We start from the raw sequence: 57,671 nt of genomic DNA, 5'->3' as shown, positions 1-57,671 counted from the left end.
GCTGCCGCAGGGCACTTACTTCCATGTCACGGCCGATAGTATGAAAATGTCGATCAAGCAGCGCATGGGGCTCATCCCGTATGAGGCCATCGTTGGCGGCACGATGACGATTGTGGCTACGCTGGTTTACGGATTTTTACTCTAAGATCAATCATATAGATGAGGTGTGGAAATGAGAGAGAGAACCTTTGTACTGGCGCCGGATTCCTTCAAGGAGAGCATGACCGCGAAAGAAGTATGTGCAGCGATGGAGACCGGGCTCCGCAAGATATACCCTGAAGCAACCTACATTCATGTTCCGATGGCTGACGGCGGGGAGGGAACCGTACAGTCCCTTGTCGACGCTTCCGGCGGAGAGATTCATTATTTAGAAGTCGCAGGACCGCTGGGACATCCGGTAACGGCACAATTCGGCATTCTCGGTGACGGCCAGGCGGCGGCCATCGAGATGGCTTCAGCCAGCGGCATTCAGCGGGTGGACAAGGCGGAGCGGAATCCGCTGATCACCACCACCTATGGTACGGGCGAGCTGATTCTGGAATGTCTGAACCGTGGTATCCGCAAAATCATCATCGGCATCGGCGGCAGCGCCACCAATGACGGCGGTGCCGGAATGGCCGAAGCGCTCGGCGCCCGATTCCTGGATGAAGCTGGGAACTTGCTCCCTCGCGGCGGCGGCAGCCTGGGGCGGCTGGCGAGTGTTGACGTTAGCGGGCTTGATGCGAGACTGCAGCAGGTTCAGCTCATCGTTGCCTGCGATGTGACCAATCCGCTCTGCGGGGAGCAGGGGGCTTCAGCCGTATTCGGTCCGCAAAAAGGGGCTACACCCGATATGGTGCAGCAGCTTGACACCAATCTGGCCCATTATGCAGCGGTTGTGAAGCAGCAGCTTCACAAGGATGTACGTGATCTTCCCGGAGCTGGTGCCGCCGGAGGACTGGGCGCGGGTCTGATGATCTTCACGCAGGCCACGCTGCAGAAGGGAATTGAGATCGTGATTGAATACACAGGGCTTCAGCAGAAGCTGGAGCAGGCGGACTTCGTCTTCACCGGAGAAGGCGGGATTGACTTCCAGACCAAATTCGGTAAAACTCCGTACGGCGTAGCCCGCACCGCCAAGGCCAGCGGCAAAAAAGTCATCGCCCTGGCCGGTTACATCGGCGAGGGAATCGAGACGCTCTACGCCGAAGGAATCGACGCCGTCTTCGGCATCGTTCCCGGCGCTTCGAGCCTGGAGAAGCTGCTGGCTGACGGTCCCGCCAACGTCGAGCGCACCTGCGAGAATATCGCCAGGCTGCTGAAGCTAGCCGAATAGAATGTGCAAACTAGGGCCCCGGGAATAAGATTTCCCCGGGGCCCTAGATTTGTGTTTTGTGGTTGAACGGATGAAGGCTATAGTATCTATTTATACAGCGCCAGCAGCTCATGCGTAAGCTCGAAGAGCTGCAGCAGGTTCCTCGGGTCCTTGCCGGTGATGCTCTCGATCCGCTTCAGGCGGTATTGCAGTGTATTGCGGTGGATATTCAGCTGCTCAGCCGTCTGCGAGACGCTGCAATTGTGATTGATGAAGCTGCGGAGCGTCTCCAGCAGATCGGCGGTATCCTCCAGCTTAATCGCCGTGCCGGGCTTGTCTGACAGCTTCGCCTGACTGAGCTTCACCATGAATTCCGCATCCTCGTAGCGGATCGATTGTTCAGCAGGGCGGAGTGCCAGAAGAACGCCGAGGGCAGCTTTGGCCTGGCGGTAGCCCTCCGCGATACTGGCCTCCAGCCGGCCCGAAGCCAGCAGGAGCTGCGGCTGATTATGCAGCAGCTCCGCAATTAGCCGGCTGCAGTCCGGCCGGTTCTGGACCAGGATTACCCATGTATCCCCGTCGAGCTGGAAGGACGGATGCAGGAACAAGAGCTTTGCCTCATCAAGCTCCGGCTGCACATGCTTGAGATACAGCACGGTGGTCTTCTGCAGAAGGTCGATCTGATAGGCCGCGGCTTCTTTTCGCAGCTTCTGGGAGTATGCTCCCTGATGGTCAAGGAGCATCTCCAGCAGAGCCTTCTTGCGGCTGGCTTCGCTGGCCAGATGCTCCAGCGTGTTTCTTTGTTCAATGAGCAGCGATACCGTGGTCCTCACGATATTGCAGAAGGGCCGGACCTCTTCCGGGCTGCCGGAGATTCCGATTACACCTACGCGGGTGTTGCCTATGACAATCGGTTCGTTGGTGCCTTTTTTCTCATATCGCCCGTCCTCCATGACTTCAACCCTGTGCCCGGTGGACAGCGCTTCAACAGCCCCCTGATGAACGGTGCCTACCCTTGCCTTATGCCCGCTGCCGATGATGATCCCCTGATCGTTCATGATGTTGATGTTATAGGGGATGTCCATCATCATCTTGTCTACAATTTCCTGCGCCTGCTTCTCCGATAGCTGAAACAACCGGAATTCCCTCCTCGTCTTGAGCGGGTAACCGCCAATATTGTCTCTCAATTGCTCATTGTGCATCTGAACAAAATTATAGACCAACCTTCACAGCGAAGAAAGGAGGAACCTCACTCATAGCCTTGCAAGGAACCTCACGAGGAATTTTACGAGGAAGCCTTATAAGAAGCGCTGCTAGGAATAGCACAAAGTATCGCCCAGCACCAAAAAAGCCAGCCCCAACTCGGGCTGACCTTGAAAAATAAGAATAGATGAGTCCCGCGCAATAAATATCGCTTACCCTTGGGCAATACCCGCCCGGCTGAAAATCAGCTTCAGCTTCTCCTCATGCTCCGCACTCCATACCCCAGGTGAAGCCAGGCTGAAGGTGGATACTGGAACACCCGACAAGCGGACAGCTTCCTTGATCGAAGCGATGAACGGGTCATCAATGGCATACAGGGCCGGAATTTCAACGATCTGCCGGTTGAACTGAAGGACGCCTGCCAGATCTCCCTTTTTGAAGCTGTCATACACGCCAAGCATCAGCTGAGGAGCGAAGTTCGCACTGGCAGCGATCGCCCCGTCTCCTCCGGCAGCCAGTGTAGGCAGCAAATATTCATCGAAGCCGCAGAAGACGGAGAAGTCCGGACTAACCGCCTTAACCTGCATGATCATCTGGCGGATGTGGCTAAGCTGGTCCACGGTATCCTTGATGCCGAGTACATTCGGATAATGTGCGGCAAGGCGGGCCACGAAGGCCGGGGTCAGATCCTGGCCCGTCATGGCCGGGAAGTTGTACAGCATGAGCGGCACATCGACGGCTTCCAGAACAGCAGCATAATGCGCGAACAGGGCGTCCCCGCTCAGCTTGTAGTAATACGGATTCATAATGACAATGCCGGTAGCTCCATGCTCAGCGGCATGACGGGAGAGGCGAAGGGTCTCAGCAACCGTGTTGCTGCCGGTGCCGATCCAGGCCGGAAGACGGCCATTCGTATACTCCAGGCATAGCTCTGCGATCTCTTCACGCTGCTCTGCGGTGAACAGGGTGAATTCTCCGGCCGTTCCAAGGAAGAACAGACCGTGAACCCCTTTGGCGATCAGGCTGTCGATCAGCAGCTTCATTCCGTCACGGTCGAATTTTCCGGCTGAATCCAGAATGGTTGGAACGGGAGGAATGACACCTGCATTCGGGTGGCTAAGTTTCATTTTATTTTTGCCTCCTGGTTTGGTATTATAAACATATGATTATTATAGTGAACTTGAAAGGCTTAATCAATGGATTTATGAGAGGGGAATGAAGGTGTGGACCAGAAGTATTGGGTTCCGGCATTGGAACGGGCAGATCTGATTCTTAAGGCCATCTCAAGACAGACCGGAGTGCTCAAAATGACAGATCTCTGCGAGGAGACCGGTATTAACAAAAGCTCGATGTTCTCGCTGCTGCGCACAATGGAGACTCTGGGGTGGGTGGTGAAGGATGCGGGCGAGCGGTATGTGCTTGGCGCCGGGATCTCCTACTATAATACCGTCTACAATGATTCGCTTAAGCAAAATATGAATCTGGTAGAGCGGTTCCTGGCAGAATCGGCGCAGAGTGTCGGGGCGGTGGGGGAGACCTTTCAGCTGTCGGTACTGGACCGCGATGAGATTATTTACTTGGCCAAGCAGGAGGGGCAGTCCCTGGTAAGGCTGGAGTCCAGCCCCGGGATGCGGTTCCCGGCACATGCGACGGCGATGGGTAAGATGATGCTGGCGCTGCTGCCGGAGGGAGAGCTGCAGCGGCGTTATTCCGGCAAAAGCTTATCCGCAGTCACCTCACACACGCTGACGGATTGGGCTGAATTCACAGCGGCTTTGGCCGATATTCGCAGGACTGGCTATGCCGTGGACCGTGAAGAGATCATCCAAGGCATCAGCTGCGTGGCTGCACCGGTTCTGGATGCCGCAGGCAAGGCGGTTGCCGCTGTCAGTACTTCGATGCTTCAGCATGCCTTCACCGCGAAGCAGGAGGCGGCGATCCGGGAGGTAACCCTACTTGCGGGGAAGCTCTCGTTGTCATAGACATCCGGGCACATTCATTCTGAGGGAGAGAAGGGATTCATATGAAATTGACCGTAGAAGAGATTATGAAGGAAGACATCATTGAAGCTGTTCCGGTACATACCGCTGCGGAAGGGCCGGCAGGCAGGCTGCCGATCACCGGGGAGGTGCTGCGTAATGCGCCGAGCGGAGAGATTTTTGGCATGACACAGAATGCCGGCATGGGCTGGAATCCGCTGCTGCTGAACCGGCCCCAGTACCTGATTCTCGGAACGATGGGCGGCATCCGGTGTGAGGACGGCACTCCGCTGGCGCTCGGATACCATACCGGTCACTGGGAGATCGGCGTGATGATGGAGGAGATTGCGGAGGAGCTTACCGCGAATGAGGGAATTCCGTTCGCCGGTTATGTCAGCGATCCCTGTGACGGCCGTTCCCAGGGAACCACAGGCATGTTCGATTCCCTGCCTTACCGCAATGATGCGGCCATCGTGCTGCGGCGGCTGATTCGTTCACTCCCTACCCGTAAGGGTGTGCTTGGCGTAGCTACCTGCGACAAGGGCCTGCCGGCCATGCTGCTGGCTCTTGCCGGGATGCACAAGCTGCCGGGAATTATCGTCCCCGGCGGCGTGACCCTGCCGCCAGTGGAGGGGGAAGACGCGGGCAAGGTTCAGAGTATCGGGGCAAGGTACAGCAACGGAGAATTGTCTCTCGAAGAAGCGGCAGATCTCGGCTGCCGGGCCTGCGCGACGCCGGGCGGCGGCTGCCAGTTCCTCGGCACCGCCGCAACCGCCCAGGTGATTGCGGAGGCATTGGGTATGGCACTACCGCATTCGGCCCTGTCTCCTTCGGGGCAGCCGATCTGGAAGAATATCGGCCGCCAGTCGGCCCGGGCCCTTCAGCATCTGGATCAGAACGGAATCGTCATGAGTGACATTTTGACAGATCAGTCGATCCAGAATGCGATGGTGCTGCACGCTGCCTTCGGCGGCTCAACGAATCTGCTGCTGCATCTGCCGGCCATTGCCCATGCCGCCGGGCTGAAGGTCCCAACCGTCGAGGACTGGAACCGGGTGAACCGGATGGTACCGCGCCTCGTTAGCGTACTGCCGAACGGTCCGGTACCGCATCCGACAATTCGCGTGTTCCTGGCAGGGGGCGTTCCTGAGGTGATGCTGCATCTGCGGAAGCTAGGGCTGCTTGACGAATCTGTACTCACGGTTACTGGCCGGACACTGGGCGAGAATCTGGACTGGTGGGAGAGCTCACAGCGGCGGACTGATCTGCGGCAGCGGCTGCTGGAAGCAGACGGCGTAGATCCCGATTCCGTGATCATGAGCCCGGAAGAGGCCAAGCGCCAGGGCATGGCGTCTACTATGACGTTCCCTATCGGCAATCTCTGCCCCGAAGGTGCAGTCATCAAATCGGCAGCCATTGATCCTGCCGTTCTGGACAGTGAGGGCATCTATCGCCATACCGGACGAGTGAAGGTGTTCACCACCGAGAGAGCCGCCATCCGCAGCATCAAGCTGGGTATGGTCCAAGCGGGGGATATTCTGGCCGTTATCGGCAGGGGGCCGAGCGGAACGGGGATGGAGGAGACCTACCAGCTCACCTCGGCGCTTAAGCATCTGCCTTACGGCAAATATGTCACGCTGATCACAGATGCCCGCTTCTCCGGCGTATCCACCGGTGCCTGCATCGGCCATATGGGGCCGGAAGCGCTGGCAGGTGGCCCGCTCGGCAAGCTTCGCGACAATGACTGGGTGGAAGTTCGCATTGATACCGTGAACCTGGAAGGAAGCGTCAATCTGGTGGGTGAGGGAGATGAGCCGCTGAACAAGGAAGCGGGGACGCTGATCCTTGCTGCACGGACACCGCATCCGGGCCTGGCGGTAGACCCGGGCCTGCCGGAGGACACCCGGTTGTGGGCTGCGCTTCAAGCGGCCAGCGGCGGAACCTGGAAGGGCTGCATTTACGATACTGACAAAATTATTGCCTTACTGGAAGCAGGACGGCAAGCATTGGAGGAGAAACTATGAGCCGAAATCTGATTCATAATCCGATTCTGCGCGGATTTCATCCCGACCCGTCGATCTGCCGGGCTGGAGATGACTATTACATTGCTACTTCAACCTTTGAGTGGTTCCCCGGCGTGCGGATTCATCATTCGCGCGATCTGGTGAACTGGCGGCCGCTGACCTATGCGCTGACCCGCAACTCGCAGCTCAATATGGAGGGGGAACCCGATTCCGGAGGTATCTGGGCACCTTGCCTCACGTACGACAATGGACTCTTTTATCTAATCTATACCGATGTCAAAAGCCGCCAGGGTGCCTTCAAGGATACGCCGAACTATCTGGTGACTGCGGAGAATATCGAAGGCCCCTGGTCTGAGCCTGTGTACCTGAATAGCAGCGGCTTCGACCCTTCACTGTTCCATGATGAAGACGGGCGCAAATGGCTGGTCAATATGTTGTGGGATCACCGCACTGGCCGCAACAGCTTTGCCGGGATTGTGCTCCAGGAATATTCGGCGGAAGAGCAGCGCCTGGTCGGACCGGTTACTAACATCTATAAGGGAACGGAGCTGGCGCTGACTGAAGGCCCGCACCTATATCGCAAGGACGGCTGGTATTACCTGATTACGGCTGAGGGCGGTACGCAGTATGATCATGCGGTAACCGTAGCCCGTGCGAAGCAGATTGAAGGTCCTTATGAGACCGCTCCGGTTAATCCGCTGCTGACCTCTGCAGGCCACCCCGAGCTTGTGCTGCAAAAAGCAGGCCATGCCAGCCTGGTCGAGACACAGACCGGCGAATGGTACATGGTGCATCTATGCGGCCGTCCTGTGAAGGACAACTACTGCAACCTCGGCCGGGAGACAGCGATTCAGCGCGTCGAATTCACCGCTGACGGCTGGCTGGCCCTGTCTGGGGGAGGGAATGCTCCCGCGCTGACCGTGGAAGGCCCGGATCTTCCGGCGCATCCTTTTGCCGCAGCCGATCCGCGCGACCACTTCGAGGCTCCACAGCTGGATGTCCGCTGGAGTACCTTGCGGGTGCCTGCGGATGAGTCCTGGCTCTCGCTTCAGGAGCGTCCGGGATACCTGCGCCTGCGTGGCAGGGAATCCATGAGCTCCATGCACCGTCAGAGCCTGGTCGCCTTGCGCCAGCAAGCCTTCCGGTGCAGCGCTGAGACGTCAGTGGACTTCGAACCGGAGCATTTCCAGCAGATGGCCGGCCTGATCGTCTATTACGATACGATGGATTACCTCTATCTCCGGATTACGCACGATGAAGTCCTCGGCCGAACTCTGGGACTCATCCGTTCCAAGGATGGAGTCTATGAAGACACTCTGACGCCTGAAGTCCCGCTGCCAGCCGGAGCAAGTGTAGCACTCAAAGTCGTCATCGACGGCGAACTCGCCCAGTTCTATTACAAGGTTGGTGAATCCTCTTGGGAGAAGATCGGCCCGGCTCTGGAAATCTATCACCTGTCCGATGATTTCCCGGCCTACATCCGGTTTACGGGCACCTTCATCGGCATGTGCGCCCAGGACCTCAGCGGCACGCTGCATCCGGCGGATTTTGATTACTTTGAGTATCTGGAGCAGGAGTAGTATCGGCCTATACCTGGAGCATCGAAAAGGATGCTCCCATGAGGCTAAGGCAATAAAGGAAAACTAGGGGAATGAACAATTGAAAGGGATAAATCCCGCTGAATCCGCCAAAAGTGGGCGGAAGGAGGAAATGAAGGGGATAAATCCCTTTCAATTCGCCAAAAGTGGGCGGGAGGAGGAAATGAAAGGGATAAATCCCTTTGAATCCGCCGAAAGTGGGCGGAAGGAGAAAATGAAGGGGATAAATCCCACTGATTATCCAGATGCGCGCCAAGTGAGCAAATGAAGAGCACAAGTGCTCCTGAATTTCAGAAAAGTTGGCTAAACGAGCAAATGAAGAGCACAAGTGCTCCTGAATTTCAGAAAAGTTGGCTAAACGAGCAAATGAAGAGCACAAGTGCCCCTGAATCCCGGGAAAGTTGCCTAAACGAGCAAATGAGGAGCAGAGTATCTACGCTTCCGCCGCAAGCGCGGGCCAACTCCGCAGTCTAATGTGATTGGTGCCGCAGAAACGCAACACTCAGCTAAGCAGACCGGTTTATACTCTGTCTTCTCCGTCACCGGCCATCCTTACAACACTCACCACACAAAAAAAGGCTAGGCCCTCCTTATTCAAGGAGAGCCTAGCCTTTCTACTTATGTTCGTGTGTTCGCGCACACCCGCCCACAACTCAGGCGGTGTACTTCTCCAGCGTAGCTCTTACTGCGCCCGGACCAGCCAGCATCTCGGTGAACATGCCCTCGATCGTCCCGCCCAGTCCGGCGGTGTACAGGTCTACGCCGAAGATGGCCTGATCCTCCAGCACTGCGCGCACGCCAGCGGCCGTAGCAGCATCTGCGCCCAGAGCAACGCCTATAAGCCGCGCTTGCAGCGATTCCAGCAGCGGGTCGGGGCTCAGCGTGAAGGCAGCACCTTCATCGTTCACGCCGAGCAGATACCGGCACCATGCTGCAATCGCCAGCGGGATGGCCGTTAACTGCGCCGGGTCAAGCTCCTCACTGCGGATATACGACTTGATCGTCTCGCCGAAGCGGATGCCGACCTTCTGCGAGGTATCCGTAGCAATCCGCTGCGGAGTGTCAGGGATGAACGGGTTGGCGAACCGTTCCTGCAGCACCTCGTCCAGGAATTGCTTCGGACTCAGGATGCCCGGATCGACAACCACCGGCAGGCCTTCCTTGTAGCCGATAGTCTCGACCAGCTTCCGCAGCGTGGCATCCTGCATCTCGTCGGCGATGAGTGTGTAACCGAGTAGACAGCCGGTGACTGCCAGCGCTGTATGCAGCGGGTTGAGGCAGGTGGTTACCTTCATGGTCTCCACCTTGTTGACTGTATCGCGGTCTGTGAAGATCACACCGGCTGCTTCAAGCGCCGGGCGTCCGTTCGTGAACTTATCCTCAATGACCAGATACTCGCTGATCTCCGCGTTAACGAAGGGAGCGGTGTACGTGTTCTTGGAGGTGACGATCACATCCATGCCGCCGATCCCCTGCGCAAGCAATGCTGCCTGGACGGATTCAGACGGGCGCGGCGTGATTTTGTCAATCATGGACAGCGGGAAGGTGATCTTCTGCTCATCCTCAAGGTAGGCTACGAACCCTTCTTCTACAAGACCCTTGGCGGCCCATTCTTTGGCGATCGTAACCATGCCGTTCTTCAGCTTGTCACCGTTATGCGAGCAGTTGTCCATGCTGACGAAGGTCATCGGGAACTGGCCCTTCAGGTAACGCTTGTAGGCGAAGGAAGCCACGATGCTCATGGCATGCACCGGACGCTCCGGCCCGCCGGCGATGTCCTTCTCCACGATGCCCAGATACTGTCCGTCCGGTCCCGTGAGGGAGTAGCCCTTCTCCGTAATCGTAAAGCTCGCCATTTGCAGGCTGGGATTCTCAAAAATCTCAGTCAGGCGGCTGTAATCCGCTTCCCGCGTCTTATCTGCAGTGATGCCTTCGACGATGCTGCTGACGATCCGCTTCTGGAAGTCACCCGCCGCATTCATCAGCACCAATAGAGTCAGATTGTCATAAGGCTTGTAGACCTTGTCAATCATCTCGAAATCAAAGGTCTCGGCGGCGATAATGCCAGTATCGGCCTTGCCGCTGTCCAGCAGCTTCTGGTGCGCATTCGCCACGAAGCCTCTGAAAATATTCCCCGCCCCGAAGTGAACCCACTCTGGCTTCTCCAGCGTATTCGCCGCAACTGCCTCGTAATCAAACTGCGGCAGCTCTACCCCTGCGGCTTCCCAAGCTGCCCGATCAGCAATGCTGCTTCTGTTCAGACTCAGCATTTATTTTGCCCCCTTTACATTCTCCAGGCTGTCCCATACGCCGAGCAGGTACATGATGCCCATCGCTCTGTCGTAGAGGCCATACCCAGGACGGCAGTTCTTTTCTTCACCCCAGAGATGTCTGCCATGGTCCGGACGCACATAACCGGTGAAGCCGCTCTCATGATACGCCTTAACAACCTCCGCAACATCTACACTGCCATCGCGTCCGCGGTGGGATACTTCAATGAAGTCTCCATTATCGAACACCTTCACATTACGGATATGGGCAAAATAAATCCGGTCATGGAACTCGCGGATCATCGCCGGCAGATCATTCTCCGGGTTCGTGCCGAGCGAGCCGGTGCAGAAGGTCAGGCCATTATACGGGCTGTCCACCATGTCCAGGAAGCGGCGGATGGAGTCGCGGCTGCGGATAATGCGAGGCAGTCCGAAGATCGGCCAGGCCGGATCGTCCGGATGAATCGCCATTTTGATATCCACTTCTTCACACACCGGAATGATGCGCTCCAGGAAATACTTCAGGTTGTCGAACAGCTTATCCTCAGTAACGTCAGCATAGGACGCGAATAGCTCATCCAGCTTGGCCAGACGCTCCGGCTCCCAGCCGGGCATCGTGAATTGTCCGGCACCCTTCAGGATGCGGTCCACCATCTCGCGCGGATTATCGGTAATGGCAGCCTTTTCATAAAAGAGAGCGTTCGAACCGTCCGGCAGCTCTTTGTACAGCTCGGTACGGGTCCAGTCGAATACTGGCATGAAGTTATAGCAGATGACCTTGACGCCAACCTTGGCGAGCTTGCGGATCGTATCGATATAGATGTCAATATATTTGTCGCGGGACGGCAGTCCGATCTTAATATCATCATGAACGTTGACGCTTTCAACAACTGCTGTGCTGAAGCCCTTGGCTGTGATCTGATCGGCAACCTTCTGGATGTCTTCCATCTCCCAGACCTCACCGGCCACCTTGTGGTGCAGCGACCAGACGATGCCCATAACGCCCGGGATTTGACGGATGTGGTCAAGAGTGATGTTGTCGTTGCCCTCGCCGTACCATCTCCAAGTCATATTCATTGTCATTTCCTCCTTAGTAGATAAGCATAAATACAAATGTTAACCATCCGAAGCCTTGTGACAATTGACCTTACAGAAACATCGGTTCATATGCGATAATCTTGTATACAAGATTCGATTCGTAATGATCATAGAATATGCGTTCATCTTTGTCAATGAAATTCATATCCCTTTTCTATATAATGGGGGAAGAAGAATCCCGAACAGAAAGTTGGTCTATTCCATGACTTCCAAAAAAGAAATAATGGCCTACCTCAAGCAGGAGATTCTCTCCCTTGAGCTGAAGCCGGGGGCGATGATCAGTGAGACGGCTCTATCCGAGCGCTTCCAGCTGTCGAGAACGCCGATCCGTGATGTGCTGAAGCAATTGTCCCTGGAGCAATACGTCGATATCTATCCCAAAAAAGGCAACCTCGTATCGTACATAGATCTGGAGTCGGTGGAGCAGATCATCTATCTGCGCAATGTGCTGGAGAAGGAGATTATGAAGTCGCTGGCCGGGAATATCCCGCTAAAAGGGCTGCATGAGCTGAGGGATAACCTCGCACAGCAGCAGAAGTGTATCGAGCAGGCGGAGGGGGCGGAGGTGTTCCTGCAGCTCGATGACCAGTTCCACCGCACGATGTTCGGCCTGGCCGGGCGTGAGTTCCTGTGGGGTGTACTCCAGCAGTTCAATGTGCACTACATTCGCTACCGCAAGCTGCATATGCTGAAGGACGAGAAGCTGTCGGCAATTCAGCAGGAGCATCAGCAGCTTCTGGATTATATCGTGCAGGGTGACACCGCGGGGATCGACGAACTGCTGCATCATCATCTGCGGGCAGATATCGACTCCAAGAACCTCCAGGAGCATTTCGCCACGTATATCAAAAAATAGGGCAAGCCTTCATCAAGCCCCGCCCGTGATAGCGCAAAAAGCCCGCCCTCATCATTCATGAGGGCAGGCTTTTACTAAATATAAGGCTATTCGGGCTTCGAGCTCTGCCTAGCTCCTGCCCTCGCGGTATTCCCGCGGCGACTTGCCGCTCCAGCGCTTGAACTGTCTGCTGAAATGGGCGATATCGCGGTAGCCGAGCAAGCCGGATATCTGGCTGACCGTAAGGCTGTGGTCATCCAGCAGCACCTTGGCTTCATGCAGCATCTGTTCAGACAGGTAGACGCGGGGGGAGAGGCCGAAGACCTGGCGGAAGACCCTGTAGCAGTGCGAGGGGCTGATCCCCAGCTCAGCGGCGATGTCGTCAACGCCATAATGGCTGTCATAAGGCACCTCCTGCTTGAACTGCTGATAGACCAGGCTCTGGAGGCGGCTGCGGATCTGGTGGGCCAGCTCGATTCGCTCATAAGTGCCCGGGGAGGAATTGTCAGCCTCCAGGGAGAAGACCTCCCAGAGCTGGGCGAACAGCTCGAAGACGGCGGACTGCAGCCTCATGCGCTGGGAGATCGTGATGCTGCCGGAGCCGGAGGTGGAAATCTCCACCAGTCTGCTGAGGAGCGGTCCTAATCTGTGGGCAACATTGCTCTCTGAGGTGAATAATACATGATTCAGCCGGCTGAGAAGTGAGATGAACAGCTTGTCATCGATATCGAAATGGATGCAGAAATAGGTGAAGGGCCCGCCGTTTCCGCTGCGGCTGGAATGGATATCGCCCGGCCTCAAGAGGACCAGATCCCCGGCGCGCTGGAGGTAGCTGTGGTTGTTGACCGTGAGCTGCTGCTCCCCTTCAAGCACATAATTGAATTCATATTGGGGATGGGCGTGCTGCGGATAATCCCATTCCCCGCTCACCTTACGCAGATGCATGCCGAACAGGTTGAGCGTGGTTTTCACATCCGGGATGATAGTTTCACTAAGGCTTTGCCCCGGGACCGGCGGTTCAAAAGCTGCAACCAATAGGATCGCCCCCTGATACTTTGCGTTCTCGTGATAGGTATGTATAGGCTGTACACATGTTCTTAGTATACAGGATTCTGCTTGATTTGGGTAAATATTAGCGTGATTTGACAATGTTCCGGGGCTGCGGCTGCGTGGTAGGATGAACCTGAATGAAATCTAGTATACAAGATGTATGCAGAGGAGATATGGACATGAGACAACAATCCGGGAATGAGTATGCTGCACAATATGACAGCGGATACAATGCGTGGTTAAGCTATCCTAAGCTTCAACAAGGCTCCCTATATAAGCAATATGCGAAATGGTGCGGAGCAGTATCCGTTACGGAAGGCGGGGAGACCATCCAGGCTGCACTTCAGGAATGGACAAGAGGCATTGCCTCGCTATTGGAGCTTGAGGCTGTCTCCAAGCCGCAGCCGGAAGAATTCGGTGTGGCCTTCGGCACCTTCGCGGGTGATCATCCGCTGATCCAGGGCTTGTTCGAGGACAAGACGGTCCAAGCTGTGGGAGCAGAAGGATTCGCCATTCGTACCAGCCAGTCCCGTAAATGCATTGCTGTAGGGGCTTCCACCCAGGCAGGTGTGTTATACGGCGTCTTCCATCTTCTACGCCTGATTGCCAGCGGCAAGGACATTGAGAATCTGGATGAAGTAGTGAATCCTGTGAATTCGCTGCGGATGATTAATCACTGGGATAATTTCGACGGAAGTGTGGAGCGCGGCTATTCCGGCAGATCCTTCCTGTATGAGAATAACCAGTTCACGAAGGATATGGACCGGATTACAGACTATGCGCGGCTGATGTCTACCGCCGGCATTAACGCAATAGCGATCAACAATGTTAACGTTCATGCACTTGAGACGCTGTTTATCTCTACCTATCTGCCGGATGTGGCGGGAATCGCCGATATCTTCCGTATCTATGGCATCCGCCTGTACCTGTGCGTGAACTTCGCCGGACCTATGCATGAAGGGGAAGTCGGCAGTGCAGACCCGCTGGATGAAGGTGTACGGGAATGGTGGAAGTCGAGAGCGGCCGACATCTATGCAGCTATCCCTGATTTCGGCGGCTTCGTGGTCAAGGCTGATTCGGAGAATCGTCCCGGCCCGTTCACTTACGGGCGGAACCATGCAGACGGGGCCAACATGCTGGCGGAAGCCCTGGAGCCTTATGGCGGCATCGTGATCTGGCGCTGCTTTGTATACAACTGCAAGCAGGACTGGCGTGACCGCAAGACGGACCGGGCCAGAGCGGCTTATGACCATTTCAAGCCGCTGGACGGCCAGTTCCATGATAACGTCATTCTGCAGATCAAGAACGGCCCGATGGATTTCCAGGTCAGAGAGCCGGTATCTCCGCTCTTCGGCGCACTGGAACGGACTAACCATGTGATCGAATTCCAGATCGCCCAGGAATATACCGGACAGCAGCGCCATGTCTGCTATCTCGTTCCGCAGTGGAAAGAGATTATGGAGTTCGACACACAGGCTAAGGGCGGAACAGCGCCGGTGAAGCGGATCGTTGACGGATCGCTGTGGGGCAACCGCCTTAGCGGCATTGCGGCGGTATCCAATGTGGGTAATGACCGGAACTGGACGGGCCATCTGCTATCCCAGGCGAATCTCTACGGCTTCGGCCGGCTGGCCTGGAATCCTGAGCTGAGCGCGGAGGAGATTGCGGCCGAGTGGATCGCTTTGACGTTCGGCACAGACACAGCGGTGGCCGGGGTAATCAGCCGGATCCTGCTGGATTCATGGGAGATCTATGAGTCTTATACATCGCCGCTTGGCGTAGGCTGGATGATCAATCCCGAGCATCACTACGGCCCGAATGTGGACGGCTATGAATATTCGATGTGGGGTACCTACCACTATGCCGATCATCAGGGCATCGGGGTAGACCGTACCGTGAATACCGGTACCGGCTACAGCGCGCAGTACATGGGCAGCAACGCCGTGCGTTATGATTCACTGGAGGAATGCCCGGATGAGCTGCTGCTGTTCTTCCATCATGTACCGTACACTCATGTGCTGCATTCCGGCAAAACCGTGATCCAGCATATCTACGATACGCATTTCGAAGGTGCAGAGCGTGCCGAAGGGCTGCTGGACGCCTGGGGCGGACTGAAGGGGAGCATCGCAGACGGCCTGTACACTCAGGTGGAGGAACGCCTTAAGGGGCAGGCGGCTCATGCCAAGGAATGGCGTGACCAGATTAATACGTATTTCTACCGCAAGAGCGGAATTGCAGATGCATTAGGCCGGACCATCTACTAAGGGAGCATCTGCGTACCGGACGGCCCTGTCCTGTCTTTTGACAGGCTGTGCCGGGAACTCATTTGAGTAACACCGAGGAGGATAAGATCTCATGGCACTGACTTTCAGTGATTTGATGGAGCACTTGAATGCAGGGGTACAGCTGCCCGTGAATACGGTGGATAAGCTTGCGCCGGACGCTGCGGCAACAGAAGTGCAGGGAATCGTGACTGCCTTCGCCGCTTCGCAATATGTAGTGGAGCAGGCTGTCCGGCTTGGCGCCAACCTGGTGATCACGCATGAAGGTGTATTTTATAGCCACCAAGGACACGGGAGTGCGCTGGAGCAGGATTCCGTCTACCGGCAGAAGTCTGCACTGATTACAAGCAGCGGGGTAGGTATCTACCGCTTCCATGACACGATACACCGTTATACGCTGGACGGAATCGTCGAAGGGCTGCTGCATGAGCTGGAATGGGAAGCGTATGTGGAGCGGCATCTGCCTGAGGTATCGATCCTCACCATCCCTGAGATGACCGTTTCGGAAGTGGCCGCCTATGTGAAGCAGAAGCTGAACATCCCTTATGTCCGTGCTGCCGGGAACCTCTCTGCTACATGCTCCAGGGTGGGGGTGCTGGTGGGTTTCCGGGGGAACGGCAGTACGGTCATCCCGATGTATGAGCAGGAGTCGCTTGATCTGGTCATCGCCGGTGAAGGCTTCGAATGGGAGGTGCCTGAGTATATCCGGGATGCGGTCAGACAGGGCAAGGACAGGGCACTCATCATGCTCGGCCATGCCGAGAGCGAAGCGCCGGGAATGAAGCTGCTGGCAGAGCGGCTGAGCCGGCAGTTCCCCGAGGTGCCGGTGCGCTTTATTCCGGAGCAGCCAGTGTTTCAAATCCTATAGATAGCGCAGCCTCTTTGAAGGTTGAAGACCCGGGGATAATGGCTTTCCCCTAAGGTCTTCTGCCGGCAAAGAGGTTTTGTTTGTCCAGCCGGCTGGCATAGTATAGCGGACTTGTTTACAAATTGACGATCTGGTTCATATTGCGGATTGCCCCCCCGGGCACAACTATCATATAGTGGAATTCTATATGAGGTAAGGAGCGTAGAAGATGAAGCACAAGCACCTGAGGTTCAGCAGAAGTGTAGCCTTTAAATGGATCATCTCCTATTCAGTAATCATGATTATCCCGCTTATTGTTAGCGCTATCATCTACTTGCAGACCAAACAGATTGTCGAATATGAGATTGAGCGTGCAGGCAACGCCATACTTAAGCAGATGCAGAATACTGTAGACAGCGAGATTAATCAAGCTGAGAAATTGGCGATGCAGTTATCGATTCATAGCGGTGTGAACAAATACTTATCCCTCACACCCGGCGCAGAGAGGGCCAGCTCCTTTCAGATCTATCAGATCCGGCAGGAGCTCAGCAAATACAAATCCGCCAATGATTTCATCGATGGGATCTATCTCTATTCAAGCAATCTGGACCGTGTGCTGACGGATGAGACGTATACGGACAGTGAAACCTTTTATGCAATGAACAATAAGATGATCGGATTGTCTTATCAGGAGTGGCTGTCACAGCTGAACGGTGAGACTGCAGGGCGGGAAGCCTCTCTTCCGTTTATTGAGTTTAAGCGCTGGGAGCAGAAGGTTGTGATGATGAAGCCCTTCGCCAGTGCCACTGCAAGCAATGGACAGAAGGGGATGTTGGTTCTTCCGCTGAACGGCAGTAAGATTCATAGCATGCTGAAGAACGTAGACTGGGTAAATAACGGTGATGTGTACATTACTGATGATCATAATCAGGTGTTATTTCGTAATAATGAGGCTTCTCCGCAGCAGCCAATGCCTGACGCTGAGGCTGGCGGTGAGACTGCGGGTACTTCTTTCCAGGATATTGCCGGCACGGAGAATATGGTCTCCTTCATTGATTCCGATAACACGAACTGGAAGTATATCAGCGTATTTCCTTCAAGCGTGTTCTGGGAAAAAGCGCGGCAAATCCGCAATTTGAACCTGCTTGGGCTGTTCATCAGCTTTTTGATCGGGGCGGTGGTTATTTCTTACTTTGCCCGCAAGAACTATAATCCTGTCCGTGAGCTGGTCCATATGTTCTCGCCCTCCGCCGATGAACAGACGCAGCGGGTGCTGGATGAATTCTCCTTCATTCGGGAGAGTGCGCTGGCTACCATCCGGGAGAGGGATGATGTGAACAGCCGACAGTTCAGGCAGCTCCGTGTGCTCCAGACCTATTACTTGTCGCAGCTGCTCAGAGGGCAGGCGGAGAACGGATTATCGCTGGAGGAAGTGGCCAGAGTGCATCATTTCCAGTGGGATTCCGGGTATTTTGCGGTGCTTCTATTCTATATTCAGTCCGGCGGGGAAGAGGGGCCTTCGCCAAGCCTGTCCAATTTCATCGTATCCAATATCATCATGGATTTCACCGGACCGAATCACGGCTTGAGCTTCACCGAGATGGATGGCATGCTGGCGGCAGTGATGAACATTAACACCGGGCGTTCCGGCAGATGGAAAGAGGATATTGAAGAAGCGCTCAGCCAAACCCTGGAGTTCATTCAGCGGAAATACGGCCTGCAGATCGCCATGGCCGGCAGTGAGCAGCTCTCGGGCATGGGAAGTTTGCATCAGGGGTATCTGCAGGCGCTGGAGGCTCAGGAATACCGGCTGGTGCTGGAAGAGGATACGACGGTCTGGTACGGGGATATTGAGCAGCAGCAGACGGATTATTACCTGACGATCAATGACGAGGTTGTTTTTATTAATCTGGTCAAAAGCGGTGACTTCGGGAAGGCATCAGCGATGGTGGAGGAGATTCTGGGCCGCTTCTTCGGCTCCCAGGTGTCTATTGAGCTTGTGAGATATGCCATGATTGATTTAAGCAGCTCTATTATGAAGGCAGTCCCCCAGGAGATGAAGCGCTCGAAGCTATGGGAAGAATGGCGTCCGATGAAAAGGCTTCTGGCCTGCTCAACGCGCGCAGATTTCCGTAACGAGCTGACCGAGCTGATCCAGCTGGCCTGCAGCCAAGCCTCGGAAAAGCTTGCTTCAAATTCTGGAATCGGAGACCAGGTATCTGCCTATGTGCAGGATCATTATGCGGATATCAACCTTAGCGTGTCTATGATTGGTGCCCATTTCGGGATCACGCCGCAGTATGTATCACGGTTGTTCAAAGAACAGAGCGGGCAGGGACTGCATGATTACATCAGTCAGGTTCGTACAGCCGAAGCCAAGAAACTGCTTCAGCAAGGCGTCACCATTGAGGAGATATCCTCCCGTGTAGGATTTTCCAGCAGCAGTGCGTTCATTCGGGTATTCAAAAAGTATGAAGGCATCACGCCGGGGCGGTTCAAAGCTCTGCAATAAACAAACAGAATATACAATTTCCTGACAGGAGGATAGAAGCAGGCCGGATCTATCCTTCTTTTGCGTTTTTGACAATGAATTACGCATTTTGAATATTGTTTGTATACAAGATTCAGCATACATTGTAGAGGCATTAAGTCGTCAACTACACAAATTACGGAGGTCATACTAGTGATCAAATTATCTGGAATGAAAAGGCTCCACAAACCGCTTGCCGTTTTGTTAGGTTTCACCATGCTGGCTGCCGGCTGCACTAGTTCCAAGAATGCAAATGATGAGAGTGTCCCTAACAACCCTGCGGGGAACGGCCCGGCTTCCAATGAAGCCGCAGCAGCTTTTGCTTATCCGATGAAAGGCGGAATAGAGCTGACCTATATGAATGAACAACTGGGAGGCACACCGGAGCGGCTGCCGGTCGATGACGAATATGAGAAACGTACAGGCATCGCCATCAAGCAGCTGGGCGGAACCCCCATGACCGATCAGAAATTCAGTCTGCTGCTGGCATCGGGCGATCTGCCGGATATCTTCCTCAATACCTGGCTGCAATACCCTGGCGGTCCCGATAAAGCCGTTGAGCAGGGGTATATTCTGAAGCTCAATGACCTCATGGATCAATACGCGCCGAACCTGAAGAGAACGCTTCAGGAAAATCCGGATATCGACAAAATGATTAAAACGGATGACGGCACTTATTACGCCTTCCCGTTCATCCGCTCGGAGGCCGGACGGGTCTACGGCGGGCCGATTATCCGCAAGGATTGGCTTGATGAACTGAAGCTCAGTGTCCCGGAGACGATTGACGAATGGCACACCGTACTGACTGCTTTTAAAGAGAAGAAAAAGGCGGCCTCCCCTGTAACCTTCCGCACGATGTTCCTGGGAGAACGGACCGGCGGATTCGCCGGAGCCTTCGGTGTGATGGGGAACTTCTACGTCAACGACGGCAAAGTAGTCTACGGCTATCTGGAGCCTGGCTATAAGGAATATCTGAAAACGATGAGCCAGTGGTACAAAGAAGGCCTGATCGATAAGGATTTCGCTTCGATTGATTCAGCTACAGTGGATAAGAAAATGACCTCTAATGTCAGCGGAGCAACAATCGGCTGGCAGTATTATATTGAGAAATATAATTCAGCCGTACAGGAAGTAGATCCGAAGGCAGACTTCGTAGCCGCTCCATACCCGGCTGCCGTAAAGGGCGGGCTTCCGGAGTTCGGACAGCTGGATAATGCCTATGCGGGGACAAGCTCGGCGGCGATCTCAGCGACAACCAAGAACGCCCGAGCTGCTATGCGCTGGCTGGATTACGCTTTTACCGAAGAAGGCAAAATGCTGAATACCTATGGGGTTGAAGGCATTACCTACATGCTCAAAGACGGAAAGCCCGTCTATACCGATCTTGTGGTGCAGAATCCGGATGGCCTCGGCAGCGACCAGGTAATGGGCAAATATTCCCATGGCACCAACTTCCCGATGATTCAGCAGGACAATAATCTGCCGGCGAAGTATCCGGCTACGGCCGAATCCATCGGCATCTGGAAACGAACCAATCATGAGAGCCACCTGCTTCCTCCGGTCACACCGACTGCCGAGGAAGCAGATGAAATGAGCAGTATTATGAACGACATTAACGCTTTTGTGAAAGAGGCTGAGCTCAAGATCATCCTGGGCACTGATTCCGTAGACAATTACGATAAATATGTGCAGCAGATGAAGGACCTTGGTATCGAACGCGCACTGGAAATTCAACAAGCGGCGTATGAACGTTACCTGAACCGTTAATTTGGGCGGGCAGGGGCTGCAACACATACAACAGGTACCGGCAGCCCCGGCCTAAGACCGTGCAGTTGCAGCAAAGGAGAGAGGAATATGCTTAAAACCAGACTGGGGAAAGACATCCTGCGTAATAAATGGCTGTATCTGATGGTGCTGCCAGTCATCCTATATTATGTATTGTTCCACTATGTTCCGCTCTACGGGACCATTATCGCCTTTAAGCAATTTGTCCCTTCCCAAGGGATCTGGGGCAGTGAATGGGTCGGATTCAAGCATTTTGAAGCTTTTTTCTCCAGTATCTACTTCATCCGTGTCATTAAGAACACAGTTCTGCTAAGCTTCTTCAATCTGCTGATCGGTTTCCCGGCACCCATTATTCTGGCTTTGCTGCTGAATGAATTGAAAAGCCCGCTTTTCCGCCGGATCACGCAAACGATTACGTACATGCCGCATTTTATAACACTCGTGGTGGTGGCAGGAATCGTACGTTATTTCACTTTATCGGATGGTTTGATCAACGATGTTATTGCCTTTTTTGGCGGGGCACGGATTTCGTTCCTGCAGCAGCCTGAATTTTTCCGACCCATTTATATCATCAGTGAGATCTGGCAGCAGATCGGCTGGGGCACAATCATCTATCTGGCGGCCATTACCGGCATTGACCAGCAGCAGTATGAGGCAGCCAAAATTGACGGAGCCACCAAGGTACAGCAGATCCGCCATGTTACCCTGCCCGGTATCCTGCCGACGATTATGATTATGCTGATTCTGGCGCTCGGAAATATTATGAATGTCGGATTCGAGAAAATCATTCTGTTATACAGCGCCAGTATTTATGAGACGGCTGATGTCATATCCACATTTGTATACCGGAAAGGAATTCTGGAATTCAGCTACAGCTACAGTGCAGCGGTAGGCCTGTTCAACTCCGTCATCAATTTCACCATTCTGCTGCTCGCCAACTCATTCAGTAAACGCGCAAGTAAGAACAGTCTCTGGTAAGGAGTGCACACCTATGATTAAAGCGTCGCTCGGCGAACGTGTCTTCGATATCTGCAATTCTATTATTATGGTTCTAATGATTATTCTTACACTCTATCCTATGCTATATATCTTGTTCTCCTCCTTAAGCAATGGGAACCGGCTGGTCTCCTTCAACGGTATCCTGCTGTGGCCGCAAGGCTTCTCGCTGGCAGCTTACAAGGCGGTGCTGAACAATCCCGTAATTCTGACCGGCTTCAAGAATACACTGTTCATCCTGGCGGTAGGACTTGTCATTAATATGACGCTTACTGCCCTGGGTGCCTATTTCCTGTCCAGAGAAGGGGTTATGCTGCAAAAGCCGATTATGTTCTTCATCGTATTCACTATGTTTTTCCAGGGAGGACTGGTGCCATTCTACCTGATCGTGAAGTCCTACGGCCTGCTCGACAGCTTGTGGGCATTGATTCTGCCAACGGCGGTGAGTACGTTCAACTTAATCATCATGCGCACTTATTTCATGGCGATACCGAAGGAACTGGAGGAGTCCGCCTTCCTGGACGGTGCAGGCCATTTCACCATTCTGTTCCGCATCTTCATTCCGCTGTCCATGCCGGTGGTTGCGGTGCTGATTCTGTATTACGGCGTAGGCCACTGGAACAGCTGGTTCAACGCCATGCTTTTCCTGCGTGACCAGAGCCTGTTCCCGATCCAGCTCGTGGTCCGAAACATCATTCTTGAGAATGATAATGCCAGTATGCTGGGGACTACAACACTGCTCCATAGCCGTGATGTGACCGAAACGCTGAAATATGCGGCAATTATCGTAAGCACAGCGCCGATCCTGCTGCTGTATCCGTTCCTGCAGAAGTATTTCGTCAAGGGCGTAATGGTTGGCGCATTGAAGGGATGAGGCATGAAGTCATTCAGGAAGCTTAGCTGTAGTGAGGATAAGGAGGACGTATAGCCATGAGTCTAAAAAGGAAACTCAGCAACGGCTGGCAATTCAGCAAGCAGCCGCTTCATTCGGAGCTTGCCAAGGTGGCCGCAGATGCGGACTGGATTGCTGTTACGCTGCCGCATGATTGGCTGATCTATGATACCCGCAACCTCTACGAGAATGGAGAGGGCTGGTACCGCACCCGCCTCCGGTTCGATGCAGTGCCGGTGAATGAGCTTGTGTTCCTGCGTTTCGAGGGAGTGTATATGAACTCGACACTATATGTGAACGGACAGGTGGCAGGGGAGTGGAAATATGGTTACTCCACCTTTGAATTCGAGATAACTCCGCACCTAGTCGCCGGAGAGAATGAAATCTATATGCGCGTGATCCACGAATCGCCCAATTCCCGCTGGTACTCCGGTGCCGGAATTTACCGGCCCGTCTGGCTAAAGACGGTGCCGAAGACGCATATCGCCGCTGACGGGCTGTATATTGCAGCCAGGACAACGGAAGGTCAGGCCTGGACTGTAGATGTGGATGCTGAGCTGCATACCGCTGAAGCTGCGGGCTCAGGGACGAAGATGAAGCTGCGGCATAGCATTCTGGATGCAGCAGGAACCTTAGTTGCCGGGCAAGTTACTGAGGTGACGGTGCAGGGTGAATTAACCGTACATACCCACAGCCGCCTGACTGTTGACCAGCCCTTGCTATGGGATATTTCAAGTCCCAATCTCTACTGGCTGCAGACCGAACTGCTGGTTGAGGATGAAGTGATCGAAGTGGAGAGGGAGAGGTTCGGCTTCCGGACCCTGGAGCTGGACAGTAACGTGGGCTTCTCCCTCAACGGGCGTCATGTCAAAATATATGGAGTCTGCCAGCATCATGACCTGGGCGCTCTGGGGGCTGCAGTGAACAGAGCGGCGCTGCGCCGCCAGCTCGTCCTGCTGCAGGAGATGGGAGTCAACGCCATCCGTACCGCGCATAATATGCCGGCGGTAGAGCTTATGGAGCTGGCCGACGAAATGGGCCTGCTGATTGTGACGGAAGCCTTCGATATGTGGGAGCGCAGCAAAACGCCTTATGACTATGCACGGTTCTATCCGCAGTGGTGGAAGCGCGATATCGCCAGCTGGGTGCGGCGGGACCGCAATCGTCCAAGTCTGCTGATGTGGAGTATCGGCAATGAGATATACGATACCCATGCAGACAGCCGCGGCCAGGAGCTCACCCGGGAGCTGCAGGAGGAAGTGCTGATTCATGATCCGCGGGGCAATGCCTTCGTTACCATCGGCTCGAACTATATGCCTTGGAAGAATGCGCAGAAATGCGCGGATATCGTCAAGGTGGCAGGCTACAACTATGCGGAGAAATATTATGAGCAGCATCACAAGGAGCATCCGGACTGGATCATCTACGGCAGTGAGACCTGCTCGACAGTGCAGAGCCGGGGAGTCTATCATTTCCCGCTGGCTCAATCTGTGCTTGCCGATGATGACCAGCAGTGCTCATCGTTAGGGAACAGCTCTACCAGCTGGGGCGCCAAAAGCACGGAGGCTTGTATCACCGCAGACCGGGATGCATCCTTCTCGCTGGGACAATTTCTGTGGACGGGCTTTGACTATATCGGGGAGCCTACCCCGTATCACACCAAGAACTCATATTTCGGACAGCTGGATACCGCCGGCTTCCCTAAGGATTCCTATTATATCTATCAGGCGGAATGGACAGATTACCGTACGCATCCGATGATTCATATCTTCCCGTACTGGGATTTCTCGCAGGGCCAGCTGATAGATGTGCGTGTATGTTCGAATGCTCCGCGCATCGAGCTGTTCTTGAATGAAGTCTCGCAGGGCAGCGTGGATATCGACCATGCTCATGGACACAAGCTGCTTGGCGAATGGCAGCTGCCTTATGCGGACGGTGTCCTGCGGGCGGTGGCTTATGATGGGAAGGGGGAGGTCGTTGCTGTAGAGCAAATTTCCTCGTTCGGAGATGCGGCTTCGCTTGTCCTTGCTCCCGACAAGCAAGTAATTACAGCAGACGGTACGGACCTTATCTTCGTAACGATCAGCACTCTGGATCAGGAGGGACGTCCGGTAGCGAATGCCAATAACCGCGTTCACCTCAGTGTGGAGGGTCCCGGACGATTGATCGGTCTGGATAACGGGGACAGCACGGACTATGATTCTTACCAGGACGTAAGCCGCCGCCTATTCAGCGGCAAGCTGTTGGCAGTGATTGCCGGAACACTGGAGGCCGGAACGATTACGCTGCGTGCGGCTTCGGCGGGTCTGGCTTCAACTGAGCTTACGCTGCAATCGGTGCTTCCGGCAGCGGGAACGACCGCTGAAGATGAGCTGTACCTGTATGCACATTATCCGCTGGAGGCGGATGCGTCCTCCGGTCATCCGGAGAGCGGCAGCGAAGAGGAGATCCCGGTCCGCAAGCTGGAGATCGTCTGCCCCGGGGGTAATATTCTGACGCCTGATCGCCCGTCGCTTCCAGTCCGTGTTAAGCTTCATCCTCAGGGGGCCACTTGGCAGGATGTCGAGTGGCGGATTACGAATGCCGCCGGAATTGATGCCAATATCGCCACTCTTGAGACGAACGGCCATGAAGCCGTAATCACGGCCTTAGGTGACGGAGAGGTATACATCCGCTGCGGGACAGCCAATGGCGCTGACGGGATTCGGCTCTATTCGCAGATGGAATTTAAGCTTACGGGCTTCGGGCAGGCTTATCTGAATCCCTATGAGTTTGTTTCATCAGGATTTAACAGCAGCCACAGCCGGAATCTGACCAACGGCAATGAGCGGGGGGTTGCCACCGCCCGCGAAGGGGAGAGCCTGATCTGCTTCGAACGGATCGACTTCGGCGGATATGGGGCCGATGAGATTATTCTGCCGATCTTCTCGCTGGATGATCAGGAATTTCCGGTAGAGATATGGGAAGGCGTGCCCGGGCAGCCCGGTGCCGTGCGGCTCACAACCGTGACTTACCATAAGCCTTCCCTCTGGAATGTCTACCAGGAGGAACGGTATACGCTGCCCAGACGGCTGACGGGGATTACCTCGCTGTTCTTCGTTCTGCGCAAGAAGATTCATTTGAAGGGCTTCACGTTTGTCAGCAAGACCAAGGCGTTCGAGCGTCTGGATGCACTGGCCAACACTGCAGTCTACGGCGATACCTTCACCATAACGGAGGAGGCCGTCGAGGGCATCGGCAACAATGTGTCGCTTATATTTGCCGGAATGGACTTCGGCGCAACGGAATGCTCACGGATCCTCATCTGCGGACGCTCAGCGCTTGCGAACAATACAATGCAAATTCTGTTCAGCGGTCCTGCCGGTGAATCGAAGCAGCTGATTGAATTTGCCGGCAGCGCCAGCTATATGGAGCGTGAATTCACGCTGGAGCCGCCGGTAAGCGGCAGCCAGACCGTCACCTTCCTGTTCCTGCCGGGCAGCCGGTTTGACTTCAAGTGCTTCCGGTTCCTGCCCTCTGTCTAGCCATCAGGGATATCCCGAACAGCCATCATCCGGTGTTTGAGATTTCCCTTTTTGTTTATGGCGGTCAGACGCCAGAATATCCTTGATCATGTTAGCGTTCTTCTTATCTGCGATTAGAATGCCTTCGGGACCGGCTATGGCGACTATACCGGAGACCCCAATGACATGCAGCGGCACCTCCAGCTCATTAATAAGGTGACTGTCCCCGCATTCTCCCCATAGCCCGCCTACTCCAATGACCTGTGATGGCAGCTTGGCCGTCAGCGTATCCCAGCTTCCCAGGTCGGACCATTCCCCTTCATGCCTTACGACAACAGCTTTGGTGCTGCGTTCTGCCACTTCCTTGTCGAAGCTGCGGACCGGAAGTCCTGGATACTGCGCGGTCAATGCTGCGAATTCCACAGGCAGCCCCAGCCTCTCCAGATGCTCCAGCAGGAAGCTCAGCCGCGAAGCGAAAACCCCGCAATTCCATAAGGCCTTCTCCCGCATCAGCTCCAGGGCTTTAACCTTATCCGGCTTCTCTGCAAAAGATAACACCTGAGCATACCCGCCAGAGTCTTCCTGTGCCGGGACGATATAGCCGTATTGCTCCGAGGGATAAGAAGGCCTCGTTCCAAGCAGGAGGAGTTCGGCCTCAGAATCGGCCAGAAGTGCCTCGAATTGATGGAACTGGCGGAAGAAATCATCATCTGCGTACATGTCGGCCGGAGCGATACAGATGATGTCCTCCGGCTGTGCCTTTCCGGCTGCAAGCAAGTGCAGCGCCCCAAACGCGGCAGCAGTGAAGGTCCCGCGCTTGCACGGCTCTCCGATTACCGGATAATTGCTTCCGGTATACCGCTGGGTAAGGGCCACCTGCTCCTGATGGGCCACGAGCAACAGGGATTCATCCAGTCCGGCCTGACCGAGCTGACGGCATACCCGCCCGATCATGGATTCTGTGCCCCCGTCCGGTGCAGGCAGCAGCGGCAGGAACATCTTGGAGCGGATGCTGCCGGACAGGGGCCACAGCCGCTGGCCGGAGCCGCCGCACAGAAGAATAGTATGCATCAATATCTTGCCTCCTTAAGGCTTGCCCGGAGTGGAGTATCCCTTGCGCTGATGGAAAGAGAGCGAACGGTAAGTCCCGGCGTACTTGCGGATTTGCGCCTCAGTCAGCGAGCCCGCCGGGGTCTTCAGCGCTTTATTATTGGCATTTTTGAGCAGCACAGAGGTGCGATTGGTGCTGTACACGTAGTTGGCATAGGTCTCGAATTCAGAGAAGCCGAACTGCCGCTTCTTGTTGATGGAGTGCAGAATAGCCGCATGCCAGGACATGCCGTGACGGGCTTCAATTTTTCTTTTGAGACTGGCCAGCTTCGCGGACTCAAACAGCATGTAGTGGGTCACGAACGACTTGGGCGAAGGCGCAGGTACACCGAGCAGCTTGCGGTAGGTGCGGAAATACTCCGGCTGGCTCCAGCTGCGGCAATAGAAGATGCTTTTCCCGCCGGAACGGAAGCGATGGGGACGGATAAGCACCGTATCTGCATCAATGACTAGGAAGTATTTCTCGCGGCATACCTGATCCCCATTCATCTTGAGCAGCTGCTGATACAGCCAGCCAGACCGGTTCCAGCGGGAGGAGGAATAACGGATTGCTTTTTTGGTGAATGGGAGGACGGTGGTTTCATTGACAAAGACGCAAGCTTTCCGGGAGCACAGCTGTCTGATTCTACTATTCTCCGGCGAGATAATATAGATATTACTGATAGGGTGCTGGACATAACGGCGAAGACTATCAATCACATAAGGGAGGGTGGCGAGGTCCTTTTCGATAGCAGGAATCAGGATGTCGATCGGTGGAGCGCTTGAGGTTACACTTACGGCAGGAAAGGACATGGATTCATCTCCATACACATATTGACATTTGAACGTCTTCACTAGGGTATGCCTGCGCAGCTGTGGTGGAGAGGGCAATTATCCTGCACTAAGTTAATCTTTTCATACGGGGCAAATGATATATTCCATGGCATCTCTACCGGCATAGGATGCAGTGAATATGTTTTTTTATGTAAAAATGGAGCGGAGTCTCCCAGCCCGGACAGGAGAGTGCATAAGTGACAGCCAAACAAGTTCATTCAGGACTGAGCAAATGGTATAAGACACAACTGCTGCTTAAGAACGAGACAATCAAGGGGTTCATCCCCGATACCCGGAGATTTAACAGGCGTAATCTGGAGCAGATGATGCACAGCTATGGAATGATCTATATCAAGCCGGAACGGGGAACGTATGGCATGGGCGTGATCCGCGCAGAGCGGAAGGACCGGCAGGGATATATCTATCAGTATGAGGAGACCGTGCGCCGGTTCGCTACGTTTGATGCTTTTCATCACAGTCTGGCGGCAAGAATCGGCAAGAGGAGCTATCTGCTGCAAAAAGGTATCCACCTGCTGAAGCATCACGGGCGCCGCTTCGATATCCGGGTGATGGTGCAGCTCAGTCCCAAGGGCGTATGGGAAGCTACCGGAATTATCGGGCGGCTCGGGCACCCGCGCAAAATTGTGACCAATTACCACAGCGGCGGTAAACCGACCGCAGTGGAGCATTTGCTCTCCACCCATCTGTCTGCGCAGCAGCTTGTGCAGCTTAAGGGGGACATGAACCGGCTGGGCACACGCATAGCGCAGCAGTTGAAGAAGACTTATCCGCACCACCGGCAGTTCGGTGTAGATGTCGGACTAGACCACTCACTGAAGCCGTGGATTATTGAAGTAAATATGAATCCTGATCCATACATTTTTAATCAGCTGAAGGATAAATCCATGTACCGCAGAGTAATGCGTTACCGGCGTTTGGGCTTGACCAAATAATACGATATGCCAAAGGAAGGCCTGCCAAGCTAAGGAAGGCCTTTCTTTGAAATATAAAAATGTATAGGGTTCACGCTATACATTATCTTTCTATTTCTCGCCGAAACGGTACCGTCCTTTGAAAGGACGGCAAAGCCGTTTCCACTTGGCATAAGTCTGCTGTGCACCCTCACTCCCGCATAGCTAAATCCCGCTGTCTTATAGTAAAATAAGATGAATTTAATGACATAGAAGTTATTGTATGCTAGACAGAGGTTAGGCCTCACGTCCGGCGGGCAATAATGAGCGGAAAAGGTGGATGGACAAGAAAATGAGAAAAAGTGTTGTGTTTAAAGCGGTTTCATGTTACTTTATAGTCAATAAAAACGTTTTTATCAAAAAGGAACATTGATATGGCTAAGATAACGATCAAGGATGTCGCACGGGAAGCCGGGGTCTCCATCTCGACGGTCTCCAACGCCCTGAATGATGTAGATGTGCTGAGCCCGGAGACCAAAGCCCATATTCTGAAGGTGGCCCAGCGCCTGAATTACGTTCCGAATCTGAACGGCAAGCTGCTGAAATCGGGGACCACGAAGATGCTGGGATTCTTCACGACAAGTGTGTCCGGTCCGTACTTCTACAAGCTGGTAGAATCCATGTCCCGTCAGTGCGACCGCATGGGCTATGGCCTGAATGTATTCGTCACCAAGGACAAACAAGTTATTATGAGCAATATCCTCGGACGGCGGGTGGATGGCGTCATTATCTATGAGGAGCTGGGCATTGACGAACAGGACATTGCCGCTATGAAGAAAGACAAGATTAAGGCGGTGTTTCTGGACCGGGTGCTGGAGGATGAAGGGATGGGCAGCATTATCTTTGATTCCTACGAATCAGGCTATGAGGCTACGAAGTATTTAATCAGCCTGGGGCATAAGCGGATTGCCTATATCTCCGGCGTGGATACGATGTTCGACAGCGTGCAGCGGAAGGAAGGCTATCTGGCCGCGCTGCGTGAATACCAGCTTCCGGTGGAGGAGGATTTTATCCTTCAGGGGTATTTTGAAGAGGATAGCACCTATAATGCCGTGAAGTCTTACCTCCGTCTGCATCCCGCGAGAGTCCCTGACGCCTTCCTGGCTGGCAATGATATCAGTGCAATGGGCTGTATTCAAGCGCTCAAGAGCTACGGTTATGAAGTGCCGCAGGATGTCAGCGTGATGGGCTTCGATGATATTGATATCGCCCCTTATTATTCGCCGCCGCTCACGACGGTAAGGAATCAGATTGCAAGACAGGGCATGCTGGCGATTGATCATCTGGTCCGCATGATTCAAGACAAGGAGCAGGGAGCAGCACAGAAGCTGCAGGGCGAGCTTGTCGTAAGAGGCTCAAGTCATGTGAAGCTGGAGCGGAAGGACCGCAGATAGAGGGCAGCTTGTGAAACTGATTTTACAGGAGGGGGATTTTTTGCGCCAAAATAAAAACGTTTTTATTGCCTTGAGCACCAATTTGAGCACCATCCGGATATCTCAATGGAGAGGGGGACAAGATCATGAATAAAACATCAGCGTCTGCTGCATCAGCTTCCATCCCGCCAGCGATCCCGCCGTCCGCCAAGAAGCCCATGGGGCAGCGGATCAAGGATTTTGTAACCGATTACAAAAGGCAGTGGGAGATTCAGTCGATGGTGCTGCCGGGCATTATTTTTATGATTATTTTTTGCTACATACCCATCTACGGGCTAACGATTGCTTTTAAGAATTACACGGTCATCGATACCTTATCCACTGCACCCTGGGTGGGGCTGGACAACTTCAGGATTATTCTGTCGGACGAATATTTCTGGGATGCGGTCGTCAATACGCTGGGCATCAGCTTCCTGAAGCTTGGGATCGGGTTCATCATTCCGATTATTCTCGCCATTATGATCTATGAGCTGAACATGGGCCGCTTCAAAAAATTCGTCCAGACGATCTCCTATCTGCCGCATTTCCTGTCGTGGATCGTCCTGGGCGGGATGCTGATCACCTGGTTCTCTACGTCCGGCTTGTTCAATGAGCTGCTGTTGAATCTCGGGCTGATCTCGAAGCCGTCCAACATCCTGCTGGATGCAGGCAAGTACTGGTGGATTGCCACACTGTCGGATATCTGGAAGGAAGCCGGATGGGGCACGATTCTGTATCTGGCCATTATGGCTAAAATTGACCCCACTTACTACGAAGCGGCCCGGATTGATGGAGCTGGCCGGCTGCGTCAGATATGGAATATCACCCTTCCGAACATGAAGGCGATCATCAGCCTGAATCTGATTTTGACGGTAAGCGGCTTACTCGGCTCGAATCTGGATCAGACGCTGGTCTTGATGAACTCGCAGAACCGGGCCAAGGCTGAAGTCATCAATTCCTATGTCTACCGGATGGGGATGACGCAGGGCGATTTCTCTTATGCTACGGCTGTCGGCCTCGGTGTCTCCATTGTGTCGGTAATCCTGCTGCTTATGGCCAACAAGGTCACCAGTAAATTGAACGATAATCAATCCGTGTTGTAGAGGGGGCGCTAGAGTGAATCGGAAGGTCATACGGGAAGGTCTCGACAGCCGGATCTTTGATGCGGTGAATAAGATGCTGTTGATCTGCTTCATGGTTATTATCCTCGTTCCCTTATGGAACGTAATTATTTCTTCCCTTAGTTCAGGCAGGGCGCTTGCCGAGGGCGGATTCATCTTCTGGTCCAAAGAATTCTCGCTGGAGAATTACCGGGCGGTCTTCAATGACAGCACGATCGGTCAATCCTTCGTTGTCTCGGTCGCCAAGACGTTCCTCGGGGTAATCACTCACGTGTTCTTTTGCGCAATGATCGGCTACGGTCTCAGCAAAAGATACATCCGCGGCCGCAAGCTGTATGTGGCGATGGGCGTGATCACAATGTTTTTCTCCGGTGGAATGATTCCGACGTATCTGCTTATCAAATCGCTCGGGCTGCTGAACAGCTTCTGGGTGTATATTATCCCAGCCTTATTCAGCTATTACGATGTGGTGATTCTGATGAACTTTTTCCGGAACGTGCCGGATTCGCTGGAAGAGTCGGCCAAGATTGACGGCGCAGGCGACTGGCATATTTTCCTCAAAATCTTCATTCCGCTGTCCATGCCCGCGATGGCAACCATCGCCCTGTTCAACGGGGTGGGACAATGGAACGACTTCATGACCACGAAGCTGTATATCACCGATCAGGCGCTCTACCCGCTGCAGATGAAGCTGTATGAGATTATAGTGCAGTCGCAGACCCAGTCCATGCAGAATATCGGCGGCTCCGTCGTCATTGAGACCACCACGAAAGGGGTTCAGCTGGCAACTATTGTCATTACCACACTGCCGATTGTTGCGATGTATCCCATTCTTCAGCGGTACTTCATCTCCGGCATGATGCTGGGAGCGGTCAAGGAGTAGAAGAGGTTCACTACATTATAGGAGGTCATGAATATGATCAAGATGACAAAAGTTCTCGGCACAAAAACGCTTAAACCCGCGCTGCTCCTGATGGCAGCTATGCTGGTAGCGGCAGGCTGCAGCTCAGGCGGCGGCAACACTAAGGCGGTAGAGGTGTCCCTGGACAACCGGTATACGGTAGACCCCGAGACTCCGGCCTGGCAGCTGGATAAGAAGAGCGAGACTACGGACTTAACCTGGTATGTGAACGCGGACTGGTGGAATACAGACTTCGGCAAGGATGTAGTCACCAAGAAGATCAAAGAGGATCTGAACATCAACATCAAGTTCATTACCGGGGACGATACGAAGCTGAATACGTTCTTCGCGGGCGGCGATATGCCGGATCTGTTGACGATCTTCGACTCCAATTCCCCGGTTGTGCAAAAGGCCGCGACCTGGGCGCTTCCGCTCAATGAGCTGGCGGAGAAGTATGATCCGTATTTCAACAAGGTGGCCGCTGCCGACACGCTGAACTGGTTCCAGCTGAAGGACGGCAAAACCTACGGTTATCCGAACTATTCCAATACACAAGCGGATTATGACAGCGGTAATATTCCGGCGAAGACGGCTTTTGTCATCCGCAAGGATGTGTATGAAGCGCTGGGCAGCCCTGACTTCGGGACCCCGGAGGCCTTCAGGAAGTCTATGAGCGAGATTAAGGCCAAGTTCCCGGACATGATCCCCTTCGGGTTCAATGCCATCGGGGAAGGGACCGGTTCACTCGGGGATGCGCTGCAGGATTTCATCGGCGTTCCGCTGGAGACAGAGGACGGCAAGTTCTACAACCGCAATCTGGATGAGGATTATCTGACCTGGCTGCGGACGCTGAATGCCGTGTACAGAGATGGGGCGATCAGTGATGATAGCTTCGCGGATGACGGAACCGGCTTTGAGGAAAAGGTAAAGTCCGGCAAATATGCGGCCATGCTGCTCGATGGTACGCCACAGCAGGGCGGCAATCTGCAGATTTTCATGAGCGCCAATCCCGGTAAGGAGTATATGGCTGTTGACGGGCCGCAGAGCACCGTAGGTCATCAGCCGACATTGAATCAATCCGGGATTACCGGCTGGATGATCAATTATATCACCAAGAACTGCAAGGACCCGGCCAAAGCGATTCAGATCTTCACCTATCTGTTGAGCGAAGAAGGGCAGAAGCTGATGAACTACGGGATTGAAGGCGTAACTTATAAATCCAACCCGGACGGTACGGTTGAGCTGCTGCCGGAAGTGAAGGACCTGCAGCTTAATAATGCGGATAAGTTCAAGAAGGACTACCGCATGGGCGAATTCATGTTCTTCGGACATGACCGCCACAAAGCGCTGAGCAAGGACGCGTTCCCAGAGTCGATTAAGCAGATGCAGGAATGGGGCAAAGGCAAGCTGAAGCCGCATTTCATCCTGGAGAATATTAACCCTGATCAGGGGACGCCGGAGGCCCGTGGCCAGACGGCCATTAATACGAACTGGAACACCACGCTGGTCAGCATGATCCGTGCCAAGGACGAGGCTGCTTTTGACAGTACGCTGGCCGATCATGAAGCATTCCTCGACAAGAACAACTGGAGCAAGATTGTTGAGGTTCGCAGCGAGAAGATGAAGGCCAACAAGGAAAAGCTGGGCATTAAGTAAGCAAGGTGCAGGGGGAAGGCCCGCTTAAGTAACAGGATGGAGGGAAAGAATATGCGTGAAATTATCATATACCAGTCTAGTGGAGAGAACAGCCTGTTCGTGAAACAGCCTGCTGCGGCGTTGCCGCAGGCTCCTGCTGGCAGAGTTACGGTTACTGTAGACATTGATGCAAGTAAGACCTATCAGGAGATGGATGGCTTCGGGGCTTCCTTCACTGATTCGTCCGCCTACCTGATTCATCAGGTGCTTGACGCCGGGCAGCGGACAGAGGTTATGCAGAAGCTGTTCGATCCGCAGGAGGGCATCGGCCTGTCCTTCCTGCGGAATCCCATGGGGGCCTCGGATTATGCAAGAACGGTCTATAGTTATAACGACCTGCCTGAAGGCGGGAGCGATCCGGAGTTAGCCGGATTCTCCATCGCCCACGATGAAGCGGACATCATTCCTCTGGTGCAGGAGGCATGGAGGCTGAATCCTGAGCTGAAGCTGATGGCCTCCCCCTGGAGTGCGCCGGGATGGATGAAGACTAGCGGCTCGATGATCGCCGGGCGGCTGAAGCCGGAGTATTACGGAGTCTATGCGGATTATTTTGTCCGCTATATTCAGGCCTATGCCGCTCATGGCTTACCTATCTATGCTGTTACTGTGCAGAACGAGCCGCTCTATGAGCCGCAGCATTATCCCAGTATGCTGATGCTGCCGGAGGAGCAGCGGGAGTTCATCCGCGACTATCTGAAGCCTGCCTTCCGGCAGCACGGGCTGGCCGCCAAAATCTTCTGCTACGACCATAACTGGGACCGGCCGGATTATCCGCTGTCTGTGCTGGAGGAAGCCGCAGCAGATGTCGACGGCGTAGCCTGGCACTGGTATGGCGGTGCGGCGTCCGCGCAGTCGGAGGTGCTGTCGGCTTACCCGGATCATGAGGTCCATTTCACCGAAGGCTCCGGCGGGGAATGGATTCCTCCGTTCGAGGAGGCCTTCTCCAATGTGATGCGCACGGGAATTGAGATTCTGCGGAATCACAGCAAGTCATTCGTGCTATGGAATATGGCCTTGGATGAGCAGAACGGCCCTACGGTGCCCGGCTTCGGCGAGAGCACCTGCCGCGGGGTAGTGACGGTCAACCAGCAGACCCGGGAGCTGACTTATACCCTGGACTACTATGCACTGGCACATTTCAGTAAAGTAATCCGCCCGGGGGCAGTGCGCCTGGAATCTGTCGCCAGCCATGAACCGGTGCGCTCCGTAGCCTTCCGCAACCGCGACGGGTCCATCGCAGTCGTCCTGTTCAACGACGGGGAGACGCCGGAGACCGTGGCTGTGCGGCTGGAGGGGAAAGAATTACTGACCTTTGATATCGCTGCGAAGGGTGCGGTTTCAGTGAGGGCGGGCAGGTAAGAGGGAGTGGAAATATAGGCTGGACGAAGACTTAGGCTGCCGGGATTTTCCCGGGCAGCCTAAGTCTTTTTGACGAGGAGTAGTGCGATGGTACATGGGCGGAATGTATGCGGAAAAGCGAACACATTCGGCGCTGCATGGGCACGCGGGCCAATTGTAATCGGAAAACCGATTACAATGCGCTGTCGCGGGGCATGTGGACCGAATGTAATCGGAAAACCGATTACAATGAGCACACTGGGGTACGTGGGCCAAATGCATGTGAAAAACTGAACATAATTAAATGTAGCGTATCCATGTTGCGCATGGTTAATGCTGAACGCTGTGGAGTTGCCCGGAAGGGGCCTGCCAACTCTATAATCTTTTATCAAAATATCTTAAGGCTGCTAGTTCGATAGCATCCCGCATAAAGAGTATAAGCAGTAAATAGGTTAGTAAATTGCTAATAGACATTGTAAATTGAATGTCGGTGAATAGGGTGACAATTAATCCGATACAAACTACCAGATTGAGTAAGTTATTGTAGTGCATTGCTGCATTATTGGCCTTACTCTGGACCAATTTCCACCGTTCATCATTTTTATATTTCGTTATTTTTACAGCCTTGAAGAGTTGTAGGGAAATAGTGCATACCACTACAAACACTATTACTATAATCATTACGATTTGGTAAATCATTCTTCTTCCTCCCCTGGTATAAATACTTGATCAATGGATACATTGAACGCCTTCGCTATATTGAAAGCCAGCTCCAGCGATGGGGTATATTTATATTTCTCAATGGATATTACGGCTTGCCGGGAAATTCCGACCTGCTCTGCCAGATCGGCTTGTGTCCAGTTTCGTTCAGCTCTCAACACCTTAATGCGATTTCGGATCAATGTAACGGACTCCTTTCTTAATGTAATCAACCAGTTACATTATTAGTGTAATCAACCCGTTACATTTTGTCAATAAAAGGATGGTGTTCCTCCTACTAAACCTGTCGACAAAGATAAAGGGATGTTTCGCTGTAGCCATTGAAATGGCTGCGGAACATCCCTTTTTTTGGTGCAGAGAATTAGTCGTACGAGTTTGTCTGATAAGCTTACTTAGCACCCTTGCTGCCAAAAATCTCAACGATCTCATCCAGCAGCCGGTCTAGGGTAATCGGGTCATCGAAGTTATATTTGCTGTCGAAGGTGTATACACGGCCTTCCTTAACGGCAGGAATCGCTTTCCATAAACCGGTGTCCATAAGTGCGTTCTGTCTCGCAACTGTTTTGCTGCTGGTGTCGGTAAGGAGGAACATATGCTTTCCGATATACTGTGGCAGCACCTCGTCGGATATGGTTACGAACCGTTCGTCGGCATCGACAAGCTTCTGTACGCCTTCTGCCGGCTTGAAGCCAAGTTGTCCGTACAACGTTTCGTTCAGACCTTTACTGCCCATAATGTACAGCTCCGAGCCAAGCACAAGCAGGGAGGTGGCTGTATCGCCTTCGGTCAGGTTGAGCTGCTTCTTCACGGAGGCAACCTTCGTCTTATAATCATTGAACCAGCGGTCCGCAGCTTCCGTGCGGCCGAACAAGTCAGCGAGTTGCCGGACACGCTCCTCCGTCGGGAAGGTGCCGTCAAGGCCCACCACCACGGTTGGCGCGATTTTACTTAACGCTTCAATCCCGGTCTCGTCCCAATCGTCGAAGATAATCAGGTCCGGGGATAAGGCCAGAATCTTCTCAGCAGAGAACGGATAACCGATGTCCTCAATCCCTTCGAGCAGATCGGGGTAAGCCACCTGAGTACCGATGACGCTTAGCGAAGCACCTGCAGGCTTAATGCCTAGTGCAAGCAAGTCACCCGGATTACTGCCTACATACACAATCTTCTGGGGCTGAGTTGGAATTTCAACCTCCCGTTTCTTGTAATCGGTATACATCCGTGTTGCAGCAGCGGCTTCCGTGACAGCCGCCTTGCTGGCCTCAGGCGCTGTGGTTGCCTGACTTGTGGCGGCGGCTGTAGGAACTGACGCAGTAGTTGTATTATCTGGCTTGCCGCAGGAAGCCAGGATCAAGGTGAAGAGAAGCAGTGTTAACGGGAGTACTAATTTTTTGAGGCTTGGCATGTGCAATGCTCCTTAAGAGAGTATGTATTATAATGATTATGATAATCATTATCACTTAATTATGATAGAGACGAATAGCTGCGTTGTCAATCCTTAAGCTGCTTTTAGCTCATTTGGAAAAATAACTGAAGGCTGTTTTCTGCTGATGAGAAGCACCCGACGCAATAAAATGATAGAATAATAGTCATAGTCTTATACAGGGAGTGAATTTCTTATGAAAAAGATTGCTGCCGGAGTCATTGCCGGAGCGATACTGATGGTGGGTGCGCAGGCGCTGGGCGCTTCTGCAACACTGGTAGGAAAGGCCATTCAGGCGGAGTATACGATAAATGTGTATGGGAAGAAGCTGGCCGATCCGGCTATTGTTATTGACGGCAAGAGCTATGCGCCCGTGCGCGCCATCGGCGAACTGGCCGGATTCCAAGTGACAGTGAAGGGTAAAACGATCAGTCTGGACGATAAAGGGCGGGCGGCTCCTCCTTTGTCTGACGAGAGAAGCTCGCTGGTTGGTCCTGTGCCGGTTAGCCCCCCTGATCCTGCCATAACTGCGGCCAAGAGTAAAATTGATATTATTGACGACAAAATCGATACCGTGGTTACTAACATCCTGACCACCAGCAGCCTGTTGAAAACGAGTCCCGGCAATGCCGAGCTCAAGCAGAAGCTGGAACAGTACAAGGAAGAGTACGCCGATCTGCTGAAGCAAAAGGACCAGGAACTGCAGAAATGAATAAGTTGCCCCGTAGCCATGAGTGACGTTGATTATGGACTGCGGGGCTTTTTGCTCAGAAATACATGTTCTAGCTAGCACGCTCAGCCGCCGAATTGTCACCCTTATTTAAGGAAAGTCTGCGGACCAGCGGCGGCAGAGCGAAAGCGTAATATACACTAACCAGCAGCGTACATACCGCCAGAAGATAGTGCAGCCAAGTGATGGATACAATAGCCGGAAAAGCAAAGGCAACCAGCCCAAGCGCCAGCGAATGGCCGAGCATCATAATGGGCTCAATCAGAGCATTAACACGCCCCATATTCCTCGGGATGACCAGCTCCGGCAGCCAGCTGCCGATAGCGATATTCACAGGAGCAATGCAGAAGCCTTCTATGAGAACGAGCGGAAGATAGACCCAGACGCTATTCGCCGAGCCCAGCGCAACAATGAGCAGGCTGGACAGCAGCAGTCCGGTGATCAGCACCTGGCTCCGTGTGAACCGGCGGATCAGCGGGGAGGCTGCCAGGCTTCCGGCCAGATACCCGATGCCCAGGCACAGATTAATGAGAGAGGCATGAAGCATGTAGGAACCGGGACTGAGCTTGTATTTCATTGTAAAAATAGGGAGAACCGCAAACACCCCATTGACGATCCCGAAGAACAGGAAGCCGGAGATGAGCGTCAGGAGCAGCCTGTGACTGAGGATATAACGAAGACCTTCCAGGAAATCCCCGATGAGCCGGGGAAAACGGATATCCCTCAGAGCGTGGTGACCGCCGGGCATCCGTACATCCTCATGGAACCGGCAGCTTAGAATGAGCAGTCCGGAGAGGAGGAAGCTGATGCCGTCGATTAGAATGGCACCCTCAATTCCAAGGAAGCGGTAGGCGAATGCGCCAAGGCTCATGCCGAACAGCATGAACAGTCCCATAATCATCTGGTTCAGGCCAACAGCCTGCACATATTGCTCCTGGCCGATGCTACCCTGCAGCAATCCCATCTCGGCAGGACCGAAGAACTTCGCTACGGCACTGCGCAGGAAGAGCAACAGGAAGCATAAGGTCAACAGCTCGAAATGTAAGGCAACGAGGAGCAGCAGAGTTAATCCCGCCCTGATCCAATCGCTGTATACAGCGATACGGGCGCGGTCAAGCAGATCGGCGATAACCCCTACCAGCCAGAACACGGCCAGGGTAGGCAGAGAATACATCAGTTCAGCAGTTGCCGCCAGCGCCGGACGGGTACTGAAGTGATCGACCAGATAGTAGGCAAAGGCCATATTTCCGACCACTGTTCCGAGCTGGGAAGCAAAGTTGGCCAAGAACAGCCTGGTGAAGACAGGGTTGCGAAAAAGCGCAGACATAAGTTGCCTCCTATTCCAGAGCCGGACGGGGCCCGGGGTTCAGCAGCTGCTTCAGATAATCTAGCAGCGCTTCGATCTGCAATTCCGTATGGGCAAGCTCGGCTCCTACAGCCAGGGTATGCGTTGCTATCCCTTCCTGATAAGAAGCTGTAATTCTTGCAATCTGGTCGAGTGGCAGCACAGGGCTGAATTCCCCGCGTTCCACTCCTGTGCGAAGCAGTGCTTCTAAGCGTGAAAGACCTGTCTCGTAGCGTTTCAACAGGAGGCTTCGCCGCTGCTTATCCCTTGAGCCGCCAAGAAAATACTCATAGAAGGCCGGCAGAAAGCTTCCGCCCGGCATCTGCATTAGGTCAGCCTGCTGATCGGCATACATCTGCCGGATAACTTTCCAGATCATAGGTTGTCTAGCTGCCAGTTCTTCCAGGTAAGCCTCATGCTCTATGTCCTGCTGATCCAGCAGCGCCTCGAAGATTTCCGCCTTGGTTTGAAAATACAGATAGATCCAGCCGCGGCTCATCCCGGTTTCATCCAGGATATCCTTGAAGGTAGCGGCTTCATAGCCTTTGGCGGTGAACACCAGCTTCGCAGCATTCAGGATTTTGGAGCGCCTTTCTTCCTTCTGCTGATCGGAGATTCTCGGTGACATTCGGATTCCTCCTTGTTTATAATGACACGTGCGTCATTTTTATTATAATGACACGGTTGCCATTTTTCAAGCGGCAGTTTGACTCAGATATCAATAATTAGCTATAAGAAGCTATACAGGTTTTTATAACACGTGTTATACTTCCCTTGAGGTGCTGAAAAGTATGAGTAAAAAAAGAGTGACCAGCTTCGATGTAGCTAAACGGGCGGGCGTGTCCCGCAGCGTAGTCTCTGCGGTGTTGAATGATACGCCCGGCATTGGTGTTGGAGCCGATACGCGCGAGGCTGTGCTGGAAGCCATCCGTGAGCTGAATTATCATGTGGATGCTGGAGCACGCAGCATGAAGACGGGAAGAAGCATGACACTTGCCGCTTATGGGGATACGCGCCATCCGCTGTTCATCCGGCTGCTGGAAGGGATGCAGCGGGAGTGTGAGCTGGGCGGGTATCACATCCTGCTCTGTTCTCCGCGCCCCAAGGGGAATGCGGGCGGCAGGGCCGAGCTGCTGGAATTGTATCACCAGCGGAAGATTGACGGGATAGTCACCCTGGACCACACTAGCTACAAGGATGAGGAGTGGGCGTCCCTTGTCAGCGCTGCCGGAGTCCCCTACGTCTCCGTGGAAGGGTATGCGGAAGTGCCGGGTATATGTTCTGTACTGGCTGATTATTCAGGCAGTGTGGAGACCGCAATGAATTATTTGATGCGGAAAGGCACGGCACAGCAGCCGGGGCCGGTCTACGCCGAGGTATATCATGCGCTTGACACGGATAACTGGGCGGAACGGAACCGCCGGGAGGCCTACACAAGCTGGTGTACATCGCGTGGGATGGAGCCGGTAATCATTCGTTTGGAGGAGCATGGCGGCGAGTGGGCTGATTGTCTCCAGAGGCTTGCGGCGGTCAGCGGTCAGCCGTCTGCGCCGCTCCTGGTTAACTGGTCGAGCGCGATCCCCGATCTGTATCGGGCTGCTCATAAGCTGGGCCTGCGGATCGGCGAAGACCTGCGTATTATGGCAGCAGACAACACGATTCAAGGCGACCGGCTCAGCCTGCCCTCCTTAAGCTGCGTAGAGATCCCCTATGTGAGTATGGGGGAAGAGGCCGTACGCTGCCTGCTCGCGCAGATGAGCGGAGGGAGTGCAGCAGGGCAGGCCGAGAAAATCTGGCTCCCGGCCGTGTTGAAGGCGGGGGAAAGCGCATAAATGGTGGTGCAAGTAAAACTAAAGTGTTAGCTGCTAGAGGTATTGGAGATAGTCCGGTTGGTGGCGTGGAGTGCGCCGGGTGGGCTGGAGGCAGGAATGAGAGGGATAAATCCCTCTGAGTCGGCTGAAAGTGGGCTGGAAGCGGGAGTGAGAGGGATAAATCCCTTTGAGTTCGCTGAAAGTAGGCTGGATGCGGGAATGAGAGGGATAAATCCCCTTGAATTGACTGGAAGTAGGCTAGACGCTGGAATAAGAGGGATAAATCCCTCTAAGTTGACTGGAAGTAAACTAGATGAGCTAGTGGAGATGGGCTAGGTGAGCGAATGAGGAGCACAAGTGCCCCTGAATTTGCTGAAAGTGAGCCAGATGAGCGAATGAGGAGCACAAATGCACCTGAATTTGCTGAAAGTGGGCTAGGTGAGCGAATGAGGAGCACAAGTGCCCCTGAATTTGCTGAAAGTGGGCTAGGTGAGCGAATGAGGAGCACAAGTGCCCCTGAATTTGCTGAAAGTGAGCCAGATGAGCGAATGAGGAGCACAAGTGCCCCTGAATTTGCCGAAAGTTGGCTAGACGAGCGAATGAGGAGCACAAGTGCCCCTGAATTTGCTGAAAGTGGGCTAGGTGAGCGAATGAGGAGCACAAGTGCCCCTGAATTTGCTGAAAGTGGGCTAGGTGAGCGAATGAGGAGCACAAGTGCCCCTGAATTTGCTGAAAGTGAGCCAGATGAGCGAATGAGGAGCACAAGTGCACCTGACTTAGCCAAAAGTGGGCTGGATGAGCCAATGAGGTGCATAAGTGCCCCTGGTCTCAGCCCGCTCCCCCCCACTTTTTGCCCGCTTAATAACACGTGTTATAACTAAGGAGGAGAACGATTATGTTCTGGACAGAAGAGAAGCTTGGTGCGCGGTTGAGAGAGCTGGAGAGTTACAGGTACCGTGAGGGGATTACACTTGAGGAATGGCAGGTTACTGAGGATCTGGAGGGGGCCAACGGTGCTTATCCGCCCGTACTTGACGGAGACAGGAAGCTGCGGACCGGGGAGCATTGGACCGGCTATGATGCCTATCTGTGGCTGCACCGCAAGGTAACCGTACCTGCCGAATGGCAGGGAAAACGTGTTGTCGGATTGTTCGATTTTGGGCGCACCGGCGGAGGCAATAACGGCGGGTTCGAATCGCTGCTGTACCTGGACGGGAAGCCTTATCAGGGGGTGGACTCCAACCATCAGGAGGTATTCCTGGAAGACGGCGTGGCCGGCCGGGAGCTGGAGCTCACGTTCCGCTTATGGTCGGGACTGAACGGTGACGGTCAGCTGATCCCTCAGGAGCACAAGATCATGCGGGCGGAGCTGGCCTATCTGGATGAGTCCACTGACAATCTCTATTATACCGGCCGGGCTGCGCTGGGTACGATCAAGCAGCTACAAGACAGCCAGATTCAGAAACATGAGCTGCTAACCGCCTTGAACAAGGCCTTCAACCTGCTGGACTGGTCCAGACCCGGAAGCGCCGCATTCTATGCTTCAGTCCAGGAGGCGGAAGCGCTGCTTCAAGAGGCGCTCGCCCGAATGGAGCAGGAGCATCCGGTAACGGTGACCGCCATCGGCCATACACATATCGATGTGGCCTGGTTATGGCGGCTTACCCACACCCGGGAGAAAGCAGCCCGTTCCTTCTCTACCGTACTGCGGCTGATGAAGCAGTTCCCGGAGTACATTTTTTTGCAGACGCAGCCTCAGCTCTATGCGTATATCAAGCAGGACTACCCGGAGATCTATCAGGAGATTAAGGAGCGTGTGGAAGAGGGCCGCTGGGAAGCCGGAGGGGCAATGTGGCTGGAAGCGGATTGTAATCTGACGAGCGGCGAGTCGCTGGTGCGGCAGATTTTGTACGGGACCAAGTTTTTCCGAGAAGAGTTCGGGGTGGATTGCAAATACTTATGGTTGCCGGATGTGTTCGGGTATAGCTGGGCGCTGCCGCAGATTCTGCGCAAGTCAGGGATTGATACCTTCATGACCACCAAGATCAGCTGGAGCCAGTACAACCGGATGCCGCATGATACCTTCCAGTGGAGAGGGATTGACGGCAGCGAGGTGCTGACCCACTTCATCACGACGCCGGAGGGTCCGAATTCGGGTGCTTGGTATTACACTTATAACGGTCTGATCGAGCCGTTCTCTGTGCAGGGAATTTGGGAACAGTACCGGGACAAGAACCTGAACCGTGAGCTGCTGTTGTCCTATGGTTACGGAGACGGGGGCGGCGGTGTCAACCGCGAGATGCTGGAGATGCGGCGGCGGCTGGATACGATGCCAGGTCTTCCGCAGGTGAAGACGGGCCGGGCAGCGGAATACTTCGAGCGGCTTCATGAGACGATAGATGCTACGGAGAAGTATGTGCATACCTGGGATGGGGAGCTATACCTGGAGTACCACCGGGGAACCTATACAAGCCAAGCTTATAATAAAAAAATGAACCGCAAACTAGAGCTTCTATACCGTGAAGCGGAATGGCTGCAGATGCTCTGGGCGGCGGAGAGCGGCGGATTCAGCCAGTATCCGGCGGGCTCGCTCCTCGAAGGCTGGCAGATCATTCTGCGTAATCAGTTCCACGATATTATTCCCGGCTCCTCGATTCATGAGGTGTATCAGGATTCCCGGGTGGAATATGCCGAAGCAGAGCAGCTTGGCCTGGCGGCGCGGGCGGCGGCTGTGGAGGGACTCGTCGGCTTAACTCCTGCGCCTGCTGAGGATTCATCTGCGGCGCAATCCGGTCTCGCATCTGTCCCTGCCGAGGATTCTTCTGCCGTGCATGTCGGCCTTCCTCCGGCGTCTGCCGAGGGTTCGCTTGCGGCACATGACGCTCTCCCGCCTGTGGCGCAAGCTGACCTCCCACCGGCGAAAACTCCGGTGCAGACAGAATATACGCTCTTTAACAGCGCATTCTTCACCGCTCCCCGGCTGGCAACCGTGCCACATGATGCCGAGAATGCTGTCTGGACAGATGCCGAAGGTAACCGGCTGACTGCCCAGCGCTCCGGCGGGCAGTGGCTGGTGGAGACGGCGGCGGTTCCGGCGATGGGCAGTGCAGTGATTGTTGCCGCTGAGCCTGGCGGTTCCGAAGCCGCTCAGCCAGAACCCACCGTTCCTTTCCGCTGGCAGGATTCCACACTAACCACTCCTTATTATATTCTGGAGTGGAATGCATCTGGACAGCTCAGCCGGATCTTCGACCGCAGCGCAGAACGTGAGGTGCTGGCAACGGGCGAATGCGGCAATGTGCTGCAGGTCTTCGAGGATAAGCCCAAGATGTTCGATGCCTGGGATATCGACCTGTTCTACCAGGAGAAGATGCGGATCATCAGCGATCTGCGCTCTGTCAAGCTGACCGAGTGTGGGCCACTTCAGGCGGTGCTGGAATTCGTCTGGAGCTACATGGATTCCACCATTGTCCAGAAGGTTAAGGTCTATGCCGGAAGCGCGCGGATTGATTTCGAGACCTATGTAGACTGGCATGAGCAGCAGCAGCTGCTGAAGGCGGCCTTCCCTGTGGCTGTGCGGGCTACGGAAGCGACCTATGATATCCAGTTCGGCAATGTGAAGCGGCCGACTCATTGGAATACAAGCTGGGATTATGCGCGATTCGAGAGCGTGGGTCATCAGTGGGCCGATCTGTCGGAGCGGGGCTACGGGGTCAGTCTGCTGAACGACTGCAAATACGGCTATGACATCAAGGATCATACGATGCGGCTGTCGCTGATCAAATCGGCAACCAGCCCGGACCGGCTGGCGGATCAGGGCGAGCACAGCTTTACGTATGCCCTGCTTCCGCATGAAGGGGATTGGGTGGCTGCGGGCACGGTACAGGAAGCGTGGGCGCTGAACCAGCCGCTTCTGGCCGTGGAAGGCGCCTACACCGCCGGAGCCGGCAAATCCCTGATCACCTGCGATGCTCCGAACATTGCGATCGATGCCGTGAAGCTGGCAGAAGACGGCAGCGGCTGTATTGTCCGGCTGCATGAGTTCACCGGAACACGCTGCACGGCGAATGTCAGCAGCGATTATGCGGTCTCCTCCTGGCAGCTGCGCGATCTGATGGAGCGGCCTCTGGAGGCTGAGACGGTGGATGGACCCGCTATAAGGCTTGATTTCAAGCCTTATGAGATCCATACGGTTCATGTAGCTTTTCCTAATGCTTAAGCCGGATCTGCCCGTCCAGGCAGGTTAATGCACATCTAAAAGACCGTCATTCCGGCAGGGGGAGTTTTCACACACCCTGCCGGAATTGGCGGCCTTTTTATTAATACTGTTCCTGTACACTTACATCAGCTTAATCAGTTCTTCCAGCTCAGCAACCAGACTTTTGGCAAGCTCAAAATTGTTATCCTTCAGCGCCAGTTCTACCCGGGTCTCGGCCGCTTTCTTCTTCTGCTCCAGCTCCAGATAATCTTTATCGAAGTGCCGGGCATAGATCATCTTCTTGAATTTCTTGATCGTCATCTTGCGGATTGTCTTATCGTCAATAATCAGGACATAATCCATCCCGTTGACCACGGAATAGAAGTCATGCGAGATCATAAGAATCGCGCCCTTGTACTCCTGGATGGCTTGGTCCAGAGCGATTTGCGTGTAGGTATCCAGATGGCTGGTCGGCTCATCGAGCAGCAGGACATTGGCGTTCAGGGCAGATACCTTGGCCAGCTGCAGCAGATTTTTTTCGCCGCCGGACAAGGCTGCTATTCGCTGGTTCACAATCTCGCCTTCAAAGCCATAGGATGTCAGGTGGGTGCGGATCTCATCATATGTGGCCATTCCGGCCTCGATGAATTCTTCGAGCAGGGTGTTCGAATCTGTCAGCACTTCGCCTTGAAGCTGAGACAGATAAGCTACCGTAGCCTCCGGGCTCAGGGTTATTGAGTCGTGCTGGCCCCGCGCGATATCGCGCAGCAGGGTTGTTTTGCCGGTACCGTTCGGACCGATCAGGGCGACTTTATCACCAACATTCATCTCGAAGCTAACCTTGTCCAGCAGCAGCTCATCGAAGGCCGCCCGGTACTCTTGAACTGTCACAACAGGAGCATCGGCGTCCTGCAGCTCATGCACCATCCCCAAATGAATCTGCGGCTGCTTAATGTCCACGAACGGCGCTTTGATTCTGCGGGCTTCCAGTCTTTCCTGGAACCTTACTCTCGCTTTCAGTGCTCTCCCTCTGGAGGCTTCTGAATTATACGTGGCGATCGCCCGGAGGTTGTCGATGATGTTCTCGTTGCGCTCAATCTCTTCCTGTTCGGCAAGGGCCAGCTCCTGCAGCTCTATTTTGGTCTGAAGCAGGGAGAGGTTGTATTCCAGATACCGGCCGTCAAACTCTTGAAGCTCCTTATTTTCCAGATGAATAATCTTATTAAAACAATGGTTAAGCAGATAACGGTTGTGCGTAACCACCAGCAGAATTCCCTTATGGGAGTTAATCAGCTGCCGGAGCGCATTGAGGTTCTCGAAGTCCAGGAATACATCCGGTTCATCCATAATCAGGAAGTCAGGACGGTTCAGCATTTCCTTCATGACCTGAACGAGCTTGAATTCCCCGCCGCTCAGCTCGGATACCTTAAGATCCCTGCGCTTCATGAGGTCTGCCAGATTCAGCTTTTTGTGAATGAGGCTCTCGTAATCATCTCCGCCCAAGGCCTCAAAAGCGTCCAGAGCCAGTTGATACTTCTCCAGCAGCGGCTCAATATCCGCCGAGGTCTCCATCTCTGTGCAGATGAGCTGTATTTCCTCCTGTAGCTTAAGGAAGGGTCCGGCTATATATTCAAACACGGTGGTGTCGGCAGACAGGTCCGGCTTGGCGAACTGGCTGACATACCCGATGCTGCAATCAGGCTCCATCTCAATGCTGCCGTCGAACAAATATCTGTCCCGGTCCATCAGGATGTCGATCAGGGTGCTTTTTCCGCTGCCGCTGGTTCCGATAAAAGCGCAATGCTGCGCCTCTTCGAGCGTAAACGAAATGTCAGTGTAGAGCTCTTTTTGCGGGAAGGAGAAGGACAGGTGTTGAACTTTAATCATAGGACTACCTTTCTGTGTAGCTGGAATGGAGTTTACCGTTGATAGCCTAACACTATTTCCTAATAACATCAATCATTCCGCGTTAAAGTTGTTCCTCCGGGTTCACCGCTTTCATCTGTTTCCTTCCCGGTGTTTGTCGGTAGATCCCCGGTGTTGTGCCGATGATCCGCTTGAAAACCAGATTGAACGTTGACGGATCGCGGTAGCCTACCTGCTCTGCAATGAGGTGAACGGGCGACTTGGGCTGCTGGACCAGCAGCAGACAGCTTTTCTGAATCCGGACGTTCTGCAGGTACCGGTAGAAGGTCTGCCCTGTATGCGCCTTGAACAGCCGCTGAAGATGCCGTTCACTCCAGTCGAAGCTGCGTGACAGATGCGTCAGGGTAATCTCCTGCACATAGTTCAGGTGGACGTAATTCAGAATCTGCAAAAATTGCGTCTGCTTGCCCAGCGGAAACTGAATCTCGTCATGCTCCAGCCTGTAGATACTGATCAGAAGTTGAATGAACAGGGTCAGCAAATAGCTGTCGGAGCCGCTCTGCGGCAGGTGAAACTCACGGTGAAGCGCCAGAAACAGGTTCTCTATGGAACCATTCAGATCCGTCAGGGAGAAGGAATGCAGACGGTGTTCTCTGATCTGCTCCAGGTAGGAGGCGATCGGCGGGTCTTGAATCACGAAGGCAAGCCGGTCCAGTAGCTCCGGTTTAAACAAACAATTGTACACGACGAGCGGCTCACGCAGAGAGCTGGGTGATGACGGACGGAAGACATGAGACACGCCGACAGGAATGAAGTGCAGCTGGCCCTTGCCGGTCGGGTGAGCCTTCTGGCCGATATAATGAAATCCTTTGCCCTCGGCTACGAAGGTCAGCTCTATGAAGTCATGGGAGTGAAGTGGAAGATCATAGGTCTCGTTAGCGCGGTTCACATATAACAGGAGATTGCCCCGGAAGAAATACTCCCCTTTTAGCGTATGGTTGGCCGAATCCATCAGTTCCCTCCTCCAGATGGCAGAAAGTCCTTTTTACCCCGGTGAAATGTCCATATTGCAGGTCATGCAAACCACGCGGAATCCTATAATTGTAATAGAAAGCGCATCATATATACAGGATTAATCCTATAAAGGTGAGGTGTATTCAATGATAGCTATCCAAAAACCGCGAGTGGAGTACCAGGAGAATCCGCTGGGGCTGGATATTCGTAATCCAAGAATCAGCTGGCAGGTGAGTGCGGATGAGCGGGATGTGAGGCAGCAGGCGTATCAATTACAGGTGGCAGGCGCGGCGGATTTCGGGAGCGTATGGTGGGATTCGGGCAGAGTGGAGTCCGGGGACTCCCTTCACATTGAGCTGAAGGAGCTGGAGCTGCAGTCCAGGACGCGTTATTATTACCGGGTGAAAATATGGGATCAGCACCATCGTCCCACGGAGTGGTCCGGGGCGGCCTGGTGGGAGATGGGGCTGCTCTCGCCGGAGGAGTGGACTGCAGAATGGATTACGGCTCCGCTGGCCTGCCTTGCGGAAGAAGCAGAGCAAAGCCCGCTGCTGCGCGGAAGCTTCCATGTGGACCGGCCGGTCGCCCGCGCCAGAATCTATGTGACCAGTCTCGGGTTGTATGAGCTGGAGCTGAACGGCGTGCGGGTAGGCGATACTTATCTCAATCCCGGGTGGACCAGTTACAACCAGCGTCTGCAATACCAGACTTATGATGTGACCCCGCTGCTTAACCTTGGGGACAATGCGGCTGGTGCCTGGCTCGGGAACGGCTGGTACAAAGGAATTCTAGGCTGGGAGCACAGGAAGTATATCTATGGCAGCCGTACAGCGCTGCTGATGCAGCTTCATCTCACCTTTGAGGACGGCACGGAGCAGATCATAGGAACCGGCCCGCAGTGGAAGGTGTTGCCCGGCCCGCTGCAGATGTCGGAGCTGTATCACGGGGAGACCTATGACGCCCGGCTGGTGCAGCACGGCTTCAGCACGCCGGGGTATGACGACACGCTGTGGACACCGGCGGAGATTTTTCCGTATACCAAGATAATTCTGCTTGCGCAGGAGAATGATCCGGTCCGGGCAGTCCAGGAATTGGCTCCTGTGGCCCTCATCCGCACTCCGGCGGGGGAGATGGTGCTCGATATGGGCCAGAATATGGTCGGCTGGCTGCGGTTCACCGTAGAAGGCGCGGCGGGACAGGAATATCAGCTGCGGCATTTCGAGGTGCTGGACCAGGGGGGCAATGTGTATACAGAGAACCTGCGGGCAGCCCGGCAGACTGTTACTTATATCGCCGGCAGCGGGGGCCGGGAGAGCTTCCAGCCGCGTTTTACCTTCCAGGGCTTCCGGTATGTGCAACTGATCGGGTTCCCGGACCCGCTGGATCTGCAGGACTTCACAGGCGTGGTGCTGCATTCGGATATGGAGCCGACGGGCACCTTTACCTGTTCCAATGCACTGCTGAATCAGCTCCAGCACAACATCCTGTGGGGGCAAAAGGGCAATTTCGTCGATGTGCCGACCGACTGCCCCCAGCGCGATGAACGGCTCGGGTGGACCGGAGACGCGCAGATGTTCATCCGCACCTCGGCGTATCTGATGAATGTGGCACCTTTTTTCAGCAAATGGCTGAGGGATCTGTCTGCCGATCAGCGGGAGGATGGAGGAGTTCCTTACGTGATTCCGCATGTATTGGGGGAGGAGGCACATTCCTCTGCGGCGTGGGGAGATGCGGCGGTCATCTGTCCGTGGACGATCTACCAGTGTTATGGCGATAAGCGGATTCTGGAGCAGCAGTACAGCAGTATGCAGGGCTGGGTGGAGTATATCCGCCGCCAGGGGACTAATGAGTTCCTGTGGAATACCGGCGACCATTTCGGAGATTGGCTGGGTCTGGATGCCAAGGCAGACAGTCTTGTGGGTGCTACGGACCGGAATTATATCGCAACGGCCTTCTATGCCTATTCGGTTCAGCTGATGGAGAAGACGGCGAAGGTGCTGGGCCGGACCGAAGATGTGGAGAAATACTCGCAGCTTCATCACCGGGTCAAGGATGCGTTCAACCAAGCGTATATCCTACCAGCGGGGCAGGAAGCTACGGCTACCCAAACAGCCTGTGTGCTGGCGTTAATGTTCGGACTAGTGGAGGGGAATGCAAGGGACCGCACGCTAGCGAGACTTATCGGGCTGCTGGAAGCGAGCGGGTATCACCTTACGACAGGCTTCGTCGGAACGCCTTATCTGAATTTGGTGCTGGCGGATGGGGGCCGTTATGACGCTGCCTACAAGCTCTTACTACAGACGGATTACCCATCCTGGCTGTACCAGATTACCCGCGGGGCCACTACGATCTGGGAGCATTGGGACGGGATTAAGGAGGACGGCAGCTTTTGGAGCAAGGATATGAATTCCTTCAACCACTATGCTTACGGGGCGGTAGGGGACTTCCTGTACCGCTATGTGGCCGGGATCGGGCAGACAGAGGAAGGGCCGGGCTATAAGCAGTTTCTGATCCAGCCGCATCCGGGAGGCGGACTGACCTCGGCTGCTGCCGGACTGGAGTCGATGTACGGAATGATCCGCTCTGAATGGAAGATAGATTCCGGGAAAATGGGGCTGACCGCCGTGGTTCCGCCGAATACTTCGGCTACGGTGCTGTTGCCGGACGCCTTGCTGGCGGAAGTGTCGGAGACAGGCATGGCGGCTGGACAGCCGCTTGAGCAAGCCTCCGGTATTCATTCCGCTGAGCAGCTGGCACGGGCGGTGAAGGTTACGCTCGGCTCCGGGGAATACAGATTCCAGTACCCTTTGCGGAAGTAAGCGGATTGTAGCCGGGGCTATTTCAGCCACTGATAATACTGCGATGCAGGGCCCTCGGGAGTATAGGGCTCTGTTTTTTGTTGCAATCTCCCCACATAAGGGCTATCATAGATAAATAAAGTCTGTAATTTCAGACATAGTCCTTATGTAAGGTGGAATAAGACATGAAATACTCCAAAGCAACGAACTACGCCCTGCACACAATGCTGTTTCTGGTGGCGCACACTCCCGATAAGCCAATGGGCGTGCAGCAGCTTGCCGAGCGGCAGAATGTATCGCCAACGTATTTGTCCAAGATTCTAACCAAGCTGGTGAAGGCCGGGCTTATCGAATCCGCATCTGGGGCCAATGGCGGGTATCGTCTGCGGCGCAAGGGGGACGAAATCTCGTTCCTGGATATCATCCATGCCATTGAAGGCACGGCATCGCTGTTCGACTGCACCCTGGACCATCCCAGTGAGTGTCTGATTCAGCAGGAGATGGTTAAGGCTGAAGGGCAGATGGAGGATTATCTGCGTAACAAAATGATGTCCGAGCTTGCCGAGAAGATGCTGGCCAGCCATTAAGCTGTGGCATCATGCTGTCGCATACTGTGTGCTGCTATTTCCCGCTGCAACGGATACCGTCCCTTCAGGGGCGGTATAGCCGTTGCAACTTAGCGGGTATTATAGATATTCAAAATCTTTTAAGTCTTCGTAATTGTCGTGTGATGAATACATTCAGAGAGGATGAATTAGTAATGAATAACGGATTATTCGATGCAAGCGTATGGGAGAAGGCTTGGAAGGAAGATCCCAAGGCGATGGCTAACAAGTTCAAAGCGATGGGTATGAACCCGCACACGAGCTTCGATCATAAAGCGGATGTGTTCAATGAAGAGGTATTCAGCAGTGCCGGGCGGGACCGGAGCGAGCGGATTATCGGCTGGATGGAAGGCCAGGGCGTGGACTTTAAAGGGTTGACTGTTCTCGATGTAGGCGCGGCTTCGGGCGGGTTCACAGTTCCTTTTATCGAGCGGGGGGCCAAGGTTACAGCAGTAGAGCCTAATGTTCCGTTAGCGGAGCTGTTTCTGAAGAACACTGCCGGAGCGGCTCCGGGTCAGGTGGAGCTGGTGCATGAAGCGTTCGAGAATATCGATATTGCGTCACGCGGCTGGCTGGGTGCCTTCGATCTGGTCTTCGTGTCCATGTGTCCGGCGGTGTTCGACTGGGAGAGCACGGAGAAGGTGATCAGCTGTGCCCGGCAATACTGCTATATCAGCACCTCGGCAGGTGTGCAGGAGCATAGTCTGATGAATGAAGTGCTGCCGCTGCTGACGGGCCGGGAGGTTCATGCGGAGTCTTCGGATATGGCTTATCTGACTCAATTATTATATTTGAAGGGCTATTCCTATGAGACGATTATTACCCGCGAAGCGAAAAGCAAGGAGCTGACCTTGGAAGCAGCAGCCGCTGAGGTGATGGAAATGCTGCCGCTGCATCATCTGGACGGGGGAGAGGCTACCCGCAAGGTAGTTACAGACTATCTGCACACGGCCTACCCGCAGCAGCAAGTCGTTGTCCGCCAAGGCGGGCGGTTCGGCAAAGTGCTGATTAAGCTGCAAGACCTGAATATGTACAGCCGGGCCGCTGCCGGAACGTCCGGGAAATCTGCCGATTCTGTGAAGCGTTGAACCGGAGCGCGCCATCCCCTGCACATGAGATTGTCTTTCCCGGGAAAGATGCTATCATAGAGAATAGGTCCCTGCGCGGGATCTATTTTCTTATATAGGAGGACTGAGGGCTATGAGCAGGAACAAGCGTATTTTCGAGCATGACCTGATGAAGAAGGTAGGTGAAATCTACTATGAGCCATAGTCTCAGAACAGTTTCCTTGCGCGAGGAGCTGGTGCAGCAACTGGTCTATCTTGATGAGCATAAATTCTCCATTCTGGACAGGGGAACATGGGAGTCACCGGCTGAGCGGTCAGAGGTACAGGCGATGATCAAAAGCTATCAGGAGACGGTGGAGCGGATTCTGTCCGGTGACAACGATGCGCTAGAACGTTCTATGGTGCTGGTCGGTTCCCGGGTGTCGTTGCGTATCGGGCAGGAGACGCTGAAGGATATGTACCGGATTGTAATTCCTGGTGAAGCTGAGCTGGATGAATTCTGCATTTCCCTCTGGTCGCCTATGGGCAGAGGGCTGATTCTGGCGTGTCCGGGCGAGACGGTAACGATTCAGACCCCATTCGGCAGCGACGAAGTCCTGATTCTTGATAACAGGTACGAGTGAAGCCGATTGCTGACAAAAAAGAGGCGTCCCTGATCATCCTGCGATGATGGGGGACGCCTCTTTGTCTTCGGCCTTATTGCTGCGGCCGGGAGTTACAGTTCTTCGATTTCCTGCAGCCAGAGCGCGGCAGAAGCATCGCTTGGCATACGCCAGTCGCCGCGCGGCGAGAGGCTGACCGTACCGACCTTCGGTCCGTCCGGCAGGCAGGAGCGCTTGAACTGCTGGGTGAAGAAGCGGGTGACGAACACCTTCAGCCAGGCGGTCAGCTGCTCCTTGGGATAAGCACCGCCGAAGGCGTGCTGGGCGAGATAGAGCATTTTGCCGGGAGAAGCGCCAGTACGCAGCATGTAATAGAGGAAGAAGTCATGCACAATGTAAGGCCCCAGGATATTCTCGGTCAGCTGGACAATCTCTCCGGTTGCAGAAGGCGGAAGGAGTTCCGGGCTGATTCCGGTCTCGATTATGCTATAGAGGTACTTGTTCACCGTCTCGTCTGCTTCATGGTCCGCATACCAGGCGACAACATATTGGATCAGCGTCTTCGGAATGCCCGAATTCACGCTGTACATCGACATATGGTCGCCGTTATAGGTACACCAGCCCAGCGCAAGCTCGGACAGGTCGCCTGTACCGATGACAATCCCGCCGTTCTTGTTGGCGAGGTCCATCAGAATCTGGGTGCGCTCGCGGGCTTGTACGTTCTCGTAAGTCAGGTCATGCACCTCGGGGTCGTGGCCGATGTCAGCGAAGTGCTGGAGGCAGGCCGCCTTGATGTCAACGACCTTCATCGTGGCGCCGAGCGCTTTGATCAAGCCTACAGCATTGTCGTAGGTGCGGCTGGTCGTGCCGAAGCCCGGCATCGTGACCGCCAGCACATCGCTGGCCGGACGCCCGAGCAGCTCCATGGCCCGCACGGCAACCAGCAGCGCAAGCGTAGAGTCGAGGCCGCCGGAGATGCCGATCACAGCCTGCTTGGTGCCGATGTGACGGATACGCTTCATCAGGCCGGAGGTCTGGATCGAGAGAATCTCCTGGCACCGTTCGTCCCGCTGGAGCGGATTGCCCGGCACGAACGGGTTGACGCCTACGTTCCGTTTCAGCTCCCGCCGGGTGCCGCTGCTGAGCGGCGCGGCGTAGAGAATCTCGCGGTAATTGCGTCCGCCCTTGCCTGCACGGAACGTTCCCATCACGGTGCGGGAATACAGCAGCCGCGGCAAGTCAATGTCGGCGGTAATCATCCGGCTCTCATGAGTGAAGCGTTCCGATTCGGCCAGCAGCTGGCCGTTCTCCGCGATCAGGGAATGTCCGCCGAAGACAACGTCTGTTGTCGATTCGCCGGTATTGCAGCCGGCATAGACATAACCGGCCACACACGAGGCAGACTGGCCCCCGACCAGCTGGCGGCGGTAATCGGCCTTGCCGACCAGCTCGTTGCTGGCCGACGGGTTGAACAGCAGCGTCGCCCCGGCTTGGGCCAGCAGGCTGCTTGGCGGCACCGGCACCCAGAGATCCTCGCAGATCTCCACACCGAACGACAGATTTCCGTCACTCTCACAGGCAAAAATCAAATCATTGCCCACCGGCACCACCGATCCGCCGATCCGCAGCTCGGACACCTCCAGCTCCTCGGCTCCCGCGAACCAGCGCGGCTCGTAGAATTCACTGTATCCGGGAATGCAGGTCTTGACCACAATCCCGAGAATCCGGCCCTGCTGTAGGACAGCGGCACAGTTAAACAGCCTGCTCTTGATGGAGACCGGCAGACTGGCAATAATAATCATCCGGTGCTCTGCCGTCGCGGCCGTAATCCGCAGCAGCGCCTGCATCGCGGATTCCAGCAGCCTGGGCTGGAGGAACAGATCCGCACAGCTGTAGCCGGTGATGCACAGCTCCGGGAGTACCAGGTACTCCACCTCCTGGGTGCTGGCTGTATTGATGGCTTCAATAATCTGGTCTGCATTGAATACGCAGTCAGCCACCCGGAGTTCCGGGGAAGCGGCGGCGACTCTTGCGAATCCGTAATTCTGCATTCATTTCACCTGTCCTTTACTGTCCTGTAGTTGAAGTACCTACCCTAATAATTGTACCCATCAATCGGCACCGGTAACAAGGCCTGGCGGGGTCTCTTTCTCAAAGCCATAATCCCGTTCAACCTTGCACACCCTCGTTTTATAAGTCAGGTACCATTCCCCGATTCCTTTGCTTTGGGCGACCAGATGCCGCTCATTCTGTTTCCATTGCCGTATGGCTTCAGGAGAATCCCAATAGGATACAGTGATCCCGAGGCCCTCCCTGGCGCTCTCCATTCCGAGGAATCCAGGCTGGGCGGCGGCGAGCTGGGCCATTTCCTCTGCCATTTCCGCATAGTGGTGATCACCGTCCGTTCGTTCCGATGTAAAAATGACTGCATAATAAGGCGGTGCGGGGGTGTTCACAATCCTGCTCATCAGGGTTCCTCCAGTGTCTAGATATAAATTTCCTATCCATACTACCTCTATTATGAATCTGTTGTATAGGGGTATGGGGGCTGAATACAGCACCGCAGCGAATCCTCTTGGGCAGAGCGCTGTGATATAGGAGGCGCGCTGAAAGACTTCATTTGCGGACAAGACGGTAATACGTTAGAGTTTGGTAGAGAAGAGAGGAAGGGAGCAACCCATCATGCCATTAGCAGGCCAAGAACTGATCGAAGAAATCCGCAGCACTGAGGTGCCTTACGGCTGCCTGGCGGTCTGGTTCCTCGGACAAGCCAGCATTATTGTCAAGGGGGCGGGGGTGACCGTCTATATTGATCCATATGTATCCCCGAACCCGGACCGCACTTTCCCGCCGCCGGTAGGGCCTGGAGAGATTACGAATATGGAGGTCTGCCTGATTACCCACGACCATTCAGATCATCTGGATGAGGAGGCCCTCCCAGTGCTTGCCGGACTGAATCCGCAGGCGCAGTTCATGGCTCCGGCGGTCTGCCTGGAGCGTCTGCAGGAACTGGGCATCCGCAAGGAGCAGCTCACCGCTGCCTTGCCTGCCAGTGAAGCGGAGCCTGCAAGCGGGCTGAAGGTCATACCCGTTGCAGCGGCGCACGAACAGCTCGAACGCGATGAACAGGGACATCCTAAGTACGTGGGCTACATCCTGGAGCTGAACGGGGTGAGACTCTATCATGCAGGGGATACCGTGCTGTTCCCTGAGCTGATTGAGGAGGTTGGCAGCCGCAAGATCGATCTGGCGCTGCTGCCGATTAACGGGCGCGATTATTACCGGGGCAGCCGCAATATCGTGGGCAATATGAATTACCGGGAAGCGGCGGAGTTCGCGGCGACCTCAGGCTTTGAGACCGTGGTACCGCTGCATTATGACCTGTTCGCCGGCAACGCCGAGAATCCGGGCTATTTCGTAGATCACCTGTACCGCCACTTCCCGGAGCAGAAGTTCCATATGATGGCCAGAGCGGAACGGTTCGTGTACGTGTCGGCGCAGGCTTTTAAGCGTGAACGTTAAGACTTATTGTGAATCAGCAGGGTAGAGCAGGGAGACCTGATATTTGGCAAGGAACTCGATCCATTCCTCGGACGGCCGCTGATCGGTGACGATATAATCGACCTTGTCGAAGCTGAACAGCCGGATGAAGGCGATCCGGTCGAACTTGGAATGGTCAGCCAGCAGGACCACCTTGCTCGCTTGCTGCTGCATCAGCACCTTAAGTTCGGTCTCCGCTTCGTTGGAATCAGAGAGTCCGCCGGTCATGGAGAGTGCCTTGCAGCTGAAAATCGCCACATCCACATTATATTTCAGAATGGTCTGCGAGGCCGTAGGCCCTACGAAAGAGCTGGTCTCCGGTCCGAGCAGGCCCCCCGTGGAGATGAGTTTTTGCCCGGAATGCTGGAATTCTGACAATACCGCCAGGGAATTGGTGATGATTGT

45 protein-coding genes (2 of these 45 running past the window's edge) are annotated in these 57,671 nt (G+C 54.4%); 29 read left to right on the top strand and 16 right to left on the bottom strand.

Annotation, left to right across the window (positions count from 1 at the left end; translation table 11 throughout):
- Window positions 1-145, top strand: the end of a protein-coding gene (locus C162_RS24350) for a GntP family permease (protein ID WP_036698633.1). It extends 1,157 nt beyond the left edge of the window; 145 of the gene's 1,302 nt are visible here — the last part of the coding sequence; the start codon falls outside the window, past its left edge; the stop codon is at window positions 143-145.
- A gap of 27 nt (window positions 146-172) precedes the next feature.
- The gene (locus C162_RS24345) at window positions 173-1,315 is read left to right on the top strand and encodes a glycerate kinase (RefSeq protein ID WP_036698631.1); all 1,143 of its coding nucleotides are present in this window, start codon (window positions 173-175) and stop codon (window positions 1,313-1,315) included.
- Between the two features lie 86 nt (window positions 1,316-1,401).
- On the opposite strand, the gene C162_RS24340 is transcribed toward C162_RS24345, so the two are convergent.
- Both C162_RS24340 and C162_RS24335 read right to left on the bottom strand, forming a co-directional pair.
- Complete coding sequence (locus tag C162_RS24340; RefSeq protein WP_036698629.1) at window positions 1,402-2,430, bottom strand: CdaR family transcriptional regulator; 1,029 nt, start codon at window positions 2,428-2,430, stop codon at window positions 1,402-1,404.
- Window positions 2,431-2,709: 279 nt separating this feature from the next.
- Window positions 2,710-3,624: a dihydrodipicolinate synthase family protein gene (locus C162_RS24335; RefSeq protein ID WP_036698626.1), complete on the bottom strand. Its 915-nt coding sequence runs from the start codon at window positions 3,622-3,624 to the stop codon at window positions 2,710-2,712.
- A gap of 96 nt (window positions 3,625-3,720) precedes the next feature.
- Here C162_RS24335 and C162_RS24330 point away from each other — a divergent pair, with 96 nt between their 5' ends.
- The 4 genes from C162_RS24330 to C162_RS24315 all read left to right on the top strand — a co-directional run bounded on the left by C162_RS24330 (window position 3,721) and on the right by C162_RS24315 (window position 8,366).
- A complete protein-coding gene (locus C162_RS24330; RefSeq protein WP_036698624.1) occupies window positions 3,721-4,479 on the top strand; it encodes an IclR family transcriptional regulator in 759 nt (252 codons plus the stop codon).
- Window positions 4,480-4,520: 41 nt separating this feature from the next.
- A complete protein-coding gene (locus C162_RS24325; protein WP_084649028.1) occupies window positions 4,521-6,500 on the top strand; it encodes a YjhG/YagF family D-xylonate dehydratase in 1,980 nt (659 codons plus the stop codon).
- Complete coding sequence (locus C162_RS24320) at window positions 6,497-8,080, top strand: glycoside hydrolase family 43 protein (RefSeq protein WP_036698621.1); 1,584 nt, start codon at window positions 6,497-6,499, stop codon at window positions 8,078-8,080. The genes C162_RS24325 and C162_RS24320 overlap by 4 nt, the downstream gene beginning before the upstream one ends.
- Before the next feature lie 79 nt (window positions 8,081-8,159).
- Window positions 8,160-8,366: a hypothetical protein gene (locus C162_RS24315; RefSeq protein ID WP_036698618.1), complete on the top strand. Its 207-nt coding sequence runs from the start codon at window positions 8,160-8,162 to the stop codon at window positions 8,364-8,366.
- A 385-nt stretch (window positions 8,367-8,751) separates the two neighbouring features.
- Here C162_RS24315 and C162_RS24310 read toward each other — a convergent pair whose 3' ends face one another.
- Both C162_RS24310 and uxuA read right to left on the bottom strand, forming a co-directional pair.
- Window positions 8,752-10,368, bottom strand: a complete 1,617-nt coding sequence (locus C162_RS24310; protein WP_036698616.1) for a mannitol dehydrogenase family protein — start codon at window positions 10,366-10,368, stop codon at window positions 8,752-8,754.
- Window positions 10,369-11,445 (bottom strand): mannonate dehydratase, encoded by a 1,077-nt coding sequence (gene uxuA, locus C162_RS24305; RefSeq protein WP_036698613.1) that lies wholly within the window; start codon window positions 11,443-11,445, stop codon window positions 10,369-10,371.
- Between the two features lie 223 nt (window positions 11,446-11,668).
- On the opposite strand from uxuA, the gene C162_RS24300 reads away from it, so the two are divergent.
- Window positions 11,669-12,322 (top strand): GntR family transcriptional regulator, encoded by a 654-nt coding sequence (locus tag C162_RS24300; RefSeq protein ID WP_036698612.1) that lies wholly within the window; start codon window positions 11,669-11,671, stop codon window positions 12,320-12,322.
- 108 nt (window positions 12,323-12,430) lie between these two features.
- Here C162_RS24300 and C162_RS24295 read toward each other — a convergent pair whose 3' ends face one another.
- The gene (locus C162_RS24295; protein WP_036698610.1) at window positions 12,431-13,336 is read right to left on the bottom strand and encodes an AraC family transcriptional regulator; all 906 of its coding nucleotides are present in this window, start codon (window positions 13,334-13,336) and stop codon (window positions 12,431-12,433) included.
- Between the two features lie 194 nt (window positions 13,337-13,530).
- On the opposite strand from C162_RS24295, the gene C162_RS24290 reads away from it, so the two are divergent.
- The 7 genes from C162_RS24290 (at window position 13,531) to C162_RS24260 (ending at window position 26,207) form a co-directional block, all read left to right on the top strand.
- Entirely contained in the window at window positions 13,531-15,615 is a 2,085-nt protein-coding gene (locus C162_RS24290) for an alpha-glucuronidase family glycosyl hydrolase (RefSeq protein WP_036698607.1), read from the top strand.
- Between the two features lie 91 nt (window positions 15,616-15,706).
- Window positions 15,707-16,501 carry a Nif3-like dinuclear metal center hexameric protein gene (locus tag C162_RS24285; RefSeq protein ID WP_036698604.1) on the top strand — a complete coding sequence of 265 codons (795 nt, stop codon included), beginning with the start codon at window positions 15,707-15,709 and terminating at the stop codon, window positions 16,499-16,501.
- 208 nt (window positions 16,502-16,709) lie between these two features.
- The gene (locus C162_RS24280) at window positions 16,710-18,992 is read left to right on the top strand and encodes an AraC family transcriptional regulator (RefSeq protein ID WP_036698601.1); all 2,283 of its coding nucleotides are present in this window, start codon (window positions 16,710-16,712) and stop codon (window positions 18,990-18,992) included.
- 189 nt (window positions 18,993-19,181) lie between these two features.
- Window positions 19,182-20,777, top strand: a complete 1,596-nt coding sequence (locus tag C162_RS24275; RefSeq protein ID WP_036698838.1) for an extracellular solute-binding protein — start codon at window positions 19,182-19,184, stop codon at window positions 20,775-20,777.
- 87 nt (window positions 20,778-20,864) lie between these two features.
- Window positions 20,865-21,773 carry an ABC transporter permease gene (locus tag C162_RS24270; RefSeq protein ID WP_036698599.1) on the top strand — a complete coding sequence of 303 codons (909 nt, stop codon included), beginning with the start codon at window positions 20,865-20,867 and terminating at the stop codon, window positions 21,771-21,773.
- A 13-nt stretch (window positions 21,774-21,786) separates the two neighbouring features.
- Window positions 21,787-22,665, top strand: a complete 879-nt coding sequence (locus C162_RS24265) for a carbohydrate ABC transporter permease (protein WP_036698597.1) — start codon at window positions 21,787-21,789, stop codon at window positions 22,663-22,665.
- Window positions 22,666-22,721: 56 nt separating this feature from the next.
- Window positions 22,722-26,207 carry a glycoside hydrolase family 2 TIM barrel-domain containing protein gene (locus tag C162_RS24260; protein WP_036698596.1) on the top strand — a complete coding sequence of 1,162 codons (3,486 nt, stop codon included), beginning with the start codon at window positions 22,722-22,724 and terminating at the stop codon, window positions 26,205-26,207.
- 3 nt (window positions 26,208-26,210) lie between these two features.
- Here the strand turns inward: C162_RS24260 and C162_RS24255 are convergent, their stop codons facing one another.
- The gene (locus C162_RS24255; protein ID WP_051493882.1) at window positions 26,211-27,257 is read right to left on the bottom strand and encodes a sugar phosphate nucleotidyltransferase; all 1,047 of its coding nucleotides are present in this window, start codon (window positions 27,255-27,257) and stop codon (window positions 26,211-26,213) included.
- A gap of 15 nt (window positions 27,258-27,272) precedes the next feature.
- The gene (locus C162_RS24250; RefSeq protein ID WP_036698594.1) at window positions 27,273-28,088 is read right to left on the bottom strand and encodes a DUF6492 family protein; all 816 of its coding nucleotides are present in this window, start codon (window positions 28,086-28,088) and stop codon (window positions 27,273-27,275) included.
- A gap of 218 nt (window positions 28,089-28,306) precedes the next feature.
- On the opposite strand from C162_RS24250, the gene C162_RS24245 reads away from it, so the two are divergent.
- The 6 genes from C162_RS24245 (at window position 28,307) to C162_RS24220 (ending at window position 35,568) form a co-directional block, all read left to right on the top strand.
- Window positions 28,307-29,062, top strand: a complete 756-nt coding sequence (locus C162_RS24245; protein ID WP_036698591.1) for a YheC/YheD family protein — start codon at window positions 28,307-28,309, stop codon at window positions 29,060-29,062.
- 392 nt (window positions 29,063-29,454) lie between these two features.
- The gene (locus tag C162_RS24240) at window positions 29,455-30,474 is read left to right on the top strand and encodes a LacI family DNA-binding transcriptional regulator (protein WP_036698589.1); all 1,020 of its coding nucleotides are present in this window, start codon (window positions 29,455-29,457) and stop codon (window positions 30,472-30,474) included.
- Between the two features lie 125 nt (window positions 30,475-30,599).
- Window positions 30,600-31,595: an ABC transporter permease gene (locus C162_RS24235; RefSeq protein WP_051493881.1), complete on the top strand. Its 996-nt coding sequence runs from the start codon at window positions 30,600-30,602 to the stop codon at window positions 31,593-31,595.
- A 73-nt stretch (window positions 31,596-31,668) separates the two neighbouring features.
- The gene (locus C162_RS24230; protein ID WP_143804221.1) at window positions 31,669-32,496 is read left to right on the top strand and encodes a carbohydrate ABC transporter permease; all 828 of its coding nucleotides are present in this window, start codon (window positions 31,669-31,671) and stop codon (window positions 32,494-32,496) included.
- A gap of 33 nt (window positions 32,497-32,529) precedes the next feature.
- Complete coding sequence (locus tag C162_RS24225) at window positions 32,530-34,170, top strand: sugar ABC transporter substrate-binding protein (protein ID WP_036698587.1); 1,641 nt, start codon at window positions 32,530-32,532, stop codon at window positions 34,168-34,170.
- A 51-nt stretch (window positions 34,171-34,221) separates the two neighbouring features.
- Window positions 34,222-35,568 carry a glycoside hydrolase family 30 protein gene (locus C162_RS24220; protein ID WP_036698584.1) on the top strand — a complete coding sequence of 449 codons (1,347 nt, stop codon included), beginning with the start codon at window positions 34,222-34,224 and terminating at the stop codon, window positions 35,566-35,568.
- A gap of 674 nt (window positions 35,569-36,242) precedes the next feature.
- On the opposite strand, the gene C162_RS24210 is transcribed toward C162_RS24220, so the two are convergent.
- Together C162_RS24210 and C162_RS24205 are read right to left on the bottom strand one after the other, a co-directional pair.
- A complete protein-coding gene (locus C162_RS24210) occupies window positions 36,243-36,449 on the bottom strand; it encodes a helix-turn-helix transcriptional regulator (RefSeq protein WP_036698582.1) in 207 nt (68 codons plus the stop codon).
- Window positions 36,450-36,655: 206 nt separating this feature from the next.
- Window positions 36,656-37,672, bottom strand: coding sequence for an ABC transporter substrate-binding protein (locus tag C162_RS24205; RefSeq protein WP_036698580.1), 1,017 nt, complete (start codon window positions 37,670-37,672; stop codon window positions 36,656-36,658).
- 214 nt (window positions 37,673-37,886) lie between these two features.
- Here C162_RS24205 and C162_RS24200 point away from each other — a divergent pair, with 214 nt between their 5' ends.
- Window positions 37,887-38,402, top strand: coding sequence for a hypothetical protein (locus tag C162_RS24200; RefSeq protein WP_036698579.1), 516 nt, complete (start codon window positions 37,887-37,889; stop codon window positions 38,400-38,402).
- 70 nt (window positions 38,403-38,472) lie between these two features.
- Here the strand turns inward: C162_RS24200 and C162_RS24195 are convergent, their stop codons facing one another.
- Window positions 38,473-39,747 carry an MFS transporter gene (locus tag C162_RS24195; RefSeq protein ID WP_051493880.1) on the bottom strand — a complete coding sequence of 425 codons (1,275 nt, stop codon included), beginning with the start codon at window positions 39,745-39,747 and terminating at the stop codon, window positions 38,473-38,475.
- Window positions 39,748-39,757: 10 nt separating this feature from the next.
- The gene (locus tag C162_RS24190) at window positions 39,758-40,393 is read right to left on the bottom strand and encodes a TetR family transcriptional regulator (RefSeq protein WP_051493879.1); all 636 of its coding nucleotides are present in this window, start codon (window positions 40,391-40,393) and stop codon (window positions 39,758-39,760) included.
- Window positions 40,394-40,556: 163 nt separating this feature from the next.
- On the opposite strand from C162_RS24190, the gene C162_RS24185 reads away from it, so the two are divergent.
- The 3 genes from C162_RS24185 (at window position 40,557) to C162_RS24170 (ending at window position 45,795) form a co-directional block, all read left to right on the top strand.
- Window positions 40,557-41,597: a LacI family DNA-binding transcriptional regulator gene (locus C162_RS24185; protein ID WP_036698577.1), complete on the top strand. Its 1,041-nt coding sequence runs from the start codon at window positions 40,557-40,559 to the stop codon at window positions 41,595-41,597.
- A 96-nt stretch (window positions 41,598-41,693) separates the two neighbouring features.
- Entirely contained in the window at window positions 41,694-41,912 is a 219-nt protein-coding gene (locus C162_RS24180; protein WP_143804213.1) for a hypothetical protein, read from the top strand.
- A 559-nt stretch (window positions 41,913-42,471) separates the two neighbouring features.
- Entirely contained in the window at window positions 42,472-45,795 is a 3,324-nt protein-coding gene (locus tag C162_RS24170) for an alpha-mannosidase (protein WP_036698572.1), read from the top strand.
- A gap of 120 nt (window positions 45,796-45,915) precedes the next feature.
- Here C162_RS24170 and C162_RS24165 read toward each other — a convergent pair whose 3' ends face one another.
- Together C162_RS24165 and C162_RS24160 are read right to left on the bottom strand one after the other, a co-directional pair.
- Complete coding sequence (locus C162_RS24165; RefSeq protein ID WP_036698571.1) at window positions 45,916-47,661, bottom strand: ABC-F family ATP-binding cassette domain-containing protein; 1,746 nt, start codon at window positions 47,659-47,661, stop codon at window positions 45,916-45,918.
- Between the two features lie 82 nt (window positions 47,662-47,743).
- Window positions 47,744-48,652: a helix-turn-helix transcriptional regulator gene (locus C162_RS24160; RefSeq protein WP_036698569.1), complete on the bottom strand. Its 909-nt coding sequence runs from the start codon at window positions 48,650-48,652 to the stop codon at window positions 47,744-47,746.
- 148 nt (window positions 48,653-48,800) lie between these two features.
- On the opposite strand from C162_RS24160, the gene C162_RS24155 reads away from it, so the two are divergent.
- The 4 genes from C162_RS24155 to C162_RS24140 all read left to right on the top strand — a co-directional run bounded on the left by C162_RS24155 (window position 48,801) and on the right by C162_RS24140 (window position 53,747).
- Window positions 48,801-51,473 carry a glycoside hydrolase family 78 protein gene (locus C162_RS24155; protein ID WP_036698566.1) on the top strand — a complete coding sequence of 891 codons (2,673 nt, stop codon included), beginning with the start codon at window positions 48,801-48,803 and terminating at the stop codon, window positions 51,471-51,473.
- 164 nt (window positions 51,474-51,637) lie between these two features.
- Window positions 51,638-52,039, top strand: a complete 402-nt coding sequence (locus C162_RS24150) for an RrF2 family transcriptional regulator (protein ID WP_036698565.1) — start codon at window positions 51,638-51,640, stop codon at window positions 52,037-52,039.
- 173 nt (window positions 52,040-52,212) lie between these two features.
- Window positions 52,213-53,145, top strand: coding sequence for a class I SAM-dependent methyltransferase (locus tag C162_RS24145; RefSeq protein ID WP_051493878.1), 933 nt, complete (start codon window positions 52,213-52,215; stop codon window positions 53,143-53,145).
- 173 nt (window positions 53,146-53,318) lie between these two features.
- Window positions 53,319-53,747: a GreA/GreB family elongation factor gene (locus C162_RS24140; protein WP_036698563.1), complete on the top strand. Its 429-nt coding sequence runs from the start codon at window positions 53,319-53,321 to the stop codon at window positions 53,745-53,747.
- Window positions 53,748-53,839: 92 nt separating this feature from the next.
- On the opposite strand, the gene C162_RS24135 is transcribed toward C162_RS24140, so the two are convergent.
- Together C162_RS24135 and C162_RS24130 are read right to left on the bottom strand one after the other, a co-directional pair.
- Window positions 53,840-55,777 (bottom strand): NAD(+) synthase, encoded by a 1,938-nt coding sequence (locus C162_RS24135; protein ID WP_036698560.1) that lies wholly within the window; start codon window positions 55,775-55,777, stop codon window positions 53,840-53,842.
- Between the two features lie 60 nt (window positions 55,778-55,837).
- Window positions 55,838-56,194 (bottom strand): antibiotic biosynthesis monooxygenase family protein, encoded by a 357-nt coding sequence (locus C162_RS24130; RefSeq protein ID WP_036698558.1) that lies wholly within the window; start codon window positions 56,192-56,194, stop codon window positions 55,838-55,840.
- A gap of 214 nt (window positions 56,195-56,408) precedes the next feature.
- Between C162_RS24130 and C162_RS24125 the strand changes: the two genes are divergently transcribed.
- A complete protein-coding gene (locus C162_RS24125) occupies window positions 56,409-57,248 on the top strand; it encodes an MBL fold metallo-hydrolase (RefSeq protein ID WP_051493877.1) in 840 nt (279 codons plus the stop codon).
- A gap of 3 nt (window positions 57,249-57,251) precedes the next feature.
- On the opposite strand, the gene C162_RS24120 is transcribed toward C162_RS24125, so the two are convergent.
- Window positions 57,252-57,671: the 3' portion of a DeoR/GlpR family DNA-binding transcription regulator gene (locus C162_RS24120; protein WP_036698553.1), read on the bottom strand. Its footprint extends 354 nt past the window's final position; the window shows 420 of its 774 coding nt (coding positions 355-774); the start codon falls outside the window, past its right edge — the gene reads right to left on this strand; the stop codon is at window positions 57,252-57,254.

The organism is Paenibacillus sp. FSL R7-269 (assembly GCF_000517865.1).
Classification (GTDB): domain Bacteria; phylum Bacillota; class Bacilli; order Paenibacillales; family Paenibacillaceae; genus Paenibacillus_AQ.
This window is presented reverse-complemented; position numbering and strand designations above follow the sequence as displayed.

Coding starts and splice junctions, on each gene's coding strand:
- C162_RS24255 (WP_051493882.1), bottom strand. CDS start 27,257: ATGCATACTATTCTTCTGTGCGGCGGCTCCGGCCAGCGGCTGTGGCCC.
- C162_RS24250 (WP_036698594.1), bottom strand. CDS start 28,088: ATGTCCTTTCCTGCCGTAAGTGTAACCTCAAGCGCTCCACCGATCGAC.
- C162_RS24165 (WP_036698571.1), bottom strand. CDS start 47,661: ATGATTAAAGTTCAACACCTGTCCTTCTCCTTCCCGCAAAAAGAGCTC.
- C162_RS24220 (WP_036698584.1), top strand. CDS start 34,222: ATGCGTGAAATTATCATATACCAGTCTAGTGGAGAGAACAGCCTGTTC.
- C162_RS24140 (WP_036698563.1), top strand. CDS start 53,319: ATGAGCCATAGTCTCAGAACAGTTTCCTTGCGCGAGGAGCTGGTGCAG.
- C162_RS24205 (WP_036698580.1), bottom strand. CDS start 37,672: ATGCCAAGCCTCAAAAAATTAGTACTCCCGTTAACACTGCTTCTCTTC.
- C162_RS24180 (WP_143804213.1), top strand. CDS start 41,694: ATGAGAGGGATAAATCCCTCTGAGTCGGCTGAAAGTGGGCTGGAAGCG.
- C162_RS24285 (WP_036698604.1), top strand. CDS start 15,707: ATGGCACTGACTTTCAGTGATTTGATGGAGCACTTGAATGCAGGGGTA.
- uxuA (WP_036698613.1), bottom strand. CDS start 11,445: ATGAATATGACTTGGAGATGGTACGGCGAGGGCAACGACAACATCACT.
- C162_RS24155 (WP_036698566.1), top strand. CDS start 48,801: ATGATAGCTATCCAAAAACCGCGAGTGGAGTACCAGGAGAATCCGCTG.
- C162_RS24160 (WP_036698569.1), bottom strand. CDS start 48,652: ATGGATTCGGCCAACCATACGCTAAAAGGGGAGTATTTCTTCCGGGGC.
- C162_RS24260 (WP_036698596.1), top strand. CDS start 22,722: ATGAGTCTAAAAAGGAAACTCAGCAACGGCTGGCAATTCAGCAAGCAG.
- C162_RS24200 (WP_036698579.1), top strand. CDS start 37,887: ATGAAAAAGATTGCTGCCGGAGTCATTGCCGGAGCGATACTGATGGTG.
- C162_RS24335 (WP_036698626.1), bottom strand. CDS start 3,624: ATGAAACTTAGCCACCCGAATGCAGGTGTCATTCCTCCCGTTCCAACC.
- C162_RS24145 (WP_051493878.1), top strand. CDS start 52,213: ATGAATAACGGATTATTCGATGCAAGCGTATGGGAGAAGGCTTGGAAG.
- C162_RS24275 (WP_036698838.1), top strand. CDS start 19,182: ATGAAAAGGCTCCACAAACCGCTTGCCGTTTTGTTAGGTTTCACCATG.
- C162_RS24190 (WP_051493879.1), bottom strand. CDS start 40,393: ATGTCACCGAGAATCTCCGATCAGCAGAAGGAAGAAAGGCGCTCCAAA.
- C162_RS24185 (WP_036698577.1), top strand. CDS start 40,557: ATGAGTAAAAAAAGAGTGACCAGCTTCGATGTAGCTAAACGGGCGGGC.
- C162_RS24125 (WP_051493877.1), top strand. CDS start 56,409: ATGCCATTAGCAGGCCAAGAACTGATCGAAGAAATCCGCAGCACTGAG.
- C162_RS24170 (WP_036698572.1), top strand. CDS start 42,472: ATGTTCTGGACAGAAGAGAAGCTTGGTGCGCGGTTGAGAGAGCTGGAG.
- C162_RS24300 (WP_036698612.1), top strand. CDS start 11,669: ATGACTTCCAAAAAAGAAATAATGGCCTACCTCAAGCAGGAGATTCTC.
- C162_RS24195 (WP_051493880.1), bottom strand. CDS start 39,747: ATGTCTGCGCTTTTTCGCAACCCTGTCTTCACCAGGCTGTTCTTGGCC.
- C162_RS24240 (WP_036698589.1), top strand. CDS start 29,455: ATGGCTAAGATAACGATCAAGGATGTCGCACGGGAAGCCGGGGTCTCC.
- C162_RS24325 (WP_084649028.1), top strand. CDS start 4,521: ATGAAATTGACCGTAGAAGAGATTATGAAGGAAGACATCATTGAAGCT.
- C162_RS24225 (WP_036698587.1), top strand. CDS start 32,530: ATGATCAAGATGACAAAAGTTCTCGGCACAAAAACGCTTAAACCCGCG.
- C162_RS24265 (WP_036698597.1), top strand. CDS start 21,787: ATGATTAAAGCGTCGCTCGGCGAACGTGTCTTCGATATCTGCAATTCT.
- C162_RS24130 (WP_036698558.1), bottom strand. CDS start 56,194: ATGAGCAGGATTGTGAACACCCCCGCACCGCCTTATTATGCAGTCATT.
- C162_RS24135 (WP_036698560.1), bottom strand. CDS start 55,777: ATGCAGAATTACGGATTCGCAAGAGTCGCCGCCGCTTCCCCGGAACTC.
- C162_RS24320 (WP_036698621.1), top strand. CDS start 6,497: ATGAGCCGAAATCTGATTCATAATCCGATTCTGCGCGGATTTCATCCC.
- C162_RS24345 (WP_036698631.1), top strand. CDS start 173: ATGAGAGAGAGAACCTTTGTACTGGCGCCGGATTCCTTCAAGGAGAGC.
- C162_RS24290 (WP_036698607.1), top strand. CDS start 13,531: ATGAGACAACAATCCGGGAATGAGTATGCTGCACAATATGACAGCGGA.
- C162_RS24150 (WP_036698565.1), top strand. CDS start 51,638: ATGAAATACTCCAAAGCAACGAACTACGCCCTGCACACAATGCTGTTT.
- C162_RS24270 (WP_036698599.1), top strand. CDS start 20,865: ATGCTTAAAACCAGACTGGGGAAAGACATCCTGCGTAATAAATGGCTG.
- C162_RS24280 (WP_036698601.1), top strand. CDS start 16,710: ATGAAGCACAAGCACCTGAGGTTCAGCAGAAGTGTAGCCTTTAAATGG.
- C162_RS24310 (WP_036698616.1), bottom strand. CDS start 10,368: ATGCTGAGTCTGAACAGAAGCAGCATTGCTGATCGGGCAGCTTGGGAA.
- C162_RS24235 (WP_051493881.1), top strand. CDS start 30,600: ATGAATAAAACATCAGCGTCTGCTGCATCAGCTTCCATCCCGCCAGCG.
- C162_RS24230 (WP_143804221.1), top strand. CDS start 31,669: ATGCTGTTGATCTGCTTCATGGTTATTATCCTCGTTCCCTTATGGAAC.